Here is a 57,671-nt window from a genome sequence, read left to right as displayed (position 1 = left end):
TTTTTTAACTATTGGCTGGGACTCAGTCTTTATACTTTCATCATACTTATTGACTGTTTATCTTCTATATATTATATAACCTTCTATTTTTTAATTTCATAGGGCCACTTTTTATAACCTCCTACTAGAGAAAATACCCTGGGGTAACCGGATTCAGCCATTATTTTTGATGCCTTTGCACTATCTTTACCTGTATTGCAATAGATGAGATAAGTATTTCTATAATCAAGTTCATCTAATTGTCCCCTTAAGTTCTTATAAGGAATGGCTATAGCATCCTTGATATGACCTTTATCATAGTCTTTTTTATCGCGAACATCTAATATTACTACTTCAGGATTATTACTCATTAGAAGTTGCGCTTCTTCGGGTAATATCTGGCTATAGGTATATTTTAATTGTAGACTGCTTACAGTCTTATCTTTTGTAAATTGCCATAATAGTATTAAGCCCAAAATAACTACTATCAAGATTGCAGCAAGAATATAAAGATTGCGTTTTTTAAATACATAAATTCGCATGTTTTCACCCCTTAAACATAATAAACTACTAATATAATATATTGGCAAGTAAGTATGTTTATTACAGGGTATTAAGAATCTATTACCCGTGCATTAACAGAAATATTAATTGTTTCGCTAATAATTAGATAATTTATAGATAAATTTATATTTTTATTCTCTATCTCAACAATACGATTATTAAGTATCTTATAAATCATTTCGCCATCAATATCAGCCAACTCTTTACCTACCAGATCCGATAAAAAAAATCTAATGTTATCTTCTATCATATCCTTCAGTAATAGATTTCCTTCAAAATTAAGATGGATTTTTATATCCTTTACAAAAACTGTATTGTTTTTTTTGATGCTATCATTTAAACGCTCCAATTTAATGTCTTTATCGATTATTTGGTTAGTTAGCTGATGCTGTACCCGATAAAGTCTGTCTAGAGTGTGCATTTGAAATAAGTTCATTGTAGCTAAGCCTAAAAGAAATCCTAAGCCCATAAAAGCTATTAAACTATAGGGGCGCTTCATAAAGGTCCACTACTTTCTAAATAATAGATAAGCCTATATCCGATGTGGGCACCCAATAAAGCACTTAATATATAAATAACCTGTTTTACTAACCCCCTAATTTCTCCGTTAAAAATACCTATTTCAAGCACCTTAAAAGATGGAAATGTTCCGCCTAAGGCAACAATAATAGCCCATATTTTGATTTTTTCGCATAAATCTAGCATAGTTTTTAAAGGAGGATGCCCGTTAAAGGTAGCTGCAATTCCGCCAAATAAGCAACCGCCTATCATTACCCCTAATGATATAAAAAAGTTATAAAGTATATTTTGATAAAAAGCAAGCATGAAACGACCTCCTTCAAACAAATATTTATGATACATTGATTAACTATAATTTCTGCTTTGTAGACTTCGCTCAATTTATTAATTCAACATACAACATTTAACATTAAACATTTCTTTGTCTTTATCAATGGTTGCTTTATATTGAGTATATGAAAAAAACTAAACCTACATGATTAAATGGTTGCACAAAAATCATCATTGCATAAAATAAAGCAAAGGAAAGGAGGTTGTTAAATTATGCACTGCTATCCATATTGGGGAATGCCAGATATGTATATGGATTTTTATGAAGATCATTCGGGATTAACAGATATGTATCCTGATGTTTATAGGAGGGTATATCCAAGAGTTAGAGAAATATGTCATCATATGGACGTTCCAACTAATCCAAGGATGTATCCACAAGTAGATCCGAGAATGATAGAAGAAATGGTGGGTCAAATATATGAGATGGAGATGAGTCAGCCATATGCTCAGCAATTTAGAGGAGTCTTTAGAGATCTTATAACTATATTGGTTCTTAGGGAATTAATAGGTAGAAGAAGGCGCTATCCACGTAGAGGATATGGTCCTGGGGTTGGCTATGGCCCCATCGGAGGTTATCCAGGATTTTTTTAATGAAATTCTTAACAAAATAAGTAATGATAATGAGTCAGAATTTTTTCTGACTCATTATCATTACTGGTGAAATATCAGTTTTTATTTGCAGTCATTATTCTTGTCCTATCCAAGATACTAATTATTTTACTATGTTGTCTTCTAGCTCCTGCTGTCAATAATCTTACACCAACAGAGCGAAGAAAAGAAATACCCATGAACAAATTACCTAAAACAAAATAGGAATCAACAATTGGAGTTGTATCTACTAGGTATACATTTTTCTTATCCACCTTATGCAGCTCAAAAACCGATAGGAGTGCTGGAATAATAATTGTTTCAGCTGAAGCAGTGTTCAACAGAAAAACTTGATTTTTATTTTCATCAATACCAAGAAAGACAAGTCTACCAATAGCTTGCCTTTCGATACTATATAGATTATATATTCCATTATCATCTAAAAGCTGATTCACTTGATTATGATTGAATCCATTAATGTGGATTTTTGTAGCAAGAGAACCAACTATTGATCTACCAGTTCCATGATAAATTACGTACATTAGGACCTCCTGCGAAGTAAAATTTATTTAATTATTTTAAACATAACCTTCGATATTATTCATCCTCCTATTTTAGCCTTATTAACAGATTAAGTATTTAATATTAATATATTCAACTACTTACAATATTTACATAAACAATTTGTACTTCCAGCATTCCAAAAAACAACTATATGCTGATTCAGTAATATCAACACATTTAGATTAATGGATATTTTTGTGATAATTAATATTTATCTCTAGTAAGGCATTTGGCAAAAATAGTTAGCCTTTTCAATGTTGACCAAACAATACTTGTTTTATATACTAAAACCTGTGTCTTAATATTTATTATTATATGATAACAATTCGCAGAAAGGGAGGACGACAAATGAGTGTTAGTGTAAAGAAAAATAAAAACGGACTTTTTAATAAGTTTCTTAACTTCATTGAAGTAGTTGGTAATAAACTACCTCATCCAGTTACGCTATTTGCCATATTTAGTCTTGCTGTCATAGTAATTTCAGCTATAGCTGCGGCTTTAGGTCTTGAAGTTCAATATGAGAGAATGGTGGATGGAGAAGCAACAATGGTAACTGTTACAGCAGTAAGTCTATTGACTGCTGCAGGAATTAGACAAATTTTCTCTGAGGCAGTTAAAAACTTTACTGGCTTTGCCCCATTAGGAACTGTATTAGTTGCTATGTTAGGAGTAGGGGTTGCCGAAGGAACTGGTTTAGTACAAGCAGCTCTAAGAAAGCTTGTATTAAGTACACCAAGAAGGCTAATTACAGCAGTAGTTGTATTTGCTGGTATTATGTCTAACGTAGCTTCCGATGCTGGTTACGTTGTTTTAGTGCCACTTGGAGCCTTGGTATTTTTAAGCTTTAAGCGTCATCCATTGGCTGGTTTAGCTGCTGCCTTTGCAGGTGTTTCTGGAGGATTCAGTGCTAACCTAATGATTAGTACACTTGATCCATTACTTGGAGGTATTAGTCAGCAATCAGCTCAATTAATTCAACCAGAATATTTAGTACAACCGACAGCTAACTGGTACTTCATGATTGCTTCTACCTTTTTAATTACAATTATTGGTACAATTGTTACAGAAAAAATTGTTGAACCAAGACTTGGAGCATATGAAGGAGATAGTGTAGCAGAAATCACAAGTATTAGTAAAAACGAATCAAGAGGTCTAATTTGGGCAGGTTTATCATTATTAGCCTTTGTTGGCGTAATGATGGCATTAACAGTACCATCAAATGCTATTTTAAGAAGTGAAGCAGGAGAATTATTAAAAGACTCTGCCTTTATGGCTGGACTTGTACCAATTATTGCAGCTGCATTCTTAATTCCTGGTGTTGCCTATGGTATAGCATCTGGAACCGTTAAGAGTGATAAAGATGTTGCAAGTTTTATGGGTAAGGCCATGTCATCTATGGGTGGATATTTAGTACTTGCCTTCGTTGCAGCACAATTTGTTAAATACTTTGAATGGTCAAACCTTGGTACAATATTAGCTGTTAATGGAGCAGAGCTTCTTAAGGCAACAAACATGACTGGTATACCAATGTTAATTGGATTTATAATCGTTGCAGGATTCATAAACCTATTTATTGGTAGTGCTTCAGCTAAGTGGGCTATAATGGCACCTGTATTTGTACCAATGCTAATGCAAATTGGTTATACACCAGAGTTCACACAATTAGCCTACAGAATAGGTGACTCTACAACAAATATAATAAGTCCATTAATGTCATACTTTGCAGTTATAGTAGCCTTCGCACAAAAATATGATAAGAAAACAGGTATTGGTACTCTTATCTCAGCCATGATACCATACTCAATTATGTTCTTAATAGGATGGATACTTCTATTTGTTCTATGGTTTGCTCTAAACTTACCATTAGGACCAGGAGCATTTATTCAAATGTAATTTTAATAACAAATAAATGGTGAAATGCCTCATTTTAAAAAATGCAGGCATTTCTTTTTGTTATTTAATAGGAAAGTCCTACTTTCCTATTAAATTCGGGGTTGTTAAGGGGGCGAGCCCCCTTATGATTAATGAGGAGGATACAGCGAAGCGTCCTAAGGAACGCAGGGGTTCCTTTGGAAAACAAAAGCATTTTATCTATTGGATTTAATGCATGAAATGCTTTTGTTCAATTGGGTATATGTAAGATTGATAGGCTTTGCAATCTATAAGAAAAGTGTAGAAGGCTTTTCCTTGTCTACAACAGATGTACATTTACATTTTACTATTATTTATATTATATTATAATAGAATAGAAGGCATAATAAAATTTAATTACATATAGGAGGTATTATACATGGTGAATAGGGATCGGATAGTAAATGAATTTTTAGAGCTGGTTCAAATTGATAGTCTATCGGGTAAAGAAGGGAAAATTTCCAAGGTATTAGCTGAAAAGCTAAAAAAATTAGGACTTGAAGTAACTATTGATAACTCAGGAGAAAAAGTTGGTGGAGAGACGGGAAATGTTATTGGTAGGCTAAAGGGCAAAAAAAATGGACCAACAATTCTTTTTAGCTGCCATATGGATACTGTAAAGCCTGGTGAAGGAGTGAAGCCCATCATAAAGGATGAAGTTATATATAGTGATGGAACTACAATTCTGGGTGGAGATAATAAAGCGGGAATTGCCGCTGTACTAGAGGGAATAAGATTAGCCAAAGAAAATAATATTGAGCACTCTGACGTTGAAGTGATTTTTAGTATCTGGGAGGAAGGCGGGCTTTTTGGTGCTAAGAATTTAGATTATAGCAAAGTTAATGCCCAATATGGCTTTGTACTTGATAGTGGAGGGTCACCAGGAGAAATTGTTGTGGTTGGACCTGCTCAAGACAAGGTAAATGCCAAAATTATTGGGAAACCAGCCCATGCAGGGGTTGCTCCTGAAGAGGGAGTAAGTGCCATTATGATTGCTGCTCGAGCCATTGATAGAATGAAGCTTTTAAGAATAGATGAAGAAACCACCGCAAATATCGGTGTTATAACTGGTGGAGAAGCTACAAATATTGTTACGCCAGAGGTTTTGTTAAAGGGTGAATCAAGAAGTATAAATGAAGAAAAGTTAAATGCACAAACTAAGCATATGGTGGAAACATTGCAAAAAGCAGCAGAAGAACTTGGTGGAAAAATTGAACCTGATGTTGAAAGAATGTACCCTGCCTTTAATATTGATGTAAATGATGAAATAGTACTTAAAACTAAGGAAATCTTCAATAGAATGGGAATAGATTCATATACCACATCTACAGGTGGTGGAAGCGATACTAATATATTTAATGGAAACGGAATAAAAGCCATTAACCTTGGAATCGGTGAGAAAAAACCCCATACCTTAGAAGAGCATTTACATATTAAAGATTTAACCAACAGCGGTAGAATGGTATTTGAGTTAATTAAAATATTTGGAGAATAGTATAGACATATAAACAATCTGGCACTATGTGTCAGATTGTTATTTTTATAAAACCCTTGCATTTTAAGTGAAAATGTTCTTTAATATATTAGGTGATAATTTCATCATCTAATATATTAAAGATTTTAATTAATAATTTCGGGTAAGTAGTTGATAATAAAGGTATGTAATTATAATTAACTATACTTATCTTCTTCAGAGAGGGGTGGTATCATGTCTTATAGCTTAAATCAAAATCAAACGCCGTTATTTACAGCATTAAAGAATTACCATGAAAGAAAAGTAATTCCCTTTGATGTACCAGGCCACAAGCATGGTAAGGGGTTAAAGGAGTTTACTGATTTTGTAGGTAGCACAGTTATGGAAATAGATGTAAACGCCATGAAATGTCTAGACAACATATGTAATCCTATAGGGGTTATTAAAGAAGCTGAAGAATTGGCGGCCTATGCCTTCGGGGCAGATCATGGATTCTTTTTGGTGAACGGTACCACATCTGGTGTACAGGCCATGATTATGAGCGCCTGTCAGCCTGGAGATAAAATAATACTGCCAAGGAATGCTCATAAATCAGCCATAGCTGGAATCATATTAAGTGGTGCAATTCCAATTTATATACAACCAGAGGTTAATGAAAGTCTTGGAATAGCAATGGGGGTTTCAGTGGAAAGCATTGAGTCAACCATAGGAAGACATCCCGATGCTAAAGCAATATTCATTATTAACCCAACCTATTATGGTGCAACCTCCAATATTAAGGAGATAGTTCGAATAGCTCATCGAAATGCAATGGCAGTATTGGTAGATGAAGCCCACGGAGCACATATTGGATTCCACCATGAATTTCCAATGAGCGCCATGGAGCTGGGGGCAGACATGAGTGCAGTTAGCCTTCATAAGACAGGTGGGTCCCTAACCCAAAGCTCTCTACTATTATTACGAGAAGGAATAATTGACCCATTTACCGTTAAAAAAAATCTTAACCTTATGCAAACCACCAGTGGTTCCTATTTATTAATGGCAAGTTTAGATGTGGCTAGAAAGCAGCTGGTGGTAGATGGAGAAGAATTGCTTGAAGAGGTTTTAAAGCTGTCCCGAGAAGCAAGAAGACAAATAAATGAGATAGATGGATTATATGCCTTTGGTAAAGAATTAATTGGAACTCCAGGAGTTCATGACTTTGATGAATCAAAGCTAAGCGTAGATGTAAGGAAGCTTGGGCTTACAGGCTTTGAAGTATATGATCTTTTAAGGGACCAGTATAATATACAGGTAGAATTGGCGGATTACTACAACATAATGGCAATAGTTAGCTTAGGAGATACAGAAGAAGCTTTAAATGCATTGGTAAATGCTTTAGCTGACATAGCCATGAAGCATAGAAGAAATGAAGAATTAAAAGTCATCCATAATATATTAAAAAATCCTGACCTAATAGTGTCACCACGGGATGCCTACTACAGCAGCAAACGAGTGATAAAGCTGGAGGATGCTGAGGGAGAAATAAGTGGAGAATCTATTATGGCTTATCCCCCCGGAATACCAGTAGTCTCTCCTGGGGAAAGAATAACTAAAGAAATGATAGAGCATATATTAATGCTAAAGGAAGAAGAGACATTAGTACAGGGAACAGAAGATCCCTATACCGATTATGTTAGAGTTTTAGGATTAAGTCATCAAAGATAAATAGCAAACAAAATTAATAATATACAGCTTAATAATAAAGTGTGAGCCCATTTGATTTTTGAGGGCTCTTTTGTTTTGGGTATTATTAACTAGATGTGGTATCTTATTTAACAATTTGTAATATTCAAAATAGTTTGAAGGAGTTAAGGAATAAAGCTTTAATATATATAATAAGAATTTTGTAATATAAGAGCAGACTACTATCAGCAGATTTAATTATTAACACATTAAAAAGTAGCTCCAAGTCCATAAAGAGGAGAGATGAAAAATATGAGTACAAGAGAACAGGCTGTAAAAATATTAGAAAATATGAAGAGGGTAATAATAGGAAAGGACGATGTTCTTGAAAAGGTATTAATTTGTCTTTTAGCAAGGGGGCACTTATTGATTGAAGATGTACCTGGGGTTGGAAAGACCACTATGGTTAAAACCTTAGCCAAGAGCGTTAACCTATCATATAGTCGAATGCAGTTCACTCCAGATATGATGCCTTCAGATATTACTGGTATAACACTTTATAACAAGACAGAAGAAAGATTTATGTTTAAGAAAGGCCCTATCTTTAATCAGATAATCCTTGCCGACGAAATCAACAGAACTTCTCCAAAGACTCAAGCAAGTTTATTACAAGCTATGGAAGAAGGCGAGGTATCCATAGATGAAGAAACCTATCAGCTTAAAAAGCCCTTTATGGTATTAGCCACACAAAATCCAATTGAATATCAAGGAACATTTCCATTGCCAGAGGCACAATTGGACCGATTCTTAATGAGGGTATCTCTAGGTTATCCTGGAGTTATAGAAGAAAAAGAAATAATTGTAAATTATAAAGAGAGCAAGTCCTTAAATAAGATATCAGCTGTAGCTTCAGAGGAAGACATTGTTAGAATGCAGGATGAGGTTGATGAAGTACATGTTCATGAAGATATCCTACACTATATTGTTGGAATTTCCAATGCCAGCCGCAGCCATAGTGACATTCATCTAGGAGCAAGTCCAAGGGTATCAATCGACTTGTATAGAGGAGCTAGGGCATTGGCTTTTGTCAGAGGAAGAGACTATGTAATTCCTGATGATGTTAAAGAGATAGTACCATATGTTTTGGGCCACAGACTAATTCTATCTGCTGAGGCTCGAATAGAAGGAAGAAGGGTAGAAGATATCATTAAGGATGTATTGAAGCGAGTTCATGTACCGGTGGTGAGTGCTATTGAAGGCTAAAGCCCTTATAATATTAGTTGGATGCCCTATACTCCTATCAGTTTTATTAATAGGCGGGCGAGTACCATATTTTCTTTTTTATTTATATTTAGCTACAATAGCTATACCTGCTATTCATGGGTATATTGGTAAGCTATTCCTAAGGGGAACAGTATATCTTCCAGAGAAAGAGCTAATGACTGGTGAAGAAATCAAGATAAAATATAACTTTGAAAACAATTTACCATTTTCTTATCCTAGGCTAGAGTTTGAGAACAATATAGCATTTAGATTAACGGGAGTTAAGGCAAAGAAGAAGGTTTTTTACTTAATGACCAAGGAAGAATATAGAGATGAAACAGCAGTGGTCTGTAGACGTAGAGGACATTATAGGGTTGGTGAAATGAACCTTATTATCAAAGATATTTTTAATCTATTTGAATTCAATAAAAAAATATTAGCACCAATCTCCCTAAAGGTATATCCCAAAATTGTGCCTTTGAATTATTTTAAAATATTAGCTAGTCAGCAGATGGGGGAGCTAATAGTAAAAGAGCCAACCTTTCAAGATTACTCAGCCGTTTCAGATTTGCGAACCTATCAAGAGGGTGATTCTGTCAAAAGAATACACTGGAAGGCTTCCTCAAAGCAAGAAGAACTAATGGTTAAAAACTTTGAACTCCGAGGCGATACAGAAGTTGTTATTATTTTAAATAATCATTCTCATGATTATTTAGAGGATACAGATAATTGGATTGAGGATACAGGAGTTGAAGTTGCACTTTCTATAATCGACTATTGCCTTAAACGTAACATGCAGGTTTCTCTATTTTTCGGCAGTGATTCAGAAAGAACACATGTTAAAGGAGATAGTTCAGTTTACTTAAAGAATTTCATGGAAGCGTTAGTCGAGTTTTCTCCCATGGGGAATCAACCCTTTTCCAATCAAATTGAGAAACTAGCTTCAGGTGTTAGACAGGGCTCATCCCTACTAATTATAACCCCTGTGTTAACTAAAAACACAGGAGCGCAAGGTATACAATTAAAGATGAAAAACTACAATCCTAGCTACATCGTTATTGGAGATGAAATTAATAGCCCAAGAATATGGAATGAAAATAAAAATATTAGTAAAAAGTTAGAGTCGGAAGGAATCCCATTGTATATAATAAACGGCAAACAGGATATTCGGGATGTACTGGGAGGAAAATATGAAAAAGGAGCTTAATGTTAACCAAAAATTCAATTATACTTTAGTATATTTACTAATGGTTTTTACACTTGCTTATACTATAAGCAATGTCTTAGGTATAGCCACAGTTGGAATAGGCAAGCTTATTATTTCAGTGATGGTTGGTACTGCTGTTCAGCTTTTGTTTTTTTTCCCATTTGCGTTTTATGTACTTCTTTTTGTAGGCTTTTTAACCTTTTTAGCTCTCAATTATTATAGACCAGATGTTGTATTTGGAGTAGTCGATTGGTTATTTAACTTTGTAGACAACGTTTGGAGCTATATGAGGGGCTACGAAACTATACTACCTCAACATACTACTCCATTATGGATAATTCTTATCGGGTTAATTAGTATATATACACTTATTATAGTTTTTAAGGCTAAGAAAATAGCAATGCTTCTACCAGTATATATAGGGGTATTCATCTATTATTGGTATAACTATGTAGATGCAGCATACATAATGATGATAGTTTTCTTTTTCCTGTATATTCTTTTATACGGTATGGAAAAATATCTTTTCGCCAGTCAAAGCTGGAGGGAAGAAAATGCTACTGTAATAGATGAAATATTTCAACCGTGGATAAAGATTAGTATGAGCTATGGACTTTTAATAATTATGATAGCTTCTTTTTTACCAAAGGGAGATAGTCTAATACAGTGGTATTGGCTAGAAGATAAAGTAGCACAGCATTTTCCGGCAATATCAGACTTAAGAAATGATATTATGTATAGTAGAGGAATGGCACAGGGACAGCTATTTGATTTTTCTCAAACTGGATTTCAGGATCAGCCAGGTCAGCTGGGAGGGCCAGTAGAATTAAAGGATCAGTTAGTTATGAAGGTAAAGGCACCTCAGCCAATGTATCTAAGAGGAAATGTAAAAACCCTATATCAGGATAATAATTGGTGGTTTGGTGAAAGAGAAGAACTGCTATTTAGTAATATCCTGCCAAGAGAGGTCTTCCTAGGAAAAGAAGTGAGTATAGAAATAACAAACTTAAACTTTGCCTCCTATACCTTGTTTAGTCCCTATCAGCCAATAGAAGTTAGTATAGATAATAGAAGTAAAATGTGGATTGATAGAAATTATCAAATAACTCTACAGGGTGCCAGATATAAGAATGAAAGCTATAAAGTCAAAGCAATTATCCCTACAACAGACATAGAAATAGGACATGAGAATATACGTGCATCAAATATTCATAGTCAGTTTTTGCAGATTCCGGAGGATTTCCCCACCAGCATATCAGACTTAGCACAAAGAATAACTAGATCGGGACAAACACCCCACCAGAAGGCGCTATTACTTGAAGACTTTCTAAGAAATAATTTTACATATAGCCTTGAAGTACCCCATACTCCTTTAAATAAAGACTTTATAGAATACTTCCTCTTCCAGTCGAAGGAAGGGTATTGTACCTACTTTGCCTCATCGATGGCAATGATGCTTAGAACATTGGAAATACCATCAAGATATATAGAGGGGTTTAGAATGTTTGAAACCACAGAAGATGGATATTATGAGGTTAGGCAGAGAAATGCCCATGCCTGGGTAGAAGCCTATTTTGATTCTGTTGGCTGGGTTACATTTGAGCCAACCCCAGCATTTACCCCACCACAACAGCCACAGGCAGACTTGACAGCTTTAGCCGCCTCAGGAAATAACAGTGTTTATGTAGATGAAATGGATCAACTATTACAACAGATGGAAAACTCAAGGGGGGAAGCAGCATACTATAACCCAGAAGCCTCGTGGGAGGGCAATGCTGTAACCTCAGAAGACCCAGATATAGGAATATGGAATAAGCTTAAACATCTGTTACCCATTATAATAATTATTTTGCTATTTGGTATATTACCCATTAGAGCGGCCTATATGTATTTTAGTATAAACAAATATATTGAAAAATTAAAGAACAAAGATACTAAAGGAATATACTTATATAAAAATATATTAGAATTAATAAAGGTTTTAGGTTATCCGATAGGTACTGGTGAGACCCCCAGCGAGTATGCCAGAAGGGTAAATGTGAATGTGTATGTACCTAAACAAGATTTAAGGGAAATATCAAATCTTTATTTATCTGCAAAATATAGTAATACTGACCTCGATGAAATAGACAAACAAAAAATAATGGAATATTTTATATATATTGATAAAAAAACCCGTTACCAACTAGGATATTGGAGATACTTATATATAAAATATGTAAAGGGTTCATTATTTACTATATATTATTAATTGTTTCAAACTAGTAACATTTTCTATCCTTCTATAGATTTAATAAAAAGAATTTGTTAAAATATAAAGTAGTGTAGAATAATGCTATATTTATTCATTTGATATTTAGCTTATATATAAACAGTTCTTTTGATGTTAAAGATATAGACAGGAAGTGACATAATGAAAATTTTTATAAAGATTTTTACCATTGCTTTTCTATGCTTTTTTATCCTTTTTAGTGGATTAGTATGGAGCTTCAATTATTACATGAAGGATAACCATGATGGAAGTGGAATTGTGGTGCGGGCAGAAGAGGAAGATATGGATAATCTAGAGCCTGAAGACATAGACATTTTGATGCAATTGGTAGATGAAAGCTCTAGAATAAACTTTATTTTGCTTGGCTTAGAAGGATTTAGGAGTGACACAATGATGTTCATTTCCTTCGATCCAGATGATAAGCAAATGGACATAGTATCCATTCCAAGAGATACATACTACCCTAGAGTTGGATATGATGGACCTGGAAAGAAGAAGTTCAACGCTGTTTATGGAGACCATGGAGCGGCTGGAGTAAAAACAGCTGTAAGTGATTTGCTGTTGAATGTTCCAGTAGATCATTATGTTACAGTGACATATAGTGGTGCCGAAGCAATTATAAATTCAATTGGCGGAGTACCTGTTTACATATCTCATTTAATGGATTACGAGGACCCCTACGATGATCCACCTTTAAAAATCTATTTTGAACCAGGAAATCACCTTTTAAATGGTAAAGATGGAGTCAAATTCCTCAGATACCGTAAAGCTACTCCAGGGAGTGGTGGGTTATCCTATGCCGATGGGGATCTTGGTAGAATTAGAGCACAACAGGAGTTCATGAAAAATGCTATAAAAAAAACCATGAGCTTGCGATTGCCTTCAGTTGTTACAACCACCTTCAGATTCGTCAGAACCGACATAGATCTACAGGATGCAATTATTTATGCAACAATGGCAGTGGGTATGGAATTGGAAAATGTTAATATGGTTATGCTGCCAGGAGTAGCTAGGTATCAAGGCGGCACATCATATTTTTTCCATGATTTGCAAGAGACAAGGGATTTGCTCCTTCAGATCTATGGCTATGAAGAGGAAGAAACTGAAGAAGATGTAGAGGAAGAAATTATAAGTATAGAAGACTAGCAGATTAACAAAAAGATAAAAAAGGGTTTAGTTATATATATATGTCTGGATATTAACAATCAAAGAAAAGGGCTGAACTGGGGGAGTTCAGCCCTTTTCTGTTTGTGAAAATGGATAGGGGAGTTGGGGGTTATGTTTATTAATAGTTTACCCTTCGCCCCTTTAATTAAACAGAAATTATTATAATTTTATTTTATTCCATTACCATTCTCCTTTTCCAACAAACCCTCACCAATCTTATATACATCCCCTGCTCCCATTGTTAAAACCAAGTCCTGTGGTTGAAGGTTATCATAAAGATGATTAACTATATCGTGAAAATTCTTCATGTACTTAGCATCAGGGTGACTCATAAGCTCTACCATTTTACTACTATGTATTTTCCCTTCATCAAGCTCCCGGGCAGCATAAATATCAGTTATAATAACATGATCAGCATCATCGAAGGATTTAGCAAACTCTGTTAATAGAGCCTGAGTTCTCGTATAGGTATGGGGTTGGAATATACACCAGATGTTTCTATGGGGATAATTCTTAGCGGCTTCCAATGTGGCTCTAATTTCTGCAGGATGATGGGCATAATCGTCTATTATTTTAGCGCCATTAACCTCCCCTAGCAGATCAAAACGTCGATGAATACCCTTATATATAGATATATGCTTACATATATCCTCCGGGGAAACACCTAAAACATGGGCAGTAGCTATTGAAGCCAGAGAATTATATATATTATGGTATCCCGGAACACTTAATTGGAAATAACCATAGGTTTCACCCTCAAATATCACTCTAAAGCTTGGAAATCCATCAGTATTGAATTTAATATCAGTTGCCGTAAAATGACTTTTTTCCCATAAACCATAAGTTATAATATTACACTTAATATGTGGAAAAAGCTCTTTAACATTTGCATCATCATTATTAGCAATTAAAAAGCCTTCGTTTGGAATCTTTAGGGCAAATTTTTTAAAGGCTTCTTTAATATGATCTATATTCTTAAAATAGTCCAAGTGGTCTTCATCAATATTTAATATTACCCCAATAAATGGATGAAACTTAAGAAAGCTCTCTACATACTCACAGGCTTCAGTAATAAAATGAGGACTTGCGCCAATTTTTATATTGCCTCCAATCTCATCTAGCTCACCTCCTACTAGAATAGTTGGGTCTAAGCCTGAATATTCTAATATTAAAGATATTAAAGATGTTGTAGTTGTTTTGCCGTGACTACCTGAAACAGCTATGGCCTTCTTGTACTTCTTCATAATACTACCTAACATTTCAGCTCTATCAATTTCGGGTATATTAAGCTCCTTAGCCCTAACTCGCTCAGGATTATTATCTTTGATAGCAGCGGTGTAGACTATAAGGTCAGGATTATGAATATTCTCGGCGCTATGGCCAATAAATATTTCTGCCCCATGGTTCCTTAGCTTTTCCAATAGATTAGAATCCTTGATGTCAGACCCACTAACACGATAGCCATGCTTAAGAAGAATTTCTGCAATGGCACTCATACTAATCCCACCGATACCAACAAGGTGTATATGATAAATTTCATGCAACGATAAATCGAAGGAAAACACATTATTCACTCCTCTAACAAAATATGTATTAATTAGTTTTGCCAATAATAGGTATTATATTACTATTATGAAATTATACTTACTTATGAGATATTTTGTAAAAATCCATAATTAAGTGGTATGATTTTCAAATATTCATAAAATCCATAAATTACAAATAAACTATCTATAAATATTATGAAACTCTATTATGTATAATAACATAAATAAACAATAAATACACTATAGATGTATATTTTTTACATGCAACTAGATGACATCAAGCTTAAAATAAAATCAAAATATAGATGTAAAAGGCAAACCAGTCGAAAGGTTAGGAAAAGTTCCTTTCATCAATTAGATTGGCCACATGATTTTTATGGTTCAGATAAATGTAATAATATTTTATTTAATTGCAATAGTAAATTGAACTGTTTTTTAACTGTAAAAAAATATAAGAATATAGTTTACATATGAATTTTCATGTTGTATAATTAATGAACAAAACAGAAAATTCTGAAAATTAGAAACTTTTCACAGGAAAGTGGCAAACTGCTGGAAACGGTAGAACGCAAAGCTAAGAGCCTAATCTTAAGAATGGTAGCCTAGCCACTAAGGGAAGGTTTTTTTTCGCTGTAGCTTCGACTCCTAGTCTTTGGAGTCTTTAGTAGATACATAATTAAAAAAATAAGCAGTCACTAAAGGTAGACATATAAATTGACTTATAGTGATTTTTTAGTGATGCCTCAAACATGTGGAGGGGGGGTCTTTGGAAAAAGCATAAATATAAGTAGGTATCAGGGGAATAAAAGAAAGGGAGCAATGAAGTGTATTTATCATTTGGGCACTTTAAATGCATGGAGCAAGTAGTGCAACCGACCTTTCTTTAAACTAATTATGTTTAAAGAAAGGAGAAAACGAAAAATGAAAAAAGTAACAAAAGCAGGTCGATTTCTACTGGTATTTCTTTTAGTCACTACATTGGTACTTGGAAGCAGCCTTGCAGCAGTAGTAGCAACTGAAGGTCTGTTAGAAGGAAGGGAAGCAGAAGAAAAAATCGAGGAATTAGAGGTAGATGAAGAAGTAGATGAAGAAGTAGATGAAGAAGTAGATGAAGAAGTGGATGAAGAGGTAGACGAAGAAGTAGATGAAGAAGTAGACGAAGAAGCAGATGAAGAAGTAGACGAAGAAGTAGATGAAGAAGTAGATGAAGAAGTGGATGAAGAGGTAGACGAAGAAGTAGATGAAGAAGTAGACGAAGAAGTAGATGAAGAAGTAGACGAAGAGGTAGACCAAGAGTTAGAGGATATATTTTTTATGGCACCAATGGCAATTGTGGATGACGATGCTGGAAATTATATCGAACTAACTTTAACCCGTATCAAGGCGGTTGATGGTAATTGGAACAATATAAAACACGTAAATACCTTAAATGCTGGAGAAGACTACATTGTTGAGTATAAAGTAGAAAATATAAGTTCTGGTTTGTTTAAGAAAACACTTTATAATGTAGAATTTACAGCTGGTGCACATTGGCAAGATATTGGAACCCTAAATACTAGTAACAATAAGTCTTATACAGGTACTTATCAATTTACTGCTTTAGAGGGCAACAATACATTGGTTAATACTGCTACTGGTGAAAGATCATCTGCTATATTTTGGACAAAAACTGAATCATCTGAAGTTCCATTTAGCTACTACGGAGAATCACTAACAGTTCCAGTTACAGGAGTCAGTATTCCTGAAGGTAATCAGTCAATTGTACAGAGTGGTAGTTTACAATTTACAGCCGTCGTTACACCTGAGAATGCAACAAATAGAGCTGTAAATTGGGCGTCAGATGCTCCGGCTGTAGCTACAGTAGATGCAAACGGCCTTGTTGCAGCGTTGGCAGTTGGCGAAGCTGAAATAACGGTAACAACTGTAGATGGAGGTTTCTCAGACACAGTGACAGTAACAGTAACACCAATATTGGTAACAGGAATTACTGTTACAGCAGTAGGTGGCGTAGTAGAAGGTGAAACCCTTCAAATGTTGGCAGATGTACTACCAACTAATGCTGCTGACAGAAGCGTGACCTGGGTTGTTCAAAATGGAACAGGAGCAGCAACCATTGATGAAGATGGGTTATTAACAGCAGTAAGTGCGGGAACTGTAATCGTAACTGCAACAGCAAATGATGGGTCTGGAATAAGTGGAAGTTTGGAAATCACTATAGATCCATTAATCTATGAAGTAACCTTTATAATTGAAGACTACCAAGAAAATCGATTAGGAAATGCAGCAATAAGCATCAATAATACTGTAATCTATACTAATTCTGATGGTATAGCGACTATTGATCTAATCGATGGTGATTACAACTATACTGTAACAAAAAATGGATTCCATAATGCTGAGGGATCAGTAACCGTTAATGGAAAAGCTGTAGATGTGCTAGTAATGATGCTGGATACAGTAGTTGATATTTCGAAAGGTTATCTAAAATTAGAATTATTACAAATTTCCACTGATGATGGTGGTTGGACAAATGTCAATAATGGTCTAGAATTAACTGCCGGCAATCAATATACTGTAAAGTATAAGGTGGAAAACACCCATAATCCTAGCCTAACATCTTGGTTTGTACATATTATAAACATTAAGCTAAATGTAAATGATGGAGCAATTGTCAAGAATAAAAGCATAGAGGATCTCCATAGCTGGTTTACAGCTGTTAGGACAGGTGAGTATACCTTTACTGCAGAAGAAGGTACAAACATTACAATAAATAATTCAGTAACAGGCAAAAGAAAATGGGTTGGAGGAACTCAATCATCAAGTGTATCCTTCTGGTATAAGGGAATTCGTAGTACTGTTGAAGGAGGAACAAATGAGGGAGTAATACCTGAATATGTAGACGGAAATCCCCACTGTACAGTAGGCAAGTCATTTAAGATTGATAAAATAGAGGGTAAGGTTTTTGACGGTGAGTACCAAGTATTCGATGGAGAGACCAACGTAAATATCTATGAAGCACCTGAAAGTGTCACTGTAAACGGGGTTATTTCAATTACTCAATCTTCACAGTTCCAATTTGATTGGGCGGCAGTTGAAGGTGTAAAAGTTACGAAAGTAATTGTAAAGGCAAGTAATGGAGCCTATATTTATGATTACTCTGACACTAATTTCAGCAGTGATGGTGGTTTGTATTCACCTAAAACAGAGGGTAATACCGGTAATCAAGCAAAAATTAGTCATGTTATCTTCTGTTATGAGATAGTTGAAACACCACCAACTCCAACTACCGGGACGATATCCTTTAAAAAGGAATTTGTCGATGGTGAATTCGACGAAGGAGATCAATTCTTTGTATATATTTTAAATGCTGCAAACATTGCAATGTTTGGATATGGTGGCATTTCACCAGTTGAATTAGCCATAGGTGACTTTACAGAGTCTCTTGTATTAGAAGAAGGTGACTATGTAATAGGGGAAACTTATGATGCAGAAAAGTATAGATTTATAAGCTTTACAGTCAATGGTGAAGTACTAGAATCCAATACTTTTGGAGAATATATTATAACTATTGACTCAGATAATCCATTACAGGTTATAGTAACAAACGAACTATTAAAATCACCACCACCACCACCAGCTACTGGGACGATATCCTTTAAAAAGGAATTTGTAGATGATGAATTTGACGAAGGAGACCAGTTTTTCATCAATATTTCAAAAGCTGCAATGGTTCCAATGATTAGAAATGGTGGTATTGCACCCGTTGAATTAATCATAGGCGACTTTACAAAGCCTCTTGAGTTAGACGAAGGTGTCTATGTAATAAGGGAAGCATATGATGCAGAAAAGTATAAATTTGCAAGCTTTACAGTCAATGGCGAAGTACTAGAATCCAATACATTTGGTGAATATATTATAACCATTGATTCAGATAACCCATTACAGGTTATAGTAACAAACGAACTATTAGAACCGACACCACCAACACCAGAACCTGCTGTCGTTATCTTTAAAAAGGTTATTGAAAACTCCAGTGATGAAGATTTTAAAGTTCAATTTACCATTAATGTACAAAAGGTGGGCAGCACTCAAATATCTGGAACTCCGACTTCACTTGAATTTAATGGTTCCACTATTTTATCTCCAGGAGAATATTTGATTTGGGAGGCTGAAGCTAATGGATATAAATTTGTTAGCTTTACCAAAGAGGGTGTAGAACTACTACCAGAAATGGGGGCATTTTCAGGGCCAAGCAAATACTTACTCTCTGTTGAAGCTGAAGAAATAGTGGAGATTATTGTTAAAAATAAAAAAATAGCTGATCCAGTAATTCCACCAGTAGGTCCACCAACACCACCAACACCTTCTACACCATCAGAAGATGATACAACAGATAGAACAGTGGTTGAAACACCTGTAACCACTCAAGCTACAACAGAAGAGGTTGTGGAAGAAGAGGAAATTATTGAAGACCAAGATATACCATTGGGTACAGTTGAAGTAGTTGAAGTGGTTGAAGTGGTTGAAGAGGAAACTGTAGATTTAGATGAAGTTGTAGAAGAAGAGGAAGAAGAAGTAATACTTGAAGAAGAAATTCCATTAGCCACATCTTCACTACCAAAGACTGGTGAAACAGCCCCATATATCTTCTATGGATTAGGAATCCTTATAGTAGCAATCGGAGCTAAGTTTAGAAAAGAGTAGTACTTAATTTAAAAAGGTAACCGGAAGCTTTTCGGTTACCTTTTTAATAACGTTAAATTTTATATGTGCTTAATCTACATTGATGGTGGTATAAAGAAAATACATATAGTAATATATCAATAAGGGTAAACCCATAAAAAATGATTAGTTTGACCTTAAAACCATAATTTCAATGATTTTGGAGTTGTTTACTATGAAAAAAGCAATATCGACACTACTTATTATTATAGGAATTGCTATTTTTTTGTATCCCTTTATTGATAGGGGATTTACAAGGTATATGCAAAACAAAGCCATGAAGGAATATGAAAGAATACTTCTTCAAGCTGAATTAACAGAAACTTCAGCCATGACTCAAGATTTTATAGATCTACAGGGCCTCCTGGAAAATGAAATGAGAGAGCTTATGGAGACCCAACCAGAGACTGAGGAGGAAGAAGTTAAAAAACCAAAGCAAACCATATTACCAATAGGCATATTAAAGATTGATAAAATCAAACTTAATTTACCTATACTGGAAGGAACTTCGGAGCTGAATCTTAAAATAGGAGCGGGGTGGCTTAGGGCAACAACTCCAATAGGAGAAGTGGGGAATACAGCGTTGGCAGCCCATAGAAGTCATACCTATGGAAGGTTTTTCAATCGACTAGATGAAATTGAAATTGGAGATGAAATAATTGTTGAAAAAGACAATAAAACCTATAAGTATATAGTTTATAAAACCGATTTAGTATTGCCGGAGGATACCTCGGTGTTAAATAGAAATCAAAAAGACAAGATATTAACATTAATAACCTGTCACCCAATAGATACGGCAACCCATAGATTAATTGTGCATGCAATATTAAATGAATAACCTTAAAATAACCACCCTTTTTGCTTATAGCTTTTATATCTCTTCAAATTCTTTTAAATACATAATAATTTATTAGAAAATTGTAAAAAAATAATTTACTTTGTAATACTTGTAGTATATAATAAATATACATATATTTCGCATAACAGGAAAAATATGAAACTTTTTATACGATAAAGGCAAACCACTGGAAATGGTGGGACGCAAAGCTAAAGGGCCTAATCGAAAGAATGGCAGCCTGGCCACCGAAGGAAAAGTTTTTGTTTTTGAAAAATTAAATTGTATATCAGTGAAAGTATCTGTAAACTTTTCACCGATAAAGGCAAACCAGTTGAAAGGCTGGGACGCAAAGCTAAAGGGCCTAATCGAAAGAATGGCAGCCTGGCCACCGAAGGGAGAGTTTTTGTTTTTGAAAAATTAAATTATATCAGTGAAAGTATCTATAAACTTTTCACCGATAAAGGCAAACCAGTTGAAAGGCTGGGACGCAAAGCTAAAGGGCCTAATCGAAAGAATGGCAGCCTAGCCACCGAAGGGAGAGTTTTATTATGAGAAAAATATTATCAATAATATTGATTTCTATATTAGTTATTTCTGCTACTGTTTTACCCTATGGATTAGATTCTCAAATATCAATATTAGAAGACAGTGTTGATATGGGAACAGTAGGAATTTACTTTAACGGCAACATTGAAAGTAGAGTTCGATTACTTGTTGAAAAGGATGGGACAAGATATAGCTACAATCTATACGAAAACGATGATGTACAGATATTTCCATTACAAATGGGTAATGGCAGTTATACTGTAAGAGTTATGGAAAACACAGAGGGAAACAAGTATAAGACACTATTAAGCAAAGAAATTAATGTGAATCTTGATGATTATACAGTGACATACTTAAATTCTATTCAAGAAATAAATTGGAGCAGTACAGATAATGCAATTTTAAAAGCTAATGAACTAACAAAAGGAATGAATAACGATGCAGATAAGCTAGAAGCTATTTATGAATACGTAGTTAATAACATAAAGTACGACTATGACAAGGTAAGCAATTTAACGGTCTTTTATCTGCCAGATATAGATGAAACCCTAGAAAGTGGACAAGGTATATGCTATGATTACGCATCATTACTTGCAGCAATGCTAAGAGGCGTTGGAGTTCCAACAAAAATGGTTAAAGGATACTCTGACTTGATTCCAAACGAATACCACGCTTGGAACGAAGTATTAATTAATGGTCAATGGAAAACCATCGACACTACATATGATGCAGCATATGTACAAAATAACAAAAATGTGGACATGTATAAATTAGCTTCAGAATATAACGGAGAAAAAATATACTAAAAAGAGTAAAATGAAAAATGTATAATCAAAAATTATAGAATTATAGATTTTAATTGGGAATTTGGTAAACAAATTCCTTTTTGATTTCTCATTTTCCATTCTCAAATACCAAACTGATTTTTGCCATTGTATATAACATAAAAAACGAATAAAATATAAATAAGAAACAAAATAATTCATGTTCGGAGGAGTAATATGAGCAAACTTAAAAGAAATGAAAGGATTGCTGCTATGGTGAAAATTCTATCGGATCAACCAAATAGAATATTCACATTAAATTACTTTACAGAAAGGTTCAATTCAGCTAAATCAACAATCAGTGAAGATATTGTTATTGTAAAGCAGTCAATGGAAAAAATGAATTTAGGGAGAATTGAGACCTTTTCAGGGGCTGCCGGTGGGGTGAAATATATACCACAGACAACTAAAATAAATAATAAAAAGATATTATCAAAAATATGCGATCAACTTAAGAATTCAGATAGAATATTACCTGGAGGCTTTCTTTACATGACAGATATTATTTATTCTCCCAGCACAACTTCACAACTAGGAGAAATATTTGCTTCTCAGTTTAACTATCAAAATGTTGATTATATTATAACCGTTGAAACAAAAGGAATACCATTGGCTATGATGGTGGCTAAAGCTATGAACCTACCTCTTGTTATTCTAAGAAGAGATAGTAAGGTAACAGAGGGATCAACCATCAGTATTAATTATATATCAGGCTCATCAGGAAACATACAAAAAATGTCATTATCTAAGAGAGCAATAAAACCAGGTTCAAGGGTAATAATTATCGACGATTTTATGAAGGGTGGCGGCACTGCAAAGGGAATGATGGATATGATGAAGGAGTTTAACGTTGAAGTAGAGGATGTTGGTGTATTAATTTCAACAAAATCACCTGACAAAAAGCTGGTAGAACAATATGTTCCTCTATTGATTTTGGAGGAGGTAAAAGGTGAGGAAGGAATCATAAATATTTATCCTAACCCAGAAATTATATAAATTTCAGTTTGCCTTTTAAAAAAAGCCTTTATTTTCAGTCATTATAAGCAAATAAAAGAAATTAACCCAACTATAAATCCAAACAAATTAATGAATTCCAAGAAAATTTTTGTTAGAATAAAAGCGACAAAAAAGAAATAATTCTGAAAAGTTGTAAAATTTAAGCAGGATATTAACAAGTTTTGGAGAATAGAGGAATAAACAATTTCGCATTTTGCAGCATGACATAAGGAAGGTGGTGAGGGGATAATGCAAGTGACCGATGTTCGAATTAGGAAGGTAGCTACAGAAGGTAAGATGAAGGCAATAGTTTCTGTTACTTTTGATGATCAGTTTGTTGTGCATGATATTAAAATTATAGAAGGGCAGAATGGACTATTTATTGCAATGCCTAGCCGAAAGATGGGGGAAGGCGATTTCAGAGATATTGCACATCCGATTAATTCTGAAACAAGAGCTAAGATTCAAGATGCAATTTTTAGTGAGTACGAGAAAATGGGTGATGAAGTAGAATTAGTAGCAGAAGCTGAAATAATGGCTGAGTAAAATTTGAACTAGGGGGGGCCTCATGGTATAAATGGGGCTCTTTTTGTATTTAGTTAGACTGTTGAAAACCCTTCATCTTCTTCGTTGCTTCAAAAACCCAGCACCCTTACGTGCTTATTGTACGCTGCGTTCGCTGGATTTTATTGCGCCTCTAATATAAAGGATTTTGAACAGTCTAGACATAGTTGAAATCCCATCATCTTCTTCGTTCTTATTTTTTAAAATTTCTAATTCACAATTTTCCATTTTCATTTTTTAATTCTTAACTCTTAACTCTTCACTCTTCACTCTTAACTCTTAACTCTTAACTCTTAACTCTTCAAGTTTTCCATTTTCAATTTTCCATTTTCTTTTGTTTTGTTCCATATTATCTAATACTTCATTTTTATTTTATTTAGGGGTTCATTATTTATCAAAAATATAATAAACTATTAAAGGGATGAAAACTTCAAAAAGCTACAAACTATTTATAACAGTTCTATATTGTTGAAGGCTAAGCAAGACAAATTGTCAAAAAAACTCGAGGTGAGAAAATGGGATTAAAAGCTATTATATTGGCTGCCGGAGAAGGCAAGAGAATGAAATCTCGAATTCCCAAGGTATTACATAAGGTATGTGGACAAACTATGCTGGGGCATGTTATTGATGCCGCCAATAGCTCTAATGTTCAGGAATCCATTGTAGTTGTTGGGCATGGTGCAGATGCTGTTAAGGAAAGTTTACCAACACAGGTAAGAACTGTTCTACAAGCTGAGCAACTGGGTACTGGTCATGCGGTAATGATGGCCTATGATCATATTGAGGAAGATGGTACAGTATTGGTATTGTATGGAGATGGACCACTAATTACAGAAAAAACCCTAAATGCTTTAATGGAGTATCATACTACCGGTAGTTATAAGGCCACAGTGCTGACTACAGATTTAGAAAACCCACATGGGTATGGAAGAATTGTTAGAGATTCACACAATGGGTTAGATAAAATAGTTGAAGAAAAGGATGCAACTGAAGATCAAAAATCAATAAAAGAAATAAACTCAGGAATATATTGCTTCTCTTCAAAAGATTTAAAGGAAGCTCTACCAATGCTAAAGAACGAAAATAAGCAAAAGGAGTATTACCTCACTGATGTATTGACAATAATAAAGGATGCAGGAAAAAAAGTGGGGCTATTTAAAATTGAAGAACATGAGGATATTATGGCAGTAAACTCCAGGGAACAGCTGGCACAGGTTGAAGAAATTATGAGAAATAGAATAAATTTAATGCACATGATCCAAGGTGTTACTCTTATAAATCCACAGCATACATATATCGAGAAAAGTGTTAAGATAGGTATAGATACAATAGTTTATCCTGGTGTAATATTGGAGGGTGCTACTACCATCGGCGAAGATTGTATAATTGGAGCTAATACAAAAATAAGCAATTCTTCGATTGGGAATAGTGTTGAAGTGCAAAGCTCCACTGTAACTGATAGCCAAATTGACGATTATGCAGCTATTGGTCCATATGCATATCTAAGACCAAATAGTAAGATTGGTAAACACGTTAAAATTGGTGATTTTGTTGAGGTTAAAAATTCAGTTATAGGTGATCACTCTAAGGCGTCTCATTTAGCTTATGTTGGGGATGCTGAAGTAGGCAAGAATGTAAATATTGGCTGTGGAGTTGTATTTGTAAATTATAATGGGAAAGAAAAGAATAAAACTATTATAGAAGATAACGCTTTCATTGGAAGTAATTCCAACCTTGTGGCACCTGTTACTGTTAAAGAGGAAGGATATGTAGCCTGTGGCTCAACAATAACTAAGGAAGTTCCTAAAGGCGCCCTTGCAATAGCTCGAACCAAACAGGAAAACAAAACTGGGTGGACACAAGCAAAGGGATTTTCAAAGGAATAATGAAGATTTCAAATCATAGAAACAAGCTGTTTATAAATATTAATAGATGCAAACATATGAGGAGGAAGATGAATGAATACCAGTGGAAGTGAGATTAAAATATTTAGTGGGAATGCAAACTCCAGCTTAGCAAAGGAAATTGCCCGGAATACAGGGGTTCCATTAGGGAACGCAGAGGTTACTACCTTTAGTGATGGTGAAATAGCAGTAAACATAAATGAAACAGTAAGAGGAGCAGATGTTTTTGTTGTTCAACCAACAAGCCCACCAGTAAACGATCATCTTATGGAACTATTAATACTAATAGATGCCTTTAAAAGGGCTTCAGCAGGTCGTATAACTGCTGTATTACCCTATTATGGATATGCGAGACAAGATCGTAAGGCAAAGGCGAGAGACCCTATCACAGCTAAGCTAGTGGCAGATTTAATAACTACTGCAGGAGCAGACCGTGTTTTGGCAATGGATCTTCACGCATCCCAGATACAAGGTTACTTTAATATTCCACTAGATCACCTGTTAGGGGTGCCTATATTGGCTAACTATTTCAAAGGTAAAGGCCTACAAGATATAGTAGTAGTATCACCGGACCTTGGAAGCGTTACGAGGGCAAGAAATTTTGCAAATCATTTAGATGCCCCAATTGCTATTATAGATAAAAGAAGACCAAAAGCCAATGTGTCTGAAATAATGAATATAATTGGTGAGGTTGACGGGAAAACAGTTATTCTTGTTGATGATTTAATAGATACAGCAGGTACAATAACACAAGCAGCTAATGCTTTAAAAGATTTCGGCGCAAAGGCTGTTTATGCATGCTGTACACATCCGGTATTATCAGGTCCAGCCTTAGAAAGAATACAAGATTCAGCAATTGAAGAGCTGATAATAACCAATACAATAGCATTGCCTGAAGAGAAGATGATTGATAAAATACAAGTAATTTCTGTTGCACCGGTCTTTGCAGAGGCCATAACAAGAATATATAAGAACATTTCTGTAAGCAAGATATTTGATTAAGTGTTGTTAATATGAGGTGAAACAAGATGTATGTTATAGTTGGACTAGGAAATCCCGGCAGGAAGTATGAAAATACACGTCATAATGTGGGCTTTCATACTATTGACCTACTAGCTGAAAGAAATCAGATTAAAGTAAATAAGTTAAAGCATAAGGCTCTTTATGGTGAAGGGGTAATTGCTGGAGAAAAGGTACTATTAGTTAAGCCCCAAACCTATATGAATCTTAGTGGACAAAGCTTATTAGATATTGTAAATTATTACAAAGTAGATTTAAATAGAATAATTGTTATATATGATGACATCGACATTAAGGTGGGGTCCATCAGAATTAGGGAAAAGGGAAGCGCAGGAACCCATAATGGAATGCGATCCATAATCTACTTACTTCAGAAGGACGAATTTCCCAGAATACGAATTGGCATAGGAAAACCTGAAATCATGGAATTAAGTGACTTTGTTACAAGTAATTTTAGTAAAGAAGAAATACCATTAATTAAAGAAGCTATTGAAACCGCAGCATTGGCTGTAGAGTCAGTTATTGATAGGGATCTATCCTTTGCTATGAATAAGTTCAATGGTTAAAGAGAATTATACAAGATATTATTTCTTTAAAAAGGAGATTGTAAATGTTCCTTATTTCTGGTATATTCTCAGCAATAAACGCTTATTTATGGAATAAGTGGATTTTAAAGCAATTAGGTAATAAGGGTTTGGTTTTACTAGTGCCCTTCATCGAAGAAGTTTCAAAAACCTTAATAGCACTAATGCTTAGAGCTTCAATATTGGGAGCCCACTGTGTATTTGGTGTAATTGAGGGTATATACGATATTAAGACCTCATCAAAATCAATTGGCAAGCTGGCTGCGTTGGCCAGTATAGTAAGCCATAGTTTTTTTGGGTGGGTTACCTATGCTGTTTACTCCAAAACAGGATTTATATCTGTTAGCATACTAATAGCTTGGGTTTTACATAGTAGCTGGAATTGGTATATTACAAAGTATATTTAAAAAAAATAATAGTAACACAAGCCCGGTGAAAGATCCGGGCTTACAGTTGTTGAAAGTGTCAACAATGAACAGATGTTAAGGTGGTGACAACAATGCTTAGCAAGGTACTACTTTCGCCTATAAAAAAGACAATAGAATATAATCAGATAATAGGTGCTATAAAAGGGAGAAAGACACCGGTAGTTATACATGGCCTGAGTGAATCACAAAAACCCCATATTGCCTTTGGAATATTTGAAGAGCTCGATGGTCAGGTGTGTATTATTACCTATAACGAGCTTGAGGCTAGGCAAATATACGAGGATTTAAAGTTCTATATGGGAGAAAGAATATTATTTTTCCCAACAAAGGAAGTTGTATTTTATCAAATAGAAGCCACAGGAGAAGCTATACAGGCTGAAAGGGCTAAAACATTAGAAAAGCTTGCTGAAGGAGGTAATTATATAGTTATTACCTCTATTGATGCGCTGCTTTTAAAGCTTACCAAACCCCAATACTATATTTACCACCATATTACATTTCGTGTAGGAGAGACAATCGAGCTGCAGCAAATGCTAAATACATTATTAATTCAGGGGTTTGAGAGGGTAGACAGGGTAGAAAGAAGCGGAGAATTCAGCATCCGTGGAGGAATAATCGATATTTTCCCTGCCTCAGAGGAAGCACCATATCGTATTGAGCTTTTTGATGACGAGGTAGATTCTATACGTAGGTTTCAAGTGGACACACAAATTTCTATAAATAAATTAGAAGAGATAAAAATATATCCTACAATAGAAACGATAATAGAACCAGAGGATAATAAATTTATAAATGAAAAGCTTTCTAAGGAATTGAAAAAAACCTTAGAGAAGCTAGATGAAGATCCAGGAAAAAGACTTAAAGAAAAATTTGATGAGATACTGGAAAAGCTAAATGAGCTTGCGGATACTAAAACAGCCCAGCTGTTACTGCCGTATTTGGAGGGTAGAGAAGCCTCCCTTTTAGAATACTTAGATAGAAACGCAACCCTGATTCTAGACGAGCCTAGGCGTTTAAGGGAAAAAGGCGAAGGAGTTTTAAAGGAATTTAATGATAACTTTGAGACCTTACTTGAAAGAGGCGAGGTTCTTCCTTCCCAATGTAAGCTTCAGTTCAGCTATGATGAAATACTTGGTAAAATGGTGAGACATCCAGTGGTGACACTAAATCTTCTTCCAAAGTATAATCCCGATTTTCAGCCCAAGGAAATAATTAATTTTGCCTCCCGAAGTGTACAAACCTTTAATGGGAAAATGGATTTTATGGTGGAAGAATTGAAACTTCTGCAATACAAGGGCTACAAGGTTGTATTATTACCAGGAACAAAAGAAAGGGCATTAAGGCTTTTAGAGCTTCTGAATGAACGGGGCTTGAATGTAAGCTTTGTGGTTACCCCTCAAGAAGATTTAATGTCTGGTCAAGTAATTATTATGCAAGGAAGTGTACATCGAGGCTTCGAATATGTTGGAGCAAAATATATGCTTATTACTGATAATGAGATATATGGTGTTCATAAGAGAAAAAAGCAGATCACTAAGCGTAAGGATGCAGCACCAATAAAATCATTTATTGATCTTAAGGTTGGCGATTATGTAGTACACGAGGGACATGGTATAGGAAAATATGTAGGGATCCAACAGCTTAGGGTAGATGGATTGAAAAAGGATTATTTAAAAATAAGATATTCAGGTGAAGACAACCTATATGTACCTACCGATCAAATGGACCTTATTCAAAAATATGTTGGCAGTGAAGATCACCCTCCTAAGGTAAACAAGCTTGGAGGAAGTGAATGGATAAAAACTAAGGCAAAGGTTAAAAAAGCCATTGAAGATATGGCACAAGACCTATTAAAGCTATACGCCGAAAGACAGAAAAGCAGGGGACACATATTTTCAGCAGATACTGAATGGCAAAAGCAATTTGAAGATCTATTCCCCTATGAAGAAACTCCAGACCAGTTGAAATGTATAGAAGAGGTAAAGCTTGATATGGAAAATCATCTACCCATGGATCGTCTTCTTTGTGGAGATGTAGGGTATGGCAAAACTGAAGTGGCCATAAGAGCAGCATTTAAGGCCGTAATGGATGGTAAACAGGTGGCTTTACTAGTTCCAACAACCATCTTAGCACAACAGCACTATAATACATTTGCCCAAAGGTTTTCAGGTTTTCCAGTTAAAATAGATATGTTAAGCCGATTTAAAACACCACAGCAGCAGAAAAATATATTAGAGAATGTTCGAACCGGTAACGTAGATGTTATAATAGGAACCCATAGAATCCTTTCTAAGGATATCCAATTTAAAGACTTAGGAATACTAATTATTGACGAAGAGCAACGCTTTGGAGTAAAGCATAAAGAGGCACTAAAGCATTTAAAGAAAAACATAGATGTATTAACTCTAACAGCAACACCTATACCTCGAACATTACATATGGCCATGATTGGAATACGAGATATGAGCGTAATTGAAGATCCGCCAGAGGAAAGGTTCCCGGTACAGACATATGTAATGGCCCATAACGAGTCAATTATAGCCGATGCTATTACCCGTGAAATTGCTCGAGGAGGTCAAGTCTACTATGTCTATAACCGAGTTAAAGGAATTCATCAGATGGCAGCCAGATTAACTAATCTTATTCCCCATGCCAGAATTGGAGTAGGGCATGGTCAAATGAGCGAAAGACAATTAGAGAATCTTATGCTGGAATATTATGAAGGTGAATACGACGTGTTGGTATGCACCACCATCATTGAAACTGGACTGGACATACCAAATGTTAATACAATAATTATTCACGATGCAGATAGATTAGGTTTATCACAGTTATATCAGCTTCGGGGTCGAGTAGGCCGCTCTAATCGACAAGCCTATGCCTACTTAATGTACGAAAAGGATAAGGTCTTATCTGAGGTTGCAGAAAAGAGATTGAAAGCTATAAAGGAGTTTACCGAATTTGGATCAGGATTCAAAATAGCCATGAGGGACTTAGAAATTAGAGGTGCAGGCAATCTATTGGGTGGCGAACAGCATGGACATATGTCAGCCATTGGATATGATTTATATGTAAAGCTGTTGGAAGAGGCCATTGGTGAGCTAAAGGGAGAGTCAGTAGAACGATTTGAAGAAACAACAATTGAACTGAGTATCGATGCATATATTTCTGATAAATATATTATTAATCAAAGTCAAAAGATTGAAATATATAAAAAAATTGCATCAATACGAAACAAAGAAGATCTTTACAGTGTAGAAGAGGAAATAGAGGATAGATTTGGAGATATTCCCAACAGCGTAAGAAATCTACTGCTTATTTCTTATATTAAAGCCATGGCTAAAAATCTAAGAATTACTTCCATCACTCAAAAATCAAAAGAAATTACAATCTCCTTCAAAGATAGTATAATGCTCATGCCTGAGAATATAGGAGAAGCACTACATACCTATAATAGGAGACTTAGTTTCCATGGAACCAAGGTGCCCTACTTTGTTTATAAAGTTATTGAAACGGATCAAAATAAGATATTATCTGAGCTTAAGGATATAATAGAAAAAATTAGTGGCTTGCAAAAAACAGCAAATTAGATATAATTATAAATGACGATATGGATAGGAGATGATTAAATTGATGATAAAAAAGAATAGAGGAAGAGTCTTAAAGGGTATAGCTATCCTTATAATGGCAATATTATTCCTTACTGCCTGCAGTGGTGGCAATAAGCTTAGTGATGATACAGCAGCACTGGTAAATGGCACAGAAATCTCAATGGACGAATTTAGCAAAAATTTATCACTGTTCTCATACGGCTATAGTAGTGATGTATTAAATCGAGACGATGGTTCGGGATTAACCCTATTAGAGACTATTAAAGATCATGTAATGGAGAAACTCGTATTAGAAGCAATAATTATTGAAGAGGCAAAAAAGAATAATATCGAAGTAAGTGATGAAGATATTCAAGATGCATTTAACGATTTTAAGGAAGAAATGAATAATGACGAATTATTAAAGAATTATATGGATGAAAACGATATTTCTGATGAGTTTATTAAAGATTTTCTTAAAAAATCGCGTCTTATAGCAAAGTACGAGATTTTCTATGCAGATAGTCTAGGAATTGATAGTGACGTAGCAAGGGAATTTTATGAAGAAAACCCAGATTTATTTATTACTGAGGAAGTAAACGCCAAGCATATATTGGTTAAAGATCAGCTATTAGCTGATGAGCTATATGTTCGTATTCAAAATGGAGAAAGCTTCGATGAGCTTGCTATAGAATACTCAGAAGATCCTAGTGTTGTGGAAAATGGTGGAGACCTTGGATATTTCCCTAGAGGTGTGATGGTTTCTGAATTTGAAGATGTAGCATTTACCCTGGCAATAGGAGAAGTTAGCGAGCCGGTGCAATCTGCCTTTGGTTATCATATAATTTTACTAGAAGATAAAATAAGTGAAAACTTCAGCCTTGAAGAAGTAGAACATGAAATTATCAATTACTTGATGACCTTAGAGTATAGAAAGCATATAGACGAGCTAATGGAAAATGCCAATATCACAAAAAGATAATTAAATATTATTAGTACTAATAATTAACAAAAATATGAGAAAAATATAAACAAAGCATATGATCGATAATATAATCGAGCATATGCTTTTTTATATAAGCTTTTATCCATTACATTTCTTCCTTAACATTAATTATTTTCCTAAAATGCATAAAAGAGAAGAAACAGTTAAATAATATGATTACAATAAATTATTACTTAACTTAGGAGGTCATAGAAGTGAAGGCAACAGGAATAGTAAGACGAATTGATGATTTAGGTAGAGTAGTAATCCCCAAAGAAATACGCAGGACCCTAAGAATTCGTGAAGGTGACCCCTTAGAAATATTTACTGACAGAGAAGGAGAAGTAATATTAAAGAAATACTCACCAATAGGAGAGCTAAGCGAATTTGCATCTGAGTATACAGAATCACTTCAAGAAGCATTGGGCCATATGGCTATTATAACTGATAGAGATACAATAATAGCGGTGGCAGGTGCCTCAAAGAAAGAATACTTAGATAAAAGGGTTAGCAAGAATCTAGAGAAACTAATGGATGAAAGAGAGGTTATCTTGGCAAATCAAGGAGAACAGTTTTACACCATTGTTTCAGACGAAGGAGATGACACCAAATATTCTGCACAAGTGATTGCACCTATAGTAACACAAGGAGACCCAATTGGAACTGTTGTACTCTGTTCCAAAGAAAAAGGTGTTGCAATGGGAGAGACTGAAAAGAAAATAGCAATGACTGCAGCAGCATTTTTATCTAAACAAATGGAGCAATAGGAATACTTACCCCGGATAACCGGGGTTTTTATCTTGAAGGTACCTTTTATTTACTTACATAATTTTGAATTTTATATTACTTATTGCTCTTATATATGCTTTTTTATCTTTTTGGTGTTCATCAGTAATTACTAATTGTTTTACATTACTCATTGTTCTTCATTACTAATTACTCATTGCTTTTAATGCTTCTATTCGGCTGTACGAAATAATAAAAGTCTGCTATAATTAACCTTGACTTGATTGCAAGTAGGAGGAGTATACATGAAAAAGGATTCCTTTTTAAAAGGAGCGGCAATACTTGGTATAGCGGGAATAATGGTTAAAATTTTAGGTGCTTTTTTTAGAATACCATTGGGGAATATTATTGGATCAGAGGGATTTGGTTACTATCAAGTAGGTTATCCCATATTTACATTTCTACTATCCTTTTCAATTGCAGGATTTCCCACTGCTATTTCTAAATTAGTGTCAGAGAAAAGGGCTAAAGGAAATTATGTCGGTGCCCACCAGGTTTTTAAAATTTCTATCCTAGTGTTATTAGGAATAGGTAGCGTTAGTGCCATAATTTTATATTTAGGAGCAGGCTTTTTTGTAAACAATATTGTAAAGAGCCCCAACGCATATTATGCAGTATTAGCCTTAGCGCCTGGATTGTTTTTCGTTTCAATGCAAGCAGGCTTCCGAGGTTATTTTCAGGGCATGAAAAATATGGTGCCTACCGCCATCTCTCAGTTTGTTGAGCAGCTTGCAAGGGTTATTGTTGGCTTAGGTCTAGCAGTTGTTTTATTGAGACAAAATGTTGAATATGCCGCAGCTGGGGCCTCCTTTGGAGCTACAGCAGGAGGAATTGCTGGGCTATCAGTTATATTATACATTTACTTTAATGATAGAAAGAAAAAATCAGCACTAAATCAGCAAATGGAGGGTCAAAAAGACCCAGTTGGTAAAGTAATTACAGAGCTTATGCATATTGCTATTCCAATAACCATCGGTGCATCGATTTTGCCCTTAATCAATATGATAGATTCACTAATTGTATTAAGAAGATTACAGGCTATAGGCTTTACCTATGCTGAAGCAAATAGTCTTTTTGGTCAATTAACAGGAATGGCAGTAACCTTAATTAATTTGCCTCAGGTTTTAACTGTAGCCCTGTCAATGAGTATAGTGCCAGTAATAGCTGAAGCACGGGCTAAAAAGGACTGGGAAGGGGTTAGAAACGATATTCAATCTGGTCTTAGAGTATCCTTTTTAATTGGGCTACCTTCGGCTGTAGGACTTGCTGTATTAGCCACACCTATTATGCAGCTATTGTTTCCACGGGAGCCTGCCAGCATTGGGCAAATATTACTGTATCTATCATTTGCTGTTTTATTCCTAACACAAGTACAGGTTATGACAGGAATTCTACAGGGTCTAGGAAAGCAGATTATTCCAGTAAGGAACTTAATGATAGGGGCTGCCTTCAAATTAGTAGCAACTTATATATTGACGGGTATACCAGCTTTAAATGTAAAGGGTGCGGCATTAGGAACAGTGCTTGCTTATCTAATAGCAGCCATTCTCAATTTGATGGCAGTGAGAAAATATACTAAAGTAACCTTTAATATGAGGAGGATGTTTTACAAACCAATAGTAGCTGTAACTGTAATGGCTATAGCTACTAGAATATCCTATAGTCAATTCTCTCGAATACTAGGAGGTAGACTAGCCACTGTAGTTGCAATAGGTATTGGAGGGCTAGTATATGGAGGAATGCTTTTATATACAAGTACTATTACAGAAGAAGATTTTGAGCTGATACCAGGCGGAACTAAGATTGTTAAGATATTAAGTAAATTAGGAGTTATGAGATAAACTGATTCTGTCTACCTTTTCACATAAATAGGAAGGAGAATTATTATGGGGAGAATTACAATTGTAGGACTTGGGCCCGGTGCTAAGGACCATCTTACCTTCGCTGTTTTAACAGAATTAAAAAAAGATAAAGAAATTTACTTAAGAACAGAAAAACATCCTACTGTAGAATTCTTAACAGAAGAAGGTATATCCTTTAAAAGCTTTGACTATGCATACTCAGAAATAGATAGCTTTGAAGAAGTATATCAGCATATAGCTTTAGCCCTCCTAGAAGAAGGGAGAGGCAAAGAAATAGTATACGCAGTACCTGGACATCCCTACGTAGCAGAAACTACAGTACAACACCTTATTAAGGCAGCTGAGGGGACCGACATACAAATCGACGTACTACCTGCCATGAGTTTTTTAGATGTGTTACTTCCTGTGCTAGGGGTTGATCCCGTCGATGGATTTAAACTGATAGATGCTTTGCAGCTGGACAAGCAAGAGCCAGATACAGATTCGGCAACAATTATTACTCAAGTGTATGATACCTTTGTAGCCTCACAGGTGAAGCTAAGGCTGATGGATTACTATGACGATGAACAAGAGATTGTAGTTGTAAGGGCTGCAGGGGTACCTGGGGTTGAAAAAATAGAAAAGCTGCCTCTTTATCAGCTAGATCGCTTAGACTGGATAGATTATCTGACAAGTCTTTATATTCCAAGGATTGACATGATTCAAAAAAAGTATTATAATATGAATAATTTAGGCTCCTTAATGGAAAGATTAAGAAATAAAGATGGTTGTCCTTGGGATATAGAGCAAACTCATGAAAGTCTTAAGCCATATTTAATCGAAGAATCCTATGAGGTTATTGAGGCAATAGATTTGAAGGATGATTATCTTTTAGAAGAAGAGCTGGGCGACCTTCTTTTGCAAGTTGTTTTCCACAGTCAAATAGCAAAAGAGAGAAATGCTTTTAACCTTCAAGATGTTATTGGAGGGATAGCACAAAAACTCATATTTAGGCATCCTCATGTATTTAAAGATACAAGGGTAGATAATTGCCAAGAGGCACTAGAAAGCTGGGAGCAACAAAAACAAAAAGAAAAACAACTAAAAAGCTATACCCAATCTATGCTATCGGTTCCAAAACAGTTGCCGGCATTAATGAGGGCTAACAAAATACAACAAAAAGCAGCTAAGGTTGGCTTCGATTGGGATGACATCAATGATGTATTAAACAAAATTCATGAAGAGCTAGAAGAATTAAAGCAGGCCCATCAAGAAGGAATTTTCGACAAAATAGCTGAAGAGGGTGGAGATTTATTATTTGCTGTGGTTAATCTTCTGCGTTTCTACAAAGTTGAGCCTGAGGATGCATTAAGTAGGACAATAAGCAAGTTTATAAAGAGGTTTAACTACATAGAAGAAAATGCAGTTATGGCTGGTAAAAAACTGGAAGAAATGACCCTTGTTGAAATGGACGAATTGTGGGAAGCATCAAAAAAATAATCCCATAGTACCAAAATATTAAAAAAAATGGAAAAAAGTTATAGAAAATCTTATAAAAAGAAGGATTTTCAAATTTTAAAGAGAATATGACTATACGTATTCTAAAATATAAGGAGGTAATTTAAGTGAACAAAGCTGAATTAGTTTCTAAAATGGCTGAAAAAAGTGCACTAACTAAAAAGGATGCTGAATTAGCATTGAACGCATTGATGGAGAGTGTTGAAGAAGCACTAGTTGCTGGAGACAAGGTTCAATTAGTAGGTTTCGGTACTTTTGATGTTAGAGAAAGAAAGCCTAGACAAGGAAGAAATCCAAGAAACCCAGAGCAAGTAATTGACATACCAGCATCTAAAGCTCCAGTGTTCAAAGCAGGTAAGACCCTTAAAGAAAAGATCAACGGATAATTGCTAGCAAAATTATCAATGACGTAATTAATTTACAGTTTATAAAATGACCTATTGGCTTATTAAGCCAATAGGTCATTTTTATAATTTGTTTATTCCAGAGGGTTCTACAAGTATATAAAAACATACTTAAAGAAACAATAAAAAAAACTTAAAAAAACATTGACAAAAAACAATAACTGGCATAGTATATGAGTGTAAGTGAATATACGCATATAAGAGGGTGAAATCATGTTGGTGGATATTTTTAAAGCAATAGGTGACGAAACCAGAATAAGAATAATCAATTTACTAATAAAAGAAGAGCTGTGTGTATGTGAAATTGAAGCAATACTTAAAGTTTCACAGTCTAATGCTTCCAGACATTTAAATAAATTAAAAGGGGCAGGAATTATTACCTGTGTAAAGAAGGCCCAATGGGTTTATTATCAAATTGATAATTCCTTTATTGACGAAAACAAGCTGCTTTATGAATATATACAAACACAGCTACAGAAAACAAGCATATACTTAAAGGATGCTGAAGAATTAACGAAATTTAGAAGCAGTAATATGACCTGTGTAATACTGAAAGAAGAATTCAGGTAAATATCTGATAGTAGTCAAATTTGTTCTGCAAAGGGGGGGTATTAAAATGAGAAATGGTAAAATTTCTTCCCAATGGCTAAAGAATTACATTCGAGAAAAGGGAGGAATAATGACTGTATCTGTAAGAATGACCATTGACGGCTGATGATCAGCCTATAATGCCCCGTCAGGTTTGGTGGGAAAACCAGAAGCTTTAGAAGAATATGCAGAGTTTAAAGTAGAAGATATAACTTTGTATATTTTAAAGAGTATATTACAAAGCTATGTAAAGAAAAATACACTGTTAATATCTATAGAGGGATATGGTAAATTTGAATTTGAAATTATGGAATAAATCATTTCATAAAACTAAATTAAGTTTTATTTAACTTTCAATTTTCAATTTTCAATTCAATATGATTTATCTATCCTTTTTATATATATAAATCATTTCAAATTTTAAGGAGGAAGTTATATGAAAATAGAATTTTTTGACCCACCAATGTGCTGTTCATCAGGAATCTGTGGACCTAGTGTAGATGAGAAACTAATAAAGGTTAGTGAAAATATTGATACTCTAAAAAGAAAATATGAAGGCATCAGCATAGAAAGATATATGATAAGCCAGCAGCCACTGAAGTTTAGAGACAATGAAGAGGTTTTTAGGTTAGTTAAAGAAAAGGGAAGAGAAGTACTTCCAATTACAACCGTTAACGGTAGAATAATAAAAGTTAATGAATACCCTAGCTTAGAAGAGCTAGAAAAAGAAATAGGAGCTGAATAAATCATGACAAAATTTATACTTTTTTCAGGTAAGGGTGGAGTAGGTAAAACATCTATGGCATCCTCAACTGCTGTTCATTATGCTGAGGAAGGTAAGAAAACACTAATTGTAACCACTGACCCAGCTGCAAACTTATCGGATGTTTTTGAACAGGAAATCGGTCATAGGGTTACGAAAATAAATGGATTAGACGGTTTATTTGCAATGGAGATAGACCCAGATAAGGCAACAGAAGAATACAAAGAAAGATCCTTAGCCCCTATGAGGGAGTTATTTGATGAAGATTTAATTAAGGTGGCAGAAGAACAGCTTAGTGGTCCGTGTACAGAGGAAATGGCGGCATTCGATAAATTTATCGATTTTATGGATGGTAAAGAATATGATATAGTTATTTTTGATACTGCACCTACAGGGCATACTATTCGTTTGTTAGAGCTTCCTGTTGACTGGAGTAAACATATTGAAGAAAGTGCTAAGGGTAGTGGTCAAACCTGCATGGGACCAGTGGCCTTAATTGAAGATAGCAAGAAAAAGTATGACGATGCCATTGCTAAGCTAAGGGATACCTCTGTAACAGATTTTGTATTTGTTATGCAGCCAGAGCAAACATCATTAGAGGAAACAATGCGCTCATCCCATGATTTAGAAGAGCTGGGTATTAAAACTACTAAAATTATAGTTAATGGTTTAATCCCTGAAGAAGAGGCAGCTATTCCCTTCTTCAAGAAAAAGTATGAGAAGCAACTACAAACATTAGAAAAATCAAAAGAAATCTTTAAACATATAAGCCTCCAAACTATGGAATTGTTTGATGAAGAGCTTAAGGGAGTGGAGATGTTTAAAAAAAGTGCCAGCAAACTATTTCAAGGAAGTGATCAAAATGAGTAGACTAGAAACAGCAATATATCCACAAAAAGGCGGAAGAAAGAACATATTCTTTTCTGGAAAGGGAGGCGTAGGTAAAACCTCTATGGCTTGCATTACCGCCGTCGAAACAGCAAGGAAAGGCTTTAAAACATTGTTACTTACCACCGACCCAGCTGCCCATATTGGTAACGTCCTAGATAAGCCAGTTTCAGATAAAATTACTGCTATCGATGGAGTAGAAAACTTATATGCAGCAAAAATTGATCAAAAGAAGGCTACAGAAGAGTATAAACAAAACGTTTTAAAGGATGCAGAGGCAAAGTTTGATGCCAATACCATTATGGCCATGAAGGAGGAGCTGGACTCCCCTTGTACTGAAGAAATGGCATCCTTTCAAAAGTTTGTTGAATTTGCAAGTTTAGAGGAGTACGAGGTTATAGTATTTGATACTGCACCTACAGGTCATACCCTAAGGATGCTAGAGCTTCCTATGGATTGGAGTAAGCAAATTCAATTGAAGGCAGGAGTATCAACTGAAATCAGCGAAGAAGATAAAAAGCAAAAAGAACGTTTCGATCGAGTAATAGATATGATGAAGGATGAGAATACAACTACATTTGCATTTGTAATGTATCCAGAAAGGACACCTATTATCGAAGCCTACCGCGCTTCACAAGAGCTAATGACATTAGATATTAAGACACAGCTGGTGGTGGCAAACTTAATAATTCCTGAAGAACAGGCTATATCACCCTTTTACAAGAAGAGAAGAGGTATGCAGCTTGGATATATAGAAGAAATTAAAGACACCTTTAAGGATGCAGAGCTTCTAAAGGTACCAATGTTTGAAGATGAGATTAAAGGTATTGATATGATAAATAGCATAAGTGATAGAATATTTTAATGGGAGATGATAATTATGAGTGAAAAGGTAAAGGTTCAAATTTTTGGTGTAAAGGATGAAGTAGTGGCAGCACCTTGTGGCTGAGGTCCCAGCGTAAGCTGTGGTCCCAGTGAGGATCCAACAACCTTTGAAATGGTGGAAGAAGTAAAAAACATTATTAGCAAGAGTGATGTCAATGATAAAGTAGAATTTACCTTTATTGATCTAATGGAAGATGACTTAAGCCCTTATGCAGCAGAGAAGAAGGTTATAGATAAAGGCTATCAGCTGCCCATTACATTTGTTGCAGGTAAGCCTGCATTTTCAGGGAAAATAGATACCAATAGATTATATATGGTATTAAAAAAATTATAAAGCAAAAAACACAAAAACCGTTACTAAGATAATTTATAGTAACGGTTTTTGTGTTTTTTGCTTGTATTAAATATAAATAATGCTAGCTACTATTGACAATTAATATTTACAGGAGTAACATAAATATATAAGCATATACTTATATATTGAAGGGAGATGTTCAAAATGTTAATTAAAGTATTGGGTCCAGGCTGTAAAAATTGCAAAACATTAGAGGAAAACACAAGGGAAGCCATAAAGGAATTGAATATTCAAGCTGAGGTTGAGAAGGTTACCGATTTTAAAGCTATAGTAGAGCATGGTGTATTGAAGACTCCGGCCCTTGTAGTTGACGGTAAGGTTGTATCGTCAGGCAAGGTATTAAAGCCAAGTGAAATAAAAGAGCTACTCTAAGCTGTCAATAAGCTGCATTGGAGGGAGACCATGAGCGATAAAAAGAAGTTTGCAATAATTTTAGGGGTTTTCTTAGCTGCATTTTACATGCCAATTACCAACCCCGTTTTTCGTAATGCAATTCTTGAAGCCTTTGCATTACTAAATGAATATGCAAGAGAACATGTTATATTATGCTTGGTACCAGCATTTTTTATTGCTGGGGCAGTGGGGGTTTTTATATCTCAAGATTCAGTAATAAAATATTTAGGTGCAACTGCTAAAAAGTGGGTGTCATATACAGTTGCCTCAGTTTCTGGCGTAATTCTAGCTGTATGCTCCTGTACTGTACTACCTCTATTTGCAGGAATTTACATGAAGGGAGCAGGGCTTGGGCCTGCTATAGCCTTCCTATATTCCGGGCCAGCAATAAACATATTGGCCATCACCATTACTGCACGTGTTTTAGGACTTGAGCTGGGAATAGCCAGAACTATAGGAGCTATTGTATTTAGTATAGTAATAGGATTATTAATGCATTTAATTTTTAGAAAAGAAGAAGCTGAAAGGATGGAGGGTGAGTCGGCTGCCTTTGCAGAGGTAGATGCCGAATCAAAGCCCATCTGGCAGACAATAGTTTACTTCTTTTCAATGGTGGCAGTTTTAGTTTTTGCCAATTGGGCAAGGCCTGTAAGTACAACAGGAATATGGGCTACTCTATTTAGTTTGAAATGGCTGCTTTCTGGATTTTTTCTAGCCATTGTAGTTTATGCAGTTATTAAATGGTTCTCAAAGGAAGAAAGAGAAGCCTGGTATCAGGAAACATGGGGGTTTGCACTGAAAATACTGCCATTATTGTTTGCAGGTATATTAATCGCAGGAGTGTTGCTAGGTAGACCAGGACATGAAGGTATCATTCCTTCAGAGTGGATTGTAAGGCTAGTTGGTGGCAATTCATTGAGGGCCAATTTATTCGCTTCTGTATCAGGTGCATTTATGTACTTCGCTACACTAACAGAAGTACCAATACTAGAAGGGTTAATAGGAGCAGGAATGGGAAAAGGACCTTCCTTAGCCTTATTGCTTGCTGGGCCAGCCCTATCTTTACCTAATATGCTGGTAATACGAAGCATTATAGGAACAAAGAAAACAGCAGTATTTGTCACACTTGTAATAGTAATGGCTACAATTACGGGAATGATATATGGTCACTTATTTTAATATAGTCTAAAGATACAATAAAAAAGCTTAAGGGATTTTAATCTCCTTAAGCTTTTTTCCATTTTCCATTTTCCATTTTCCATTTTCCATTTTCCATTTTCCATTTTTCGCTTTTAACTTTTAATTTTCAACTTTCATTTTTATTCTTTACTACATTTCAGCTTACATGTATTTATCAAGGGGTCATCCTCTATCAATATAATCCGATGGGACTCCTCTTTAAAATCATCTAATTCCTCAAGTGGACATTGCAAAAAATTGTTGAATAGTGAAAAAGCTAAGTCCATATTACTTTTGTTTAATGAGTAAACAACTCTTTGACCCTCCTTCTCCATTTCCACCACATCTACAGCCCTCAATATTTTTAAATGCTGCGAGATCCTAGGTTGACTAATTTGTAGAATGGCCTCCAGCTCACATACATACATAGGCTTATAGGATAAAAGCTTAATAATTCGTATCCGAGTTGCTTCACCTAAAGCTTTAAATATAGCTTCAAAATCCATCACTAAACCTCCCGAAATCGACAAATATATTTTTACATTTATCTCTTTTAGTAATAGCTACCCACCACTAATTACTTTTTTATTATGATTATTATAACAAAAAAATAAACTAATAACATTAATATTACTATTTAACAAAAATAGCAATAGATTAAAGCTTATATTAATTTTTTAAAATTTGTATAATTTATGAATTACTGTTTAAAAGTCATATGCTTTCTAAATTGCTAAAGCTGTTGGCATTTTAAGCATAGTCGAAGGTTTATTCTGTCTTTTAACTGCAATGCTTACCAAAAATTCACCGAGTAGTCTCCTAAATGTAAAAGCATGGAGAATTTGCAAAAATGTAATCAAGATAAAAAGAAGATATCGAGACAAAATATATTCAGGAGGTGAGAATTTTGAAAAATAAAAAAGTATTATTAGTTTTATGTATTATTTTAATTGCAGTAATAGCTATTACCGGTTGTAGACCAGTTGAAAGACCAGTTCCAGATCCAGCACGACCAACGCAAGATGTACCAGCACCAGCACGAACCCAAGATACGCCGGCACAAGACCAACGTGATGTGGTACCAGGACAAACCCCAAGAGAGCCAGTTCCAGGGGGAGCTAGAGCACCTGGAGACCCAATTATAGATGAAGAAAGACCCGAAGAAAGACTACCAGGGCAACCTATAGCTAGATAATAATAAATTAATATATAATATAAAAAGTAAGTTCTATATTTTATAAAATGTAGAACTTATTTTTATGACACAATACTAGCAATCAACAAACTTGAAAAAACAATAGCTTTACAGTAGAATTAAAATAATCTGAAGTATTAGGAGGAAATAACATGAGACTAGATAAATATCTTAAGGTGTCAAGAATTATAAAACGTAGAACAGTAGCAAAGGAAGCCAGTGAAAATGGAAGGGTAAAAATTAATAATAAAGATGCAAAGCCAGGCACAGAAGTAAAAGTGGGGGATATTATTGAAATACATTTTGGAGATAAAATCTTTAAGGCAGAAATTACACGTGTAGCAGAGCATGTATCAAAGGACGATGCACGGGAAATGTATAATATCATAGAAGGATAAATAATTAGAAAAAATTGCATATAATCCTATTGAAAACAAATAATAAAAAAACACTCAACATTCAACATTAATTACTACAAGGAGGATTATTATGCAAAGGATAAAATCGTATACTCTAATAATGTTAGTCATATTTCTGATATTTTTTACAGTAGCCTGTCGTCCACAGGAACGGCCTGAAGAGCAAAGGCAAGAAGAGACTCCACCAATTCCAGAGGAAATAAGTCAAGGTGAAGGGAATGAACCTAGACTAAAGGTATACATAGCAGATACAGGTGAAATTAAGGAAATGGCCTTTGAAGAATACCTTGAGGGAGTTTTAGCGGGAGAAATGCACAATGACTGGCCAGAGGAGGCATTGGCTGCCCAGGCAATATTAGCCAGAAGCTTTGTTATGGAGTTTATAACTGACAAAGGTGGCTCCAAATACGAAGGGGCTCATGTTTCTACAGATATTGAAGAAGCCCAGGCGTGGGATGCAGAGCAAATTAATGACAGAATTAAGGAAGCAGTAAATAGAACAAGAGGAATGGTGGCAGTACATAACAATGAATACATTAAGGCATGGTTTCATGCCCATGCAGGAGGAAAAACAGCAACAGCTCAAGAAGGCTTAGGCTTTGATGCAGAAGAACCTCCATATATTCAGGTTATAGAGTCACCAGATTCAGAGGAAGCACCAGAAGATGATGTTAACTGGTCAGAAACCTTTACTAAAGCAGAAATAATTCAGGCATTACAGGAGCAAGGGCAAGAAGCTTCAGATTTTAATACAATTGAAGTAGCAGAAACGGGTCCATCTGGCAGAGCAACAGTTCTACAAATTGGAGATGCCACTGTAAATGCACCCGCCTTTAGAATTGCTCTAGACAGTACAAGAATGAAGTCAACTATGATTAGAAACATATCTGTTGAAGGTGATCAGGTTACGATAGAAGGTACAGGGTATGGGCATGGCGTTGGAATGAGTCAATGGGGTGCATACCAAATGGCCAATGATGGAAAAAGTGCAGAGGAGATAGTAACCTTCTACTTTAAAGATGTTAATATAATTAATTTGTGGGATTAGTACTAGCAATGTTGTTCTATTTCCCCTCATACTTTCATAGGATAACATGAGAGTAAATATGGGGAAGGTGAAGCCTTTGGAAGATCGTAAAGGAAGTAAAAGTAAAACCCATAATATGATACTTGAGAACCGAGAAAAATTATCAATATCTGGTGTAGAGCATGTTAATAGCTTTAACAGTGAGCTTATTGTTTTAGAAACCATAGAAGGGGTTCTTACAATAAAGGGGCAGGAGCTAGATGTTAATAAATTAAACCTAGAGGATGGAAATGTAGTTGTGACTGGCATTGTCTATTCATTAGCATATAGCAATCGAGATAGCCTAGGGAGCAAAGGCTCAGGGTTTTTAGGTAAAATGTTCAAGTAACTGTAATAAGCTGCCATATATTTATGGCAGCTTTTTTTCTTTAAAGGCTTGTATTCCAAATAAATTCTACCTGTTTTTTATTCTCCATTTTTTTAAAGGGCGCTGTTAAAGACAAATGTTGATATATATTAAAGGCATCATATGCTGGGTTGTGTCATTCTCAGCATTAGCGAAGAATCTTATAAATAACGCTGATGACACTATGATTTTCAAATATTATTAACTAAACAAATTAACATCAAAATTTAACAGAGCTTTTAAAAAAAGTACATACACCAATTTATATACTTCTGCATAATATGGAAGGGAGTAAATAATACCTTTTTGAGGTGATAATATGTATATGTATTCAATTAATCAAGAAGCTTACATATTGCTTGCAACAATCTATGGGGGAATACTTATTGCATTTATTTATGAGCTTTACAAAATTTTCAGAAGTATTTTAAAGCCCAAAAAGTTTGCAACAACCCTACAGGATGCAATTTTTTGGACTATAATTACAGCTGTATCCTTTTACGTTTTGATTTTTAGTAATCAGGGAGATTTAAGATTTTATAATTTTTTAGGATTTATTATTGGAATACTGGCGTATCAATATATACTGAGTAAACCCATTAGTAAAGCACTTAACTATATTTTAAAGATAACAAAAGAATTTTTATCTGACCTATGGAAACTGATTATTTACCCATTTCAGGTGGGTGGTTCTTTGATAGAAGTACCATATTCCTATTGTAAAAAAAAGACAAAGCCAGTATACTATAAGTCAAGGAGGGTTTTAACAATGCCCCGTAGAATAGTATACGATATAAAAAAAACAGTAGGTAATTACCTCAGCAAAAGATAAACCTATAATAGGAGGGTGGAAAATGGCAAAGAAGAAACGACGGAGGTTTAGTGGAACAATAATGATGCTACTACCTATTTTACTTTGCGGTTATGTTTTATTCACCCTATTTGAGCAGCAGAAGGAAATGGCTGAGCTGAAAAGACAAGAGGCATACTATCTTGAAAAAATAGATAAAGCTGAAAAGGAAATTGAAGATATTAATTATCGCATAGAAAATGCCGATAGCGACGAACACATAGAAAAAGTCGCTAGAGAGCAGCTGAAGATGATTGGTTCCGATGAAATTATATTTATTGACATGGGAAAAGGAGGAAACTAAAAAAAAGTGTACCTTTTTCAATACATGTGATATAATAAGTTTGAATAAAAATTAACTAATTTTTAAGACTTTAAAGGAGGAGTAGTAAATTTATGCCGTTAGAGGTAGGTAACGTTGTTGAAGGCACGGTTTCAGGAATAACAAACTTTGGGGCCTTTATCGACTTAGGAGAAGGTAAGACAGGTCTAGTTCATATTTCAGAGGTTGCTAATGACTATGTAAAAAACATCAATGAGTATTTAAAAGCAGATCAAAAAGTAAAGGTGAAGGTGTTAGCAATTGAAAAGGACGGTAAAATTAGTCTTTCGATTAAGCAGGCTATCCCACCTAAAAAGAGGGTTATTAAGCCAGTTGAATATGACTGGAGCCGTAATGAAGAAACAGGCGTGTCTTTTGAAGATAAGCTTAATAGATTTTTAAAAGATAGCGACGAAAAAATTCAGTCTATAAAAAGCAAGAGTAAAAGTAATCGGAAAAGCAATGGACATGCTAAAAGAGCATTTAAAGAATAAATAAAGCCGGAGGATTCCGGCTTTTATTGATTTATAAAGATTTTTTTGGGCTTTAAAAGTATTCTGTCATTCTGAACAAAGTGAAGAATCTATCATTATTCATTGATATTTAATGTATATAGATACGGAGGTATTACATTTGAAACGATATGCAACTATTGATATAGGAACAAACTCCATGAGGCTATTAATGGCTGAAGTGGAGGGAATAAATATTCTACAGCGAAAAAAGCAGGTTAATTCTACTAGGATTGGAAGTGCTGTTGATAAAAATGGGTTGATATCAGATGATGGAATAAAAAGAAATATGGATGCCTACATAAACTTTGTTTCAGAGGCAAAGGAATGGGGAGCAGAAGCCATATGGGCTATAGCCACCAGTGCCGTTAGAGATGCTGAAAATGGTAAAGAATTTGCTTCACAAGCTTTAGAAGCAACTGGTGTACCAATAGAAATAATATCTGGCATCGAAGAGGCTAGATTAGGCTATGTTGGGGTATCCAATGGAGTTTCAATTGAAGATAAAAAAATAATGGTATTAGACATTGGTGGTGGCAGTACTGAGATAATCATTGGAGATACTACTGGTATTTTAGAAATAACAAGCATTAATGCCGGTGCTGTAAGAATGACGGAAAGAATCATAACAACAGATCCAATAACAGAGCTTCAATATCAAGCTCTACAAAATGAGGTTGCAAATGTATTAGAAAAAACTTTAGACCAATATATAATTAAAAATATAAGTAGTTTAGTCGGAATAGGTGGAACAGCCACAACCATAGCCGCTATACATCAGCAGCTTGAAGTTTATAATATGGATAAAATACATAAATACACCCTAACGGTGGCTGATATACAAAAGATAACTGACAAACTAAAGAACCTTACTTTAGAGGAACGAAAAACAATAAAAGGACTTAGTCCTAAAAGAGCGGATATTATCGTTGCAGGTGCCACAATACTTCTGCAAATCATGAAGAAAATCAATGCCACAGAGCTAGTTCTCAGTGAGTACGATAACCTAGAGGGACTATTAATAGAAAAGCTAAAAAGCCAATTTGACTTAAAATAATGTGATAAATGAGTAATATAGCAGAATTTGCAGTGCAAACTACTGCTTATTTTTTTTGTTTTCCAATTTTCATTGCATTTCCATATTTTTCATTGTAATTTTTACCAATTAGTAATTGCCAAACCACTCATGCTATTTTTCTTTTAAGGTTGATATTTCTATGTATTAATGTAGGGCTCTCTTCCCTCATACATTAGCTTTATAGGGTTCAAAGCCTTAGTTTATTTGAATTTTAATATTATGTTTTCAACTCTTAACTTTTAACTCTTAACTCAACTCATCATTTCTTTATATTTTTAATTACTCATTCCTCATTGTTCTATACTTTGTTCTTTTTTGTCTTTCTCCCTTTGGAATTGTCTAAATATTCTTAAAGCCTGTCCACTATTCTTGACAAATCTCTCGGCCTTCCTCTGTTACACTACATATTAGAAATAGATAAGGAAGGTGACAATAATGGCTGAAAGATCTACAGTATACACAGTAGAAAAAAACGTATTTTCATTTCTCAACCAAAAAAGCTTTTTGTTATTACATATTCTGGGGTTTCTTATGGGTAGGGCTGGCATATTAGACAATTTAACACCCTTTGGAATAGGTTTTTATGCTGCCGTTGCATATAGAAATAAAAAATATGCTACAGTAGCTATTACAACGTATTTAGGAATACTAAGCATACAGGGGTTAGCTGTCAGTCTACCCTATGGCATTGCACTAGGAATAATTTTAATGCTCTTTAATTATGCCCTAAGCTTAAGGAAAACAAATGTATTTTCAGTCTCCTTCGCCAGCAGCTTAATCTATTGGGGGATAAGCTTAATTTTTTTAGGATTCAGTAAATTTTATATATATGATTTTATGATGATCACCTTTGAAGCATTGGTTATATTTGCAGTTGTATATATATCCTCCTATGCATTACCTATAACTCTTCATAGAAGTAATAGAAAGGTATTGGCAACTGAAGAGGTAATATGTGTAGCAATAATAATGGCTGTAGCATTATCAGGGGTTAATGAGGTTACTATATTAGGGTTATCAGTAAAAAATGTACTTGGAATATTAATCACTATAATATTTGCATATAATGGAGGAGCTAGCATAGGAGCCTCTGTGGGTATAACGCTGGGGCTAATCAGTACTATGTCAAATAGTGGTATGCCCCCTATTGTTATTGGAATTTATGGATTTTCCGGGTTGCTTTCGGGAATCTTTAAAGATCTCGGCAAAATCGGTAGTGCATTTGGGTTCCTGTTGGGAAACACTATTCTAACCTTCTACAGCAATGGTTACCATGAGGTATTTATTCAATTAAAGGAGGTTGCTATAGCCTTCATACTCTTTTTACTGATTCCAGTTGTCTGGATCAATGAGCTTCAAAAGTATACAAGCCCAGTAGTAGGGTTCATACATGGCACCAGAAGCTATGGTGATGAAATTAAGAAAAGGATTCATGGGAAATTGACGGATTTCTCAAAAACCTTTTATGATTTGTCTACCACCTTTGAAAATATGACTGAGCAGGTAAAACTATTTGGAAATGAAGATATTACAAAGGTTGTAGAAAAAGTTGCAGATGGTGTATGCTTAGATTGTGGAATGAAGCGAACTTGTTGGGATAAAAATTTTATGAATACCTATAAAGGCATTTCCGAACTACTATTTTTAATAGAAACAAAGGAGAAGCTAGACTACGAAAGCATACCAGAAAATATAAAGAAGAAATGTATGTACTCCAGTAAAATAATAGAAAAGAGCATAGCTTTATATGAATTAAGTAGAATAGATTTAACCTGGAAGAAAAAACTGATGGAAAGCCGTGAATTAGTAGGAGAACAGCTAAAGGGGGTATCAAAAGGAATTCAAGAGCTAGCTCTAGATATAAATGATGATATTCAATTTGATACTGAATTAGAAGACTTAATATATATAGCTCTAGATAAACAAGGTCTGCCGGTGAAAAAGCTATTGGTAACCATAAACAGCAAGGGTAATACAGAAATAACCATTGAAAGAAAAAATTGCTATGGAAGAGAAGCCTGTATAGAAAAGTATGTTCCAGTTATTTCAAATGTTATTGGCAATCAGCTAATTAAAAAGAACCATACCTGTAATGAATATAATCATAATAGAAGCTGTAGCTTCACATTGGTAGAAGCAAATAATTTCATGGCCACCACTAAGCTAGCTAAAGCAACAAAGGAAGGAAACTATATTTCTGGAGATACATATTCATTTATGGAGATAAAGGATAATTATTATATGATCGCCTTGAGCGATGGAATGGGAACAGGTGAAAAAGCAAATCGTCAATCTAGTGCAACTATTTCAATGCTGGAAAAGATGATGGAGGCGGGCTTTCAACAAGAAATGGCCATAAAAACTATAAACTCCATACTAATGCTAAAATCATCAGAAGAAATATTTTCAACTATTGATATGACCCTAATAAATTTACAAAAAGGAATAGCTCGATTCGCAAAAATTGGAAGTGCCCCCTGCTTTATAAAAAGGGACAATGGAGATGTTCAAACAATAGCCTCTACAAGCCTTCCAATAGGAATATTATCAGAAATAGATGTTCAAGAAAACAAGCGAAGCCTAAATGATGGGGACTTTATTATCATGATTAGCGATGGAATTATTGAAGTTAATAAAGAAATTGGCGAACAATGGCTGTATGAATTTCTGCTGGAAGCCACCACAAGAAACCCTCAGGAATTAGCCGATCGAATTCTACATCAAGCCCTACAATTTGCAGGGAATAGACCAATAGATGATATGACAGTTCTTGTAACAAAGGTATGGCAAACAAGAGCACAAAAAAACCTAGCCTAGAGCTTTAGCTCTTGCTAGGTTTTTCAAATGGATTTGAATTTTAATGTTTTTAATTATCAATTTGTTTAAATTTTTGATTTTTAATTTTTTTTCATTCAACACTCAACATTCAACATTCAACATTTTAGTTTAGCTTTTTCAATTTTCCATTTTCAATTTTACTGTCCCAGCTCTACCTTTAATGACTGCATAATCATTATAGCAATATCACCTCTAGTAACAATATGATCAGACTTGTAATCTAAGCCACTAGTAATCCCTAATTCCTGTGCTTTTTGCAAATGCCCCTGTGGCCATGGGTCGGTTATCTGGGATTCATAGCCCAATAATCGTACCAGAATAGTTACCGATTCAGCAAAGGTTATGTTAGCTCCAGGTTTAAAGGTCTTATTTCCATAGCCTGCTATTAGCTTTTCTTCGCTTGCTACATTTATATATCCAGAACCCCAAAAACTACCTGCTACATCTGTAAATAAAGTTGTACCCATTCTATTTTTAGCCCTTTCCTCAAGGCCCATCATCCTAACAACTAAAGTAGCATATTCTGCACGGGTTATATTTCTATCCAATCCAAGCGAACCATCTTCATAGCCTTTAAAAACGCCAAGCTCTCTTAAATAATTGCCAGCAGCTTCGACATTAGGGGTGCCGTTAGCATAAACAGAGGTAATGCTGTATATTACTAATAGAGCTATTATTAAGTATTTAAAGTTTCCTTTTAGAATTTTTGTCATAAAAATCCCCCTTTCTCTTTATACACTGTAATTATATCAGAGAAAGGGGATTTTTAAAATTAAGGTTATATTACAAAGCTATTTATCCAATCACTTATTGCTTTTATGGAAATATAATTGGTTGCAAGCTTCTTGCATGCCCAGCACTTGGCCTATAAAACTCCAAATCACATATGAAATCTAAGTTCTTATCAACAATTTCCCCATATATATCTACGTCATATATCCCTTCAATGTATTTAAAGGCACCATTCAGATGATTTCTTAGAATATACTCGCCCTTATCCTTAAGAAGCTTTAGACTTGCATCATCCTTTGTAACATCAATCTCCACTATAACCTCAAAGGCGCCACTATAGCCTTCGTAAACATTAATGTTTAAGTTGAAAAGGTACTTATCATAATACAATCTACTATAATTTTTCTTTAAATCATTTTCTATATCAGTTAGTAAATCTGCAGATCTAATAACATCATCCTGTATAGAGAAGCGTAGTAATATATCATTGTTTCTTGAGTTAATAATTCGACCATTTATATTAACCGTGTCGTCAATTCTATAAATCTCGGTTTTAATACGTTTCAAATAAAGCATCTTCATTTGAGTTGACCAATTATTAAAGTTATTTCCATCCAAACTGATTACTACATCAACATCTTTACGATTCACAAATACTTCATATTTGAAATTTTCGTGATAATAGGTTGACAATCTATCCTTTAAAGCTCTTTCTATTCTAGCACCATCAACCAGCTGATTTTCCTTATGCTCTGCCAGTTTAAAATCAAAATATAAAAGCTTACCACGTGTGTAGTAACTGGCATGTCGTGTTCCAGTTGTAATACTTCTATCCTTTATACTACCTTCAATAACAGCATTGGAATTAAATAATAGACGAACAGCATAGAAAACATCATCCACCCAATTTTCTATAGTCCTTCTGTCCAAGTCTTCCCATTTCCTGATATCATGACCAAATGAAGCCTCTAATAAGTATGAGTCCTTACTCAATTCTTTAAATTCTATATCCATTGTTAAAGTTCCCAGCTCTTTGAAATGTTCCTTTATGTACTTTTCCATTTCAGCCACTGTTTTAATTTCCTTATATTCAATGCGACCTCCTTGAAGACGATTAACTATACCTCGCAGCTCTGATACCTGATTTTTTAAGGATTCCAGCTCGTAATGCTTTTGAAAGGTTACAGGAACAGAGGATGTGTCAGGGTCAACCTCAAAAATACGGTTTGTGTTAATTCTAACCTTGGACTCTTTTTCGTCATATACTAGGTTTAAATAAAGGGCATCTGCCAGCTCCTCCATAGGCATATAAACCTTATTATCAAATATTAAAGGCTCATTAGCCATTTCCAGCTTCTCTCCATCCACCTCAACCTGAATATTGTTAAACCATGCAGTTATAGTTCTTCTGTAAGATTGTCCATAGCCACTGGTGGTAAAAGAAAATATCAGTATCACTAATAAAACTGTTATCAATGTTGACCTTTTCACCATGATGTTCCCCCTTATTTATAATTAATTGATATCGTTGTAATTTACTCCTCATAATAATATCGTAATATTTGTCAAAAAACTATAGTGGATTTTTACTAATACTATGAATTATATTTTGCAATTAATTTTACCGTTGTCTAACCTAAAAACTAATGCTATAATAAACAAAACAAAATAACCATAAATTGACAAAATTACAAAACATTTCGAAATAATTTTGTTACATTACTTATGATTAGAAGATACCTTTTCGATTTGATATTTGCTGAATAATGGGTATAGCATCGAAAAAAATTCAAACTAAGCTTATCTTAATATGATATAATTTAAAAATAAATAAGTAATTGTGGGGGAGGATTTATGGAGGATAAAGTTTTAGATTTATTAGAAAAAATGTACATTGAAATGCAAGAAATGAAACAAGTCATGGCAACCAAAGATGACATAAAGAATATGGCAACCAAAGATGACATAAAGAACATGGCAACCAAGGACGACATAAAGAGACTAGAAAATAACATGGTTAAAATGGAAAATGAACTAAAGGATGATATACGCGGTTTGTATGACAGATACAAGCAATGTGTAGAAGGTATTTCTGGCATAAATTATAAGCTTGATAAATTAACTGAAAAGGTAGATAATCAAGAAATTAGGCTACAAGTCCTAAAAACTGCTAAATAGCTTTTTCAATAATCCAACCCTGTAATTAAACAGGGTTTTAATTTTTAAATTTTATCTTTTCATTCAACATTTAACATTCAACATTATCTTATTAGTCATTCTGAGCATAGCGAAGAATATAATGTTTTATATTTGTTTCAATTCTCCATTTTGTTCCCTTTTCATTACTAATTACTCATTGTTTTCATTACTCATTGTCTTAAAACTGTGTCTTTTGTTTCATTTTTATGACAATTCCTTAAAAGTGCAGAAGTTGGAAATTACCTGTGCTATAATGATAAAAAAACCTATATTTCCATATTATTCAACTATATAAATTTGGTATTTTTGTCGATATATATCATAAGAACTATGAGGGGGAACATAACTATGCGAAAAAAATTGGCCATAACAACCTTATTAATCATGTTTTTTAATTTACTATTTAGTAGTTTTAATATAGCCGAGGTATATGCCTTATCACCATCAATATTCAACATTACAATTCAAGAGGAGGTAAGTGTAGTTAATGGCAACAAGGAAACAAAATATCAGGTTGTATTCAATGGTATATTTTTAAACAATGTTGATGTTATTATTGTTTCCACTACACCAGATGGTAGTAATCCTATAAAAACCCTTGAGAAATTCGATTTAGATGGCACCACAAATCTTATTTATGCACCACAGGATGATGGGCAAACCCTTCAGTCCATCTTTGGTACAACGGGAGATATATATTTTGGTGTTGTAAAAAAAGATGGCACAATAGAGTATTCAAATAAAGTGTTTAATATTCCACATGAAAGCCTTATGAAGGTGGACGAAATTAACGGCTTCAGCCCTGCCTCTTGGCCGGTTAATGTTGTAATAGGAGAAAACTTCACTGTTGAAGGTGGAGGATTTCACACCGATTACTTATTAGGAATAACCACAGGCAGTACAGTGGCTAATCCAATTCCATATGATATTGTTTATGTTGATGGCGCACCTAAACAAGTAGTTGTAGATACAGAGACTTTAGCCATTACTTCTGGCTATAATCAGAATCTTATCTTTGAAAAAAAGGTGGGAGACGTTTCTATTCGATACATAGTTAGAAGAGCCATAAACGTTGCCAATCCTTTAAATATAGGTGAGGGAACAATTATTTCTCCATTACAGGGGACAGAAGGCACCATAGTACGTATTAAACCGGAACAAAACAATCATCAGCTGTTGGACTTAGGTACTAAGGTCTATATTGGAGGACTTGAGGCTAGACGTAATATAAATGAATTTAGTGATGGAACCTTTAAATATGTTGAAGGTGGGGTTACTAAAACGGGGTTAGAGGTTGTAGTACCAAGACATACAAGTGTTGGACCAAAGCCTATTAGTATTAGAAATTTTCAAGGGGATGCATACCATCATGGCTCACCCTTTGAATATGTTAATGCAACAGGTGCTGTTTTAGAGGTTTTTGATATCGATCCAGCAGTAGCAAAAACCAATGAAGAAAAAGAAATTGACAACTTAAGAATTCGTAATGTATTTTCCATAAATAACCTTGAAGGTATAGGTTTAGGTAATATACCCAGTGGTCAAGCTCCAGTAAAAGGTGATGCTAGTAATTTAAAGTATTTTAAAAATTTAGATTCTAAATCATTTTATATTCAATATCCCATGGGTAATGATCATTTTGTCGAGCGTAAAATTGATGTATCCATTGGATTGAAGGCCATGATAAGGGATGTTGACCTTTCAGCTGACGCTTCTCAACTTACCACAGTTAAGATTACAACCGATCGGGTAAGTCAGGCTGGAAAGTATACAGTTACAGCCAGAACAGAAACGGTTTATTATAGGATTGAGTCAGATGGTAAAATTACAGAGCTGCAATATATTGTAGAACAAGCTCCCCTTAACCATCATCAGAGGGTTGAGTTTGAGTTTGAACCAGATACTACAACACCCATCATCAATGCTATTACTCCAGAAAAGGGACCATTTAATCAGAACATTTCAGCAACCCTTATAGGTAGTCAATTTAGAGTTGAAAGCTCAGGTACCGATAGACACTATCCTAAAGTTATTATAGGTAGTACTTCAGTTGCTGGAGAATTTAAATATAAGGTAATTACCAGAACACCAACCGGTGAAATTGATGCTTATTTCGCAGCTAATCCAGATGGTACTGGGCGGGATGGGGCCAATATAATTGATACAACCGGTTACACCTTTGTGGTGTTGGATGCTGCCAATAATGTTGTAGATGGCCAAGGTAGAAAATCCGGTAATAGAATCAAATTTACTATACCAGCTGGACATCAGTTCTACAATGGTTTTGCTGATGTAACTGTTTATAACTCAACACATACTGGGCAACCTGGAGGAAGAGATATAAAGGCAAATTTCTTTGAATATATAACGCCAGAGGATGGAGAAGTCATCCAACCTCGTATTGACACTGTTATCCCTGATAAGGTTGCAGTGGGCAAAAATGAACCGGTTAGAATAGAGGGTAGAAACTTTCAACCAAATGCAATTGTAACCGTTGATGGAGAAGTTATTGAAAATAGAGTCATCAATGTAAATCAGCAGCCCAACACCATTACATTTAATGCACCCAATGGACGTGTAGGGCAAACAAAAGTTCAAATTATCAACCCCGATGGTGGTTTTGCATCGGCAAATTTTGAATACATTCAAACCTATAGTCAGCCCTTTATAGAAAGAATTATACCTAACACAGGGGGAAAGGGCAGCCTTGTTATCATCAAAGGTCATGGTTTCTTTGCTGCTGACCCCGAAGAAACAACAGAGGATAGAAAAATTGGTACAAAGGTATATATAGATGGAAGAGATATTAATAAAGAATATTTTAGAGAAAGTGAAGATCCAGATGCACAATTAGATCTAAGGGAGTTTGCAAACTACTTTGATGGACAACCAATATTTGGGCCACATTTAGATGCCAATGGTGATCCAACCCCTATATTTACCTATGGTAGCAATGTTGCCGTCGTAGATAATAATACTATTTACGTAATTATTCCGGATCCACTAGATCCAGAAAAAGAATTTAAAAGAAATGAATTTTTGAATGTTAGGGTGGTGAATCCTGACTTAGGAAGCCACCAGGTTAATAATGGGTTTAAGTTTATTGATGTAGCCACAAAACCAGAAATATTCAATATTACACCCACACTGGGGGACTATAGAGGCGGAAATATCGTAGAAATAAATGGAGAAAACTTTCAACAGGGTGTTAAGGTATTCTTTGGCACCCAAGAAGCAGAGGTTTATAGAAGAAGTAATAATGCTAGAACAATATGGGTATATGTTCCTGCCTATGGTGGGGCATTACAGATGAAAAACAGAGCTTTGGTCCCTGTAACGGTAATGAATCCTAATGGAAGCTCCTTTACTAAATATGATGGATACACCTATGTAAATCCAGGTTATGATGCAATCATTTCAAAGCTAACGCCTAATACTGGTAATACATCAGGTGGCGATAGAATCTTTATTACTGGTATCAACTTCCGTGCCAGTGTAGAGAACAATGCAATTTCAGAAAAGCCAGCAGTATATTTTGGTGGAGTAAGGGTTCCAGACGAGTATATTACCTTTGTTCTACCACCTAAGGATACCTTTAACCACCCTGAAGAGACTAACATGATAATTGTAGAAAGAACACCACCAAATCCCGTTGGTAAGGTGGATGTTACAGTTATAAACTTCGATGGAGCGACAGCCAACTTCAAAGGTGGCTTTGAGTATCGTTCCAAACAACCTGCCATAACACAAGTACTCCCAAATCAGGGGTCACTTCTAGGAGGCAGCGAAATAACTATAATAGGTAAGGACTTTGTATCCAATGGTCTTCATATACAATTTGGAAACCAAGTAGGTAAGGCAGATATTTTATCTGGACAGGCAGAGGTAAAGGTTGGAGATATACTAGTTAGATATAACGCTTATGCACCAGAAAATATTACCCTATTCTATAAAGAAGCACTTCCAGAAAATGAATTAGATGTTTATCTTGATGGTGAAAAGCTAAACAGTTTTTACATAGTAGAAGAGGAAGAATTTAAAATTGTTCGTGTACCATGGAAGGAGCTGCCAGCCCATTTGGCAGATGAGAATACAGTTAATATGGCGGATGAAAATATAAAAATTGAAATAAAGGATGACGACTTAATAGTTACCAGAAGGCTTGGTGTAATTAAAAAGGTTGAAGGAGAAGAAAGAATTATTCTCGAAACTCCACCAGCACAGGCTGTAGGTCCTGTCCAATTGAGGGTCTTTAATTACGATGGTAAATTTGCTACATCTGGATTTACCTACACTAACCCCTTTAGGCCACCTGTAATTACAAAAATTACACCTGCGTCAACCATGGAAGTAAATGAAATAAATGGCACAACCTATTCACCACCAATAAGTATTGATGTGGCCACAGCTCCACCACCAGGGGGTTCTCCTTTAATTAT

Annotated in this window: 51 protein-coding genes and 5 riboswitches (2 of these 56 only partly in view); of the genes, 43 read left to right on the top strand and 8 right to left on the bottom strand. The window is 34.8% G+C overall.

Going from position 1 to position 57,671, the window contains the following annotated elements; all coding sequences use genetic code 11:
• Positions 1-79 carry the end of a sodium:calcium antiporter gene (locus BLP68_RS01030; RefSeq protein WP_091538951.1) on the top strand. Its footprint begins 926 nt before the window's first position, so the window shows 79 of its 1,005 coding nt (coding positions 927-1,005); its start codon lies off the left edge, out of view; its stop codon occupies positions 77-79.
• Positions 80-83: 4 nt separating this feature from the next.
• Here BLP68_RS01030 and BLP68_RS01025 read toward each other — a convergent pair whose 3' ends face one another.
• From BLP68_RS01025 to BLP68_RS01015, 3 genes are all read right to left on the bottom strand, one after another.
• A complete protein-coding gene (locus BLP68_RS01025) occupies positions 84-521 on the bottom strand; it encodes a rhodanese-like domain-containing protein (protein ID WP_091538949.1) in 438 nt (145 codons plus the stop codon).
• 71 nt (positions 522-592) lie between these two features.
• On the bottom strand, positions 593-1,042 hold the full coding sequence (locus BLP68_RS01020; protein ID WP_091538946.1) for a sporulation membrane protein YtrI: 450 nt from the start codon (positions 1,040-1,042) through the stop codon (positions 593-595).
• A complete protein-coding gene (locus BLP68_RS01015; RefSeq protein ID WP_091538944.1) occupies positions 1,039-1,368 on the bottom strand; it encodes a YtrH family sporulation protein in 330 nt (109 codons plus the stop codon). The genes BLP68_RS01020 and BLP68_RS01015 overlap by 4 nt, the downstream gene beginning before the upstream one ends.
• 237 nt (positions 1,369-1,605) lie before the next feature.
• Here BLP68_RS01015 and BLP68_RS01010 point away from each other — a divergent pair, with 237 nt between their 5' ends.
• Positions 1,606-1,986 carry a hypothetical protein gene (locus BLP68_RS01010; RefSeq protein WP_091538942.1) on the top strand — a complete coding sequence of 127 codons (381 nt, stop codon included), beginning with the start codon at positions 1,606-1,608 and terminating at the stop codon, positions 1,984-1,986.
• 74 nt (positions 1,987-2,060) lie between these two features.
• Here BLP68_RS01010 and BLP68_RS01005 read toward each other — a convergent pair whose 3' ends face one another.
• On the bottom strand, positions 2,061-2,525 hold the full coding sequence (locus tag BLP68_RS01005) for a DUF3189 family protein (RefSeq protein WP_091538940.1): 465 nt from the start codon (positions 2,523-2,525) through the stop codon (positions 2,061-2,063).
• 370 nt (positions 2,526-2,895) lie between these two features.
• Between BLP68_RS01005 and BLP68_RS01000 the strand changes: the two genes are divergently transcribed.
• The 7 genes from BLP68_RS01000 (at position 2,896) to BLP68_RS00970 (ending at position 13,485) form a co-directional block, all read left to right on the top strand.
• Positions 2,896-4,440, top strand: a complete 1,545-nt coding sequence (locus BLP68_RS01000) for an AbgT family transporter (RefSeq protein WP_091538937.1) — start codon at positions 2,896-2,898, stop codon at positions 4,438-4,440.
• Between the two features lie 397 nt (positions 4,441-4,837).
• Positions 4,838-5,953, top strand: a complete 1,116-nt coding sequence (locus BLP68_RS00995; protein ID WP_091538935.1) for a M20/M25/M40 family metallo-hydrolase — start codon at positions 4,838-4,840, stop codon at positions 5,951-5,953.
• Between the two features lie 213 nt (positions 5,954-6,166).
• Positions 6,167-7,639 (top strand): aminotransferase class I/II-fold pyridoxal phosphate-dependent enzyme, encoded by a 1,473-nt coding sequence (locus tag BLP68_RS00990; protein ID WP_091538932.1) that lies wholly within the window; start codon positions 6,167-6,169, stop codon positions 7,637-7,639.
• 270 nt (positions 7,640-7,909) lie between these two features.
• Positions 7,910-8,860 (top strand): AAA family ATPase, encoded by a 951-nt coding sequence (locus BLP68_RS00985; RefSeq protein WP_091538929.1) that lies wholly within the window; start codon positions 7,910-7,912, stop codon positions 8,858-8,860.
• Positions 8,850-10,067, top strand: a complete 1,218-nt coding sequence (locus BLP68_RS00980) for a DUF58 domain-containing protein (protein WP_091538927.1) — start codon at positions 8,850-8,852, stop codon at positions 10,065-10,067. Before BLP68_RS00985 ends, BLP68_RS00980 begins: the two co-directional genes overlap by 11 nt.
• On the top strand, positions 10,051-12,318 hold the full coding sequence (locus tag BLP68_RS00975; RefSeq protein WP_176758806.1) for a DUF4129 domain-containing transglutaminase family protein: 2,268 nt from the start codon (positions 10,051-10,053) through the stop codon (positions 12,316-12,318). The genes BLP68_RS00980 and BLP68_RS00975 overlap by 17 nt, the downstream gene beginning before the upstream one ends.
• 162 nt (positions 12,319-12,480) lie before the next feature.
• Entirely contained in the window at positions 12,481-13,485 is a 1,005-nt protein-coding gene (locus BLP68_RS00970) for an LCP family protein (RefSeq protein WP_091538922.1), read from the top strand.
• A gap of 188 nt (positions 13,486-13,673) precedes the next feature.
• On the opposite strand, the gene murC is transcribed toward BLP68_RS00970, so the two are convergent.
• Positions 13,674-15,071 carry a UDP-N-acetylmuramate--L-alanine ligase gene (gene murC / locus BLP68_RS00965; protein ID WP_091538920.1) on the bottom strand — a complete coding sequence of 466 codons (1,398 nt, stop codon included), beginning with the start codon at positions 15,069-15,071 and terminating at the stop codon, positions 13,674-13,676.
• Positions 15,072-15,586: 515 nt separating this feature from the next.
• Positions 15,587-15,667: riboswitch (cyclic di-GMP riboswitch) on the top strand.
• Positions 15,668-15,856: 189 nt separating this feature from the next.
• Positions 15,857-15,940, top strand: a riboswitch (cyclic di-GMP riboswitch).
• Between the two features lie 34 nt (positions 15,941-15,974).
• Here murC and BLP68_RS00960 point away from each other — a divergent pair.
• From BLP68_RS00960 to BLP68_RS00855, 23 genes are all read left to right on the top strand, one after another.
• The gene (locus BLP68_RS00960) at positions 15,975-19,757 is read left to right on the top strand and encodes an Ig-like domain-containing protein (RefSeq protein WP_091538917.1); all 3,783 of its coding nucleotides are present in this window, start codon (positions 15,975-15,977) and stop codon (positions 19,755-19,757) included.
• A gap of 193 nt (positions 19,758-19,950) precedes the next feature.
• Complete coding sequence (locus tag BLP68_RS00955) at positions 19,951-20,613, top strand: class D sortase (RefSeq protein ID WP_176758805.1); 663 nt, start codon at positions 19,951-19,953, stop codon at positions 20,611-20,613.
• Positions 20,614-20,781: 168 nt separating this feature from the next.
• Positions 20,782-20,863, top strand: a riboswitch (cyclic di-GMP riboswitch).
• Positions 20,864-20,924: 61 nt separating this feature from the next.
• Positions 20,925-21,006: riboswitch (cyclic di-GMP riboswitch) on the top strand.
• 59 nt (positions 21,007-21,065) lie between these two features.
• Positions 21,066-21,147, top strand: a riboswitch (cyclic di-GMP riboswitch).
• A gap of 14 nt (positions 21,148-21,161) precedes the next feature.
• Positions 21,162-21,965: a transglutaminase-like domain-containing protein gene (locus BLP68_RS00950; RefSeq protein WP_091538913.1), complete on the top strand. Its 804-nt coding sequence runs from the start codon at positions 21,162-21,164 to the stop codon at positions 21,963-21,965.
• A 195-nt stretch (positions 21,966-22,160) separates the two neighbouring features.
• Positions 22,161-22,979 carry a pur operon repressor gene (gene purR, locus BLP68_RS00945; protein ID WP_091538911.1) on the top strand — a complete coding sequence of 273 codons (819 nt, stop codon included), beginning with the start codon at positions 22,161-22,163 and terminating at the stop codon, positions 22,977-22,979.
• Positions 22,980-23,228: 249 nt separating this feature from the next.
• Positions 23,229-23,525: a septation regulator SpoVG gene (spoVG, locus tag BLP68_RS00940; RefSeq protein ID WP_091538909.1), complete on the top strand. Its 297-nt coding sequence runs from the start codon at positions 23,229-23,231 to the stop codon at positions 23,523-23,525.
• Between the two features lie 533 nt (positions 23,526-24,058).
• A complete protein-coding gene (glmU, locus tag BLP68_RS00935; protein ID WP_091538906.1) occupies positions 24,059-25,429 on the top strand; it encodes a bifunctional UDP-N-acetylglucosamine diphosphorylase/glucosamine-1-phosphate N-acetyltransferase GlmU in 1,371 nt (456 codons plus the stop codon).
• Between the two features lie 72 nt (positions 25,430-25,501).
• On the top strand, positions 25,502-26,449 hold the full coding sequence (locus BLP68_RS00930) for a ribose-phosphate diphosphokinase (protein WP_091538904.1): 948 nt from the start codon (positions 25,502-25,504) through the stop codon (positions 26,447-26,449).
• 26 nt (positions 26,450-26,475) lie between these two features.
• On the top strand, positions 26,476-27,033 hold the full coding sequence (gene pth, locus BLP68_RS00925; protein WP_091538901.1) for an aminoacyl-tRNA hydrolase: 558 nt from the start codon (positions 26,476-26,478) through the stop codon (positions 27,031-27,033).
• A gap of 44 nt (positions 27,034-27,077) precedes the next feature.
• Positions 27,078-27,458, top strand: coding sequence for a hypothetical protein (locus BLP68_RS00920; protein ID WP_091538899.1), 381 nt, complete (start codon positions 27,078-27,080; stop codon positions 27,456-27,458).
• A gap of 92 nt (positions 27,459-27,550) precedes the next feature.
• Positions 27,551-31,069 carry a transcription-repair coupling factor gene (gene mfd, locus BLP68_RS00915; protein ID WP_091538897.1) on the top strand — a complete coding sequence of 1,173 codons (3,519 nt, stop codon included), beginning with the start codon at positions 27,551-27,553 and terminating at the stop codon, positions 31,067-31,069.
• Between the two features lie 43 nt (positions 31,070-31,112).
• Positions 31,113-32,051, top strand: a complete 939-nt coding sequence (locus BLP68_RS00910) for a peptidylprolyl isomerase (RefSeq protein WP_242876878.1) — start codon at positions 31,113-31,115, stop codon at positions 32,049-32,051.
• Positions 32,052-32,269: 218 nt separating this feature from the next.
• The gene (spoVT, locus tag BLP68_RS00905) at positions 32,270-32,821 is read left to right on the top strand and encodes a stage V sporulation protein T (protein WP_091538891.1); all 552 of its coding nucleotides are present in this window, start codon (positions 32,270-32,272) and stop codon (positions 32,819-32,821) included.
• A gap of 264 nt (positions 32,822-33,085) precedes the next feature.
• Positions 33,086-34,681, top strand: coding sequence for a putative polysaccharide biosynthesis protein (locus tag BLP68_RS00900; protein ID WP_091538889.1), 1,596 nt, complete (start codon positions 33,086-33,088; stop codon positions 34,679-34,681).
• A gap of 45 nt (positions 34,682-34,726) precedes the next feature.
• The gene (gene yabN, locus BLP68_RS00895) at positions 34,727-36,181 is read left to right on the top strand and encodes a bifunctional methyltransferase/pyrophosphohydrolase YabN (protein WP_091538886.1); all 1,455 of its coding nucleotides are present in this window, start codon (positions 34,727-34,729) and stop codon (positions 36,179-36,181) included.
• A gap of 125 nt (positions 36,182-36,306) precedes the next feature.
• Complete coding sequence (locus BLP68_RS00890) at positions 36,307-36,585, top strand: HU family DNA-binding protein (RefSeq protein WP_091538885.1); 279 nt, start codon at positions 36,307-36,309, stop codon at positions 36,583-36,585.
• A gap of 231 nt (positions 36,586-36,816) precedes the next feature.
• Positions 36,817-37,173, top strand: coding sequence for an ArsR/SmtB family transcription factor (locus BLP68_RS00885; protein ID WP_242876872.1), 357 nt, complete (start codon positions 36,817-36,819; stop codon positions 37,171-37,173).
• Between the two features lie 175 nt (positions 37,174-37,348).
• A complete protein-coding gene (locus tag BLP68_RS21560) occupies positions 37,349-37,507 on the top strand; it encodes a hypothetical protein (protein WP_176758803.1) in 159 nt (52 codons plus the stop codon).
• A 120-nt stretch (positions 37,508-37,627) separates the two neighbouring features.
• Positions 37,628-37,936, top strand: a complete 309-nt coding sequence (gene arsD / locus BLP68_RS00880; RefSeq protein ID WP_091538881.1) for an arsenite efflux transporter metallochaperone ArsD — start codon at positions 37,628-37,630, stop codon at positions 37,934-37,936.
• A gap of 3 nt (positions 37,937-37,939) precedes the next feature.
• Positions 37,940-38,824 (top strand): ArsA family ATPase, encoded by an 885-nt coding sequence (locus tag BLP68_RS00875; protein ID WP_242876871.1) that lies wholly within the window; start codon positions 37,940-37,942, stop codon positions 38,822-38,824.
• The gene (locus BLP68_RS00870; RefSeq protein WP_091538876.1) at positions 38,817-39,707 is read left to right on the top strand and encodes an ArsA family ATPase; all 891 of its coding nucleotides are present in this window, start codon (positions 38,817-38,819) and stop codon (positions 39,705-39,707) included. Before BLP68_RS00875 ends, BLP68_RS00870 begins: the two co-directional genes overlap by 8 nt.
• A gap of 132 nt (positions 39,708-39,839) precedes the next feature.
• Positions 39,840-40,061 carry a hypothetical protein gene (locus BLP68_RS00865; protein ID WP_091538874.1) on the top strand — a complete coding sequence of 74 codons (222 nt, stop codon included), beginning with the start codon at positions 39,840-39,842 and terminating at the stop codon, positions 40,059-40,061.
• 165 nt (positions 40,062-40,226) lie between these two features.
• Complete coding sequence (locus tag BLP68_RS00860) at positions 40,227-40,454, top strand: thioredoxin family protein (RefSeq protein ID WP_091538871.1); 228 nt, start codon at positions 40,227-40,229, stop codon at positions 40,452-40,454.
• Positions 40,455-40,484: 30 nt separating this feature from the next.
• Complete coding sequence (locus BLP68_RS00855; protein ID WP_091538869.1) at positions 40,485-41,654, top strand: permease; 1,170 nt, start codon at positions 40,485-40,487, stop codon at positions 41,652-41,654.
• 140 nt (positions 41,655-41,794) lie between these two features.
• On the opposite strand, the gene BLP68_RS00850 is transcribed toward BLP68_RS00855, so the two are convergent.
• A complete protein-coding gene (locus BLP68_RS00850) occupies positions 41,795-42,160 on the bottom strand; it encodes an ArsR/SmtB family transcription factor (RefSeq protein WP_091538867.1) in 366 nt (121 codons plus the stop codon).
• 401 nt (positions 42,161-42,561) lie between these two features.
• Here BLP68_RS00850 and BLP68_RS00845 point away from each other — a divergent pair, with 401 nt between their 5' ends.
• From BLP68_RS00845 to spoIIE, 9 genes are all read left to right on the top strand, one after another.
• On the top strand, positions 42,562-42,849 hold the full coding sequence (locus tag BLP68_RS00845; protein ID WP_091538864.1) for a hypothetical protein: 288 nt from the start codon (positions 42,562-42,564) through the stop codon (positions 42,847-42,849).
• 152 nt (positions 42,850-43,001) lie between these two features.
• Positions 43,002-43,247, top strand: a complete 246-nt coding sequence (locus tag BLP68_RS00840; protein WP_091538863.1) for an RNA-binding S4 domain-containing protein — start codon at positions 43,002-43,004, stop codon at positions 43,245-43,247.
• A gap of 91 nt (positions 43,248-43,338) precedes the next feature.
• Positions 43,339-44,316 carry a SpoIID/LytB domain-containing protein gene (locus BLP68_RS00835; protein WP_091538860.1) on the top strand — a complete coding sequence of 326 codons (978 nt, stop codon included), beginning with the start codon at positions 43,339-43,341 and terminating at the stop codon, positions 44,314-44,316.
• A gap of 58 nt (positions 44,317-44,374) precedes the next feature.
• On the top strand, positions 44,375-44,683 hold the full coding sequence (yabP, locus tag BLP68_RS00830; protein ID WP_176758802.1) for a sporulation protein YabP: 309 nt from the start codon (positions 44,375-44,377) through the stop codon (positions 44,681-44,683).
• A 337-nt stretch (positions 44,684-45,020) separates the two neighbouring features.
• Positions 45,021-45,533 carry a spore cortex biosynthesis protein YabQ gene (gene yabQ, locus BLP68_RS00825; protein WP_091538858.1) on the top strand — a complete coding sequence of 171 codons (513 nt, stop codon included), beginning with the start codon at positions 45,021-45,023 and terminating at the stop codon, positions 45,531-45,533.
• Positions 45,534-45,555: 22 nt separating this feature from the next.
• Positions 45,556-45,855 (top strand): FtsB family cell division protein, encoded by a 300-nt coding sequence (locus BLP68_RS00820; protein WP_091538856.1) that lies wholly within the window; start codon positions 45,556-45,558, stop codon positions 45,853-45,855.
• Between the two features lie 92 nt (positions 45,856-45,947).
• Positions 45,948-46,367 carry a S1 domain-containing RNA-binding protein gene (locus BLP68_RS00815; protein WP_091538853.1) on the top strand — a complete coding sequence of 140 codons (420 nt, stop codon included), beginning with the start codon at positions 45,948-45,950 and terminating at the stop codon, positions 46,365-46,367.
• A gap of 139 nt (positions 46,368-46,506) precedes the next feature.
• A complete protein-coding gene (locus BLP68_RS00810; RefSeq protein WP_176758801.1) occupies positions 46,507-47,442 on the top strand; it encodes a Ppx/GppA phosphatase family protein in 936 nt (311 codons plus the stop codon).
• A 456-nt stretch (positions 47,443-47,898) separates the two neighbouring features.
• A complete protein-coding gene (gene spoIIE, locus BLP68_RS00805) occupies positions 47,899-50,280 on the top strand; it encodes a stage II sporulation protein E (RefSeq protein ID WP_091538849.1) in 2,382 nt (793 codons plus the stop codon).
• 158 nt (positions 50,281-50,438) lie between these two features.
• Here spoIIE and BLP68_RS00800 read toward each other — a convergent pair whose 3' ends face one another.
• A complete protein-coding gene (locus BLP68_RS00800) occupies positions 50,439-51,014 on the bottom strand; it encodes an S-layer homology domain-containing protein (protein ID WP_091538846.1) in 576 nt (191 codons plus the stop codon).
• Positions 51,015-51,117: 103 nt separating this feature from the next.
• Complete coding sequence (locus BLP68_RS00795; RefSeq protein WP_091538843.1) at positions 51,118-52,527, bottom strand: stalk domain-containing protein; 1,410 nt, start codon at positions 52,525-52,527, stop codon at positions 51,118-51,120.
• A 360-nt stretch (positions 52,528-52,887) separates the two neighbouring features.
• On the opposite strand from BLP68_RS00795, the gene BLP68_RS00790 reads away from it, so the two are divergent.
• Together BLP68_RS00790 and BLP68_RS00785 are read left to right on the top strand one after the other, a co-directional pair.
• Complete coding sequence (locus tag BLP68_RS00790) at positions 52,888-53,211, top strand: hypothetical protein (protein ID WP_091538841.1); 324 nt, start codon at positions 52,888-52,890, stop codon at positions 53,209-53,211.
• Positions 53,212-53,580: 369 nt separating this feature from the next.
• Positions 53,581-57,671, top strand: the 5' portion of a protein-coding gene (locus tag BLP68_RS00785) for an IPT/TIG domain-containing protein (protein WP_176758800.1). Its footprint extends 1,852 nt past the window's final position; the window shows 4,091 of its 5,943 coding nt (coding positions 1-4,091); the start codon lies at positions 53,581-53,583; the stop codon falls past the right edge of the window.

The organism is Alkaliphilus peptidifermentans DSM 18978 (assembly GCF_900101495.1).
Lineage (GTDB): Bacteria > Bacillota > Clostridia > Peptostreptococcales > Natronincolaceae > Alkaliphilus_C > Alkaliphilus_C peptidifermentans.
This window is presented reverse-complemented; position numbering and strand designations above follow the sequence as displayed.

Bases quoted from the DNA above. Each gene is read 5' to 3' on its own strand.
- BLP68_RS01025 (WP_091538949.1), bottom strand. From the start codon at position 521: ATGCGAATTTATGTATTTAAAAAACGCAATCTTTATATTCTTGCTGCA.
- BLP68_RS01020 (WP_091538946.1), bottom strand. From the start codon at position 1,042: ATGAAGCGCCCCTATAGTTTAATAGCTTTTATGGGCTTAGGATTTCTT.
- BLP68_RS01015 (WP_091538944.1), bottom strand. From the start codon at position 1,368: ATGCTTGCTTTTTATCAAAATATACTTTATAACTTTTTTATATCATTA.
- BLP68_RS01010 (WP_091538942.1), top strand. From the start codon at position 1,606: ATGCACTGCTATCCATATTGGGGAATGCCAGATATGTATATGGATTTT.
- BLP68_RS01005 (WP_091538940.1), bottom strand. From the start codon at position 2,525: ATGTACGTAATTTATCATGGAACTGGTAGATCAATAGTTGGTTCTCTT.
- BLP68_RS01000 (WP_091538937.1), top strand. From the start codon at position 2,896: ATGAGTGTTAGTGTAAAGAAAAATAAAAACGGACTTTTTAATAAGTTT.
- BLP68_RS00995 (WP_091538935.1), top strand. From the start codon at position 4,838: ATGGTGAATAGGGATCGGATAGTAAATGAATTTTTAGAGCTGGTTCAA.
- BLP68_RS00990 (WP_091538932.1), top strand. From the start codon at position 6,167: ATGTCTTATAGCTTAAATCAAAATCAAACGCCGTTATTTACAGCATTA.
- BLP68_RS00985 (WP_091538929.1), top strand. From the start codon at position 7,910: ATGAGTACAAGAGAACAGGCTGTAAAAATATTAGAAAATATGAAGAGG.
- BLP68_RS00975 (WP_176758806.1), top strand. From the start codon at position 10,051: ATGAAAAAGGAGCTTAATGTTAACCAAAAATTCAATTATACTTTAGTA.
- BLP68_RS00970 (WP_091538922.1), top strand. From the start codon at position 12,481: ATGAAAATTTTTATAAAGATTTTTACCATTGCTTTTCTATGCTTTTTT.
- BLP68_RS00960 (WP_091538917.1), top strand. From the start codon at position 15,975: ATGAAAAAAGTAACAAAAGCAGGTCGATTTCTACTGGTATTTCTTTTA.
- BLP68_RS00955 (WP_176758805.1), top strand. From the start codon at position 19,951: ATGAAAAAAGCAATATCGACACTACTTATTATTATAGGAATTGCTATT.
- BLP68_RS00950 (WP_091538913.1), top strand. From the start codon at position 21,162: ATGAGAAAAATATTATCAATAATATTGATTTCTATATTAGTTATTTCT.
- purR (WP_091538911.1), top strand. From the start codon at position 22,161: ATGAGCAAACTTAAAAGAAATGAAAGGATTGCTGCTATGGTGAAAATT.
- spoVG (WP_091538909.1), top strand. From the start codon at position 23,229: ATGCAAGTGACCGATGTTCGAATTAGGAAGGTAGCTACAGAAGGTAAG.
- glmU (WP_091538906.1), top strand. From the start codon at position 24,059: ATGGGATTAAAAGCTATTATATTGGCTGCCGGAGAAGGCAAGAGAATG.
- BLP68_RS00930 (WP_091538904.1), top strand. From the start codon at position 25,502: ATGAATACCAGTGGAAGTGAGATTAAAATATTTAGTGGGAATGCAAAC.
- pth (WP_091538901.1), top strand. From the start codon at position 26,476: ATGTATGTTATAGTTGGACTAGGAAATCCCGGCAGGAAGTATGAAAAT.
- BLP68_RS00920 (WP_091538899.1), top strand. From the start codon at position 27,078: ATGTTCCTTATTTCTGGTATATTCTCAGCAATAAACGCTTATTTATGG.
- mfd (WP_091538897.1), top strand. From the start codon at position 27,551: ATGCTTAGCAAGGTACTACTTTCGCCTATAAAAAAGACAATAGAATAT.
- BLP68_RS00910 (WP_242876878.1), top strand. From the start codon at position 31,113: ATGATAAAAAAGAATAGAGGAAGAGTCTTAAAGGGTATAGCTATCCTT.
- BLP68_RS00900 (WP_091538889.1), top strand. From the start codon at position 33,086: ATGAAAAAGGATTCCTTTTTAAAAGGAGCGGCAATACTTGGTATAGCG.
- yabN (WP_091538886.1), top strand. From the start codon at position 34,727: ATGGGGAGAATTACAATTGTAGGACTTGGGCCCGGTGCTAAGGACCAT.
- BLP68_RS00885 (WP_242876872.1), top strand. From the start codon at position 36,817: ATGTTGGTGGATATTTTTAAAGCAATAGGTGACGAAACCAGAATAAGA.
- arsD (WP_091538881.1), top strand. From the start codon at position 37,628: ATGAAAATAGAATTTTTTGACCCACCAATGTGCTGTTCATCAGGAATC.
- BLP68_RS00875 (WP_242876871.1), top strand. From the start codon at position 37,940: ATGACAAAATTTATACTTTTTTCAGGTAAGGGTGGAGTAGGTAAAACA.
- BLP68_RS00870 (WP_091538876.1), top strand. From the start codon at position 38,817: ATGAGTAGACTAGAAACAGCAATATATCCACAAAAAGGCGGAAGAAAG.
- BLP68_RS00865 (WP_091538874.1), top strand. From the start codon at position 39,840: ATGGTGGAAGAAGTAAAAAACATTATTAGCAAGAGTGATGTCAATGAT.
- BLP68_RS00860 (WP_091538871.1), top strand. From the start codon at position 40,227: ATGTTAATTAAAGTATTGGGTCCAGGCTGTAAAAATTGCAAAACATTA.
- BLP68_RS00855 (WP_091538869.1), top strand. From the start codon at position 40,485: ATGAGCGATAAAAAGAAGTTTGCAATAATTTTAGGGGTTTTCTTAGCT.
- BLP68_RS00850 (WP_091538867.1), bottom strand. From the start codon at position 42,160: ATGGATTTTGAAGCTATATTTAAAGCTTTAGGTGAAGCAACTCGGATA.
- BLP68_RS00840 (WP_091538863.1), top strand. From the start codon at position 43,002: ATGAGACTAGATAAATATCTTAAGGTGTCAAGAATTATAAAACGTAGA.
- BLP68_RS00835 (WP_091538860.1), top strand. From the start codon at position 43,339: ATGCAAAGGATAAAATCGTATACTCTAATAATGTTAGTCATATTTCTG.
- yabP (WP_176758802.1), top strand. From the start codon at position 44,375: ATGGGGAAGGTGAAGCCTTTGGAAGATCGTAAAGGAAGTAAAAGTAAA.
- yabQ (WP_091538858.1), top strand. From the start codon at position 45,021: ATGTATATGTATTCAATTAATCAAGAAGCTTACATATTGCTTGCAACA.
- BLP68_RS00820 (WP_091538856.1), top strand. From the start codon at position 45,556: ATGGCAAAGAAGAAACGACGGAGGTTTAGTGGAACAATAATGATGCTA.
- BLP68_RS00815 (WP_091538853.1), top strand. From the start codon at position 45,948: ATGCCGTTAGAGGTAGGTAACGTTGTTGAAGGCACGGTTTCAGGAATA.
- spoIIE (WP_091538849.1), top strand. From the start codon at position 47,899: ATGGCTGAAAGATCTACAGTATACACAGTAGAAAAAAACGTATTTTCA.
- BLP68_RS00800 (WP_091538846.1), bottom strand. From the start codon at position 51,014: ATGACAAAAATTCTAAAAGGAAACTTTAAATACTTAATAATAGCTCTA.
- BLP68_RS00795 (WP_091538843.1), bottom strand. From the start codon at position 52,527: ATGGTGAAAAGGTCAACATTGATAACAGTTTTATTAGTGATACTGATA.
- BLP68_RS00790 (WP_091538841.1), top strand. From the start codon at position 52,888: ATGGAGGATAAAGTTTTAGATTTATTAGAAAAAATGTACATTGAAATG.